The sequence below is a fragment of the Nocardioides sp. SLBN-35 genome (assembly GCF_006715725.1).
GTDB lineage: Bacteria > Actinomycetota > Actinomycetes > Propionibacteriales > Nocardioidaceae > Nocardioides.
Genome location: NZ_VFNU01000001.1, coordinates 4,782,988 through 4,840,658 on the forward strand (window position 1 = coordinate 4,782,988; position 57,671 = coordinate 4,840,658).

General features: G+C 71.9%; 48 protein-coding genes (2 of these 48 only partly in view). 16 read left to right on the forward strand and 32 right to left on the reverse strand.

The features are described from left to right. From FBY23_RS23065 to FBY23_RS23080, 4 genes are all read right to left on the reverse strand, one after another. On the reverse strand, window positions 1–570 hold the 5' portion of the coding sequence (locus FBY23_RS23065; protein ID WP_141800273.1) for an IclR family transcriptional regulator. Its footprint begins 216 nt before the window's first position; only the first 570 of its 786 coding nucleotides appear in the window; its start codon is at window positions 568–570; the stop codon falls past the left edge of the window. 94 nt (window positions 571–664) lie between these two features. After that, on the reverse strand, window positions 665–1,540 hold the full coding sequence (locus FBY23_RS23070; protein WP_141800274.1) for an ABC transporter permease: 876 nt from the start codon (window positions 1,538–1,540) through the stop codon (window positions 665–667). A 1-nt stretch (window position 1,541) separates the two neighbouring features. After that, entirely contained in the window at window positions 1,542–2,462 is a 921-nt protein-coding gene (locus FBY23_RS23075; protein WP_141800275.1) for an ABC transporter permease, read from the reverse strand. A 27-nt stretch (window positions 2,463–2,489) separates the two neighbouring features. Next, entirely contained in the window at window positions 2,490–3,299 is an 810-nt protein-coding gene (locus tag FBY23_RS23080; protein WP_160158342.1) for an enoyl-CoA hydratase/isomerase family protein, read from the reverse strand. 267 nt (window positions 3,300–3,566) lie between these two features. On the opposite strand from FBY23_RS23080, the gene FBY23_RS23085 reads away from it, so the two are divergent. The 3 genes from FBY23_RS23085 to FBY23_RS23095 are packed head-to-tail and all read left to right on the forward strand — an operon-like array spanning window position 3,567 to window position 6,899. Further along, window positions 3,567–4,925, forward strand: a complete 1,359-nt coding sequence (locus tag FBY23_RS23085; protein WP_141800277.1) for a dihydroorotase family protein — start codon at window positions 3,567–3,569, stop codon at window positions 4,923–4,925. Window positions 4,926–4,984: 59 nt separating this feature from the next. Beyond that, on the forward strand, window positions 4,985–5,887 hold the full coding sequence (locus tag FBY23_RS23090) for a carbon-nitrogen hydrolase family protein (protein ID WP_141800278.1): 903 nt from the start codon (window positions 4,985–4,987) through the stop codon (window positions 5,885–5,887). Between the two features lie 7 nt (window positions 5,888–5,894). Further along, window positions 5,895–6,899: an LLM class flavin-dependent oxidoreductase gene (locus FBY23_RS23095; RefSeq protein ID WP_141800279.1), complete on the forward strand. Its 1,005-nt coding sequence runs from the start codon at window positions 5,895–5,897 to the stop codon at window positions 6,897–6,899. 64 nt (window positions 6,900–6,963) lie between these two features. Here FBY23_RS23095 and FBY23_RS23100 read toward each other — a convergent pair whose 3' ends face one another. Beyond that, window positions 6,964–9,087 (reverse strand): acetate--CoA ligase family protein, encoded by a 2,124-nt coding sequence (locus FBY23_RS23100; RefSeq protein ID WP_141800280.1) that lies wholly within the window; start codon window positions 9,085–9,087, stop codon window positions 6,964–6,966. 114 nt (window positions 9,088–9,201) lie between these two features. Between FBY23_RS23100 and FBY23_RS23105 the strand changes: the two genes are divergently transcribed. Continuing rightward, window positions 9,202–10,236, forward strand: a complete 1,035-nt coding sequence (locus tag FBY23_RS23105; protein WP_141800281.1) for an ABC transporter ATP-binding protein — start codon at window positions 9,202–9,204, stop codon at window positions 10,234–10,236. Then, window positions 10,233–11,345, forward strand: coding sequence for an ABC transporter ATP-binding protein (locus tag FBY23_RS23110; protein WP_141800282.1), 1,113 nt, complete (start codon window positions 10,233–10,235; stop codon window positions 11,343–11,345). The genes FBY23_RS23105 and FBY23_RS23110 overlap by 4 nt, the downstream gene beginning before the upstream one ends. 75 nt (window positions 11,346–11,420) lie before the next feature. On the opposite strand, the gene FBY23_RS23115 is transcribed toward FBY23_RS23110, so the two are convergent. The 5 genes from FBY23_RS23115 to FBY23_RS23135 all read right to left on the reverse strand — a co-directional run bounded on the left by FBY23_RS23115 (window position 11,421) and on the right by FBY23_RS23135 (window position 18,768). Further along, window positions 11,421–12,263 carry a bifunctional 5,10-methylenetetrahydrofolate dehydrogenase/5,10-methenyltetrahydrofolate cyclohydrolase gene (locus tag FBY23_RS23115; protein WP_141800283.1) on the reverse strand — a complete coding sequence of 281 codons (843 nt, stop codon included), beginning with the start codon at window positions 12,261–12,263 and terminating at the stop codon, window positions 11,421–11,423. Window positions 12,264–12,288: 25 nt separating this feature from the next. Continuing rightward, complete coding sequence (locus tag FBY23_RS23120; protein WP_222117923.1) at window positions 12,289–13,764, reverse strand: NAD-dependent succinate-semialdehyde dehydrogenase; 1,476 nt, start codon at window positions 13,762–13,764, stop codon at window positions 12,289–12,291. A gap of 11 nt (window positions 13,765–13,775) precedes the next feature. Then, entirely contained in the window at window positions 13,776–14,675 is a 900-nt protein-coding gene (gene purU, locus FBY23_RS23125) for a formyltetrahydrofolate deformylase (protein ID WP_141800284.1), read from the reverse strand. Between the two features lie 5 nt (window positions 14,676–14,680). Next, entirely contained in the window at window positions 14,681–17,134 is a 2,454-nt protein-coding gene (locus tag FBY23_RS23130; RefSeq protein WP_141800285.1) for an FAD-dependent oxidoreductase, read from the reverse strand. A 95-nt stretch (window positions 17,135–17,229) separates the two neighbouring features. After that, window positions 17,230–18,768 (reverse strand): ABC transporter substrate-binding protein, encoded by a 1,539-nt coding sequence (locus FBY23_RS23135; protein ID WP_141800286.1) that lies wholly within the window; start codon window positions 18,766–18,768, stop codon window positions 17,230–17,232. 215 nt (window positions 18,769–18,983) lie between these two features. Between FBY23_RS23135 and FBY23_RS23140 the strand changes: the two genes are divergently transcribed. From FBY23_RS23140 to FBY23_RS23155, 4 genes are all read left to right on the forward strand, one after another. After that, window positions 18,984–20,186 (forward strand): pyridoxal phosphate-dependent aminotransferase, encoded by a 1,203-nt coding sequence (locus FBY23_RS23140; RefSeq protein WP_141800287.1) that lies wholly within the window; start codon window positions 18,984–18,986, stop codon window positions 20,184–20,186. Between the two features lie 89 nt (window positions 20,187–20,275). Next, entirely contained in the window at window positions 20,276–20,689 is a 414-nt protein-coding gene (locus FBY23_RS23145) for a YciI family protein (protein WP_141800288.1), read from the forward strand. After that, window positions 20,686–21,861, forward strand: coding sequence for an RNA polymerase sigma factor (locus FBY23_RS23150; RefSeq protein WP_222117924.1), 1,176 nt, complete (start codon window positions 20,686–20,688; stop codon window positions 21,859–21,861). The genes FBY23_RS23145 and FBY23_RS23150 overlap by 4 nt, the downstream gene beginning before the upstream one ends. Before the next feature lie 79 nt (window positions 21,862–21,940). Then, a complete protein-coding gene (locus tag FBY23_RS23155; RefSeq protein ID WP_141800289.1) occupies window positions 21,941–22,774 on the forward strand; it encodes a hypothetical protein in 834 nt (277 codons plus the stop codon). 39 nt (window positions 22,775–22,813) lie between these two features. Here the strand turns inward: FBY23_RS23155 and FBY23_RS23160 are convergent, their stop codons facing one another. The 3 genes from FBY23_RS23160 to mshA are packed head-to-tail and all read right to left on the reverse strand — an operon-like array spanning window position 22,814 to window position 25,409. Further along, window positions 22,814–23,656, reverse strand: coding sequence for an oxaloacetate decarboxylase (locus FBY23_RS23160; RefSeq protein WP_260806516.1), 843 nt, complete (start codon window positions 23,654–23,656; stop codon window positions 22,814–22,816). Next, window positions 23,653–24,132 carry a YbjN domain-containing protein gene (locus FBY23_RS23165; RefSeq protein ID WP_141800291.1) on the reverse strand — a complete coding sequence of 160 codons (480 nt, stop codon included), beginning with the start codon at window positions 24,130–24,132 and terminating at the stop codon, window positions 23,653–23,655. The genes FBY23_RS23160 and FBY23_RS23165 overlap by 4 nt, the downstream gene beginning before the upstream one ends. Continuing rightward, complete coding sequence (mshA, locus tag FBY23_RS23170; protein ID WP_141800292.1) at window positions 24,129–25,409, reverse strand: D-inositol-3-phosphate glycosyltransferase; 1,281 nt, start codon at window positions 25,407–25,409, stop codon at window positions 24,129–24,131. The genes FBY23_RS23165 and mshA overlap by 4 nt, the downstream gene beginning before the upstream one ends. 103 nt (window positions 25,410–25,512) lie before the next feature. Between mshA and FBY23_RS23175 the strand changes: the two genes are divergently transcribed. Further along, complete coding sequence (locus tag FBY23_RS23175; RefSeq protein WP_141800293.1) at window positions 25,513–26,262, forward strand: SDR family NAD(P)-dependent oxidoreductase; 750 nt, start codon at window positions 25,513–25,515, stop codon at window positions 26,260–26,262. On the opposite strand, the gene FBY23_RS23180 is transcribed toward FBY23_RS23175, so the two are convergent. Next, entirely contained in the window at window positions 26,249–27,352 is a 1,104-nt protein-coding gene (locus FBY23_RS23180; protein ID WP_160158343.1) for a nucleotidyltransferase family protein, read from the reverse strand. The genes FBY23_RS23175 and FBY23_RS23180 overlap by 14 nt on opposite strands. Before the next feature lie 264 nt (window positions 27,353–27,616). Here FBY23_RS23180 and FBY23_RS26770 point away from each other — a divergent pair, with 264 nt between their 5' ends. Genes FBY23_RS26770 through FBY23_RS23195 form a run of 3 tightly spaced genes read left to right on the forward strand, consistent with a single transcriptional unit; the run spans window position 27,617 to window position 29,268 of the window. Then, window positions 27,617–28,051: a lasso peptide biosynthesis B2 protein gene (locus tag FBY23_RS26770; RefSeq protein WP_260806600.1), complete on the forward strand. Its 435-nt coding sequence runs from the start codon at window positions 27,617–27,619 to the stop codon at window positions 28,049–28,051. Between the two features lie 10 nt (window positions 28,052–28,061). Then, on the forward strand, window positions 28,062–29,024 hold the full coding sequence (locus FBY23_RS23190) for a hypothetical protein (protein ID WP_141800296.1): 963 nt from the start codon (window positions 28,062–28,064) through the stop codon (window positions 29,022–29,024). Next, the gene (locus FBY23_RS23195; RefSeq protein WP_160158345.1) at window positions 29,017–29,268 is read left to right on the forward strand and encodes a PqqD family protein; all 252 of its coding nucleotides are present in this window, start codon (window positions 29,017–29,019) and stop codon (window positions 29,266–29,268) included. The genes FBY23_RS23190 and FBY23_RS23195 overlap by 8 nt, the downstream gene beginning before the upstream one ends. A gap of 45 nt (window positions 29,269–29,313) precedes the next feature. Here the strand turns inward: FBY23_RS23195 and FBY23_RS23200 are convergent, their stop codons facing one another. Next, the gene (locus FBY23_RS23200) at window positions 29,314–30,003 is read right to left on the reverse strand and encodes an aspartate/glutamate racemase family protein (protein ID WP_141800298.1); all 690 of its coding nucleotides are present in this window, start codon (window positions 30,001–30,003) and stop codon (window positions 29,314–29,316) included. Window positions 30,004–30,069: 66 nt separating this feature from the next. Here FBY23_RS23200 and typA point away from each other — a divergent pair, with 66 nt between their 5' ends. Next, the gene (gene typA / locus FBY23_RS23205; protein WP_141800299.1) at window positions 30,070–31,974 is read left to right on the forward strand and encodes a translational GTPase TypA; all 1,905 of its coding nucleotides are present in this window, start codon (window positions 30,070–30,072) and stop codon (window positions 31,972–31,974) included. A 162-nt stretch (window positions 31,975–32,136) separates the two neighbouring features. On the opposite strand, the gene FBY23_RS23210 is transcribed toward typA, so the two are convergent. The 4 genes from FBY23_RS23210 to FBY23_RS23225 are packed head-to-tail and all read right to left on the reverse strand — an operon-like array spanning window position 32,137 to window position 36,311. Next, the gene (locus FBY23_RS23210) at window positions 32,137–33,354 is read right to left on the reverse strand and encodes an acetyl-CoA C-acetyltransferase (protein ID WP_141800300.1); all 1,218 of its coding nucleotides are present in this window, start codon (window positions 33,352–33,354) and stop codon (window positions 32,137–32,139) included. A 14-nt stretch (window positions 33,355–33,368) separates the two neighbouring features. Further along, complete coding sequence (locus FBY23_RS23215; protein ID WP_141800301.1) at window positions 33,369–34,124, reverse strand: SDR family oxidoreductase; 756 nt, start codon at window positions 34,122–34,124, stop codon at window positions 33,369–33,371. A gap of 56 nt (window positions 34,125–34,180) precedes the next feature. Next, entirely contained in the window at window positions 34,181–35,668 is a 1,488-nt protein-coding gene (locus FBY23_RS23220; protein WP_141800302.1) for a DUF6297 family protein, read from the reverse strand. A 7-nt stretch (window positions 35,669–35,675) separates the two neighbouring features. Beyond that, window positions 35,676–36,311: an ABC transporter ATP-binding protein gene (locus FBY23_RS23225; RefSeq protein ID WP_141800303.1), complete on the reverse strand. Its 636-nt coding sequence runs from the start codon at window positions 36,309–36,311 to the stop codon at window positions 35,676–35,678. 249 nt (window positions 36,312–36,560) lie between these two features. Here FBY23_RS23225 and FBY23_RS23230 point away from each other — a divergent pair, with 249 nt between their 5' ends. Then, window positions 36,561–38,165: an ABC-F family ATP-binding cassette domain-containing protein gene (locus tag FBY23_RS23230; protein WP_141800304.1), complete on the forward strand. Its 1,605-nt coding sequence runs from the start codon at window positions 36,561–36,563 to the stop codon at window positions 38,163–38,165. Window positions 38,166–38,222: 57 nt separating this feature from the next. On the opposite strand, the gene FBY23_RS23235 is transcribed toward FBY23_RS23230, so the two are convergent. Together FBY23_RS23235 and FBY23_RS23240 are read right to left on the reverse strand one after the other, a co-directional pair. Continuing rightward, on the reverse strand, window positions 38,223–39,626 hold the full coding sequence (locus tag FBY23_RS23235) for a phosphatidylserine/phosphatidylglycerophosphate/cardiolipin synthase family protein (protein WP_141800305.1): 1,404 nt from the start codon (window positions 39,624–39,626) through the stop codon (window positions 38,223–38,225). Window positions 39,627–39,668: 42 nt separating this feature from the next. Next, on the reverse strand, window positions 39,669–40,928 hold the full coding sequence (locus tag FBY23_RS23240) for an MFS transporter (RefSeq protein WP_222117925.1): 1,260 nt from the start codon (window positions 40,926–40,928) through the stop codon (window positions 39,669–39,671). A gap of 57 nt (window positions 40,929–40,985) precedes the next feature. Between FBY23_RS23240 and FBY23_RS23245 the strand changes: the two genes are divergently transcribed. Next, entirely contained in the window at window positions 40,986–41,888 is a 903-nt protein-coding gene (locus tag FBY23_RS23245; protein ID WP_222117926.1) for a LysR family transcriptional regulator, read from the forward strand. A 15-nt stretch (window positions 41,889–41,903) separates the two neighbouring features. On the opposite strand, the gene FBY23_RS23250 is transcribed toward FBY23_RS23245, so the two are convergent. The 11 genes from FBY23_RS23250 to rhaI all read right to left on the reverse strand — a co-directional run. Beyond that, the gene (locus FBY23_RS23250; protein ID WP_141800306.1) at window positions 41,904–42,959 is read right to left on the reverse strand and encodes an NAD(P)-dependent alcohol dehydrogenase; all 1,056 of its coding nucleotides are present in this window, start codon (window positions 42,957–42,959) and stop codon (window positions 41,904–41,906) included. Window positions 42,960–42,972: 13 nt separating this feature from the next. Beyond that, on the reverse strand, window positions 42,973–43,428 hold the full coding sequence (locus FBY23_RS23255) for a MerR family transcriptional regulator (RefSeq protein WP_141800307.1): 456 nt from the start codon (window positions 43,426–43,428) through the stop codon (window positions 42,973–42,975). 65 nt (window positions 43,429–43,493) lie between these two features. Continuing rightward, window positions 43,494–44,492, reverse strand: coding sequence for a type I glyceraldehyde-3-phosphate dehydrogenase (gene gap / locus FBY23_RS23260; RefSeq protein ID WP_141800308.1), 999 nt, complete (start codon window positions 44,490–44,492; stop codon window positions 43,494–43,496). Continuing rightward, complete coding sequence (locus FBY23_RS23265) at window positions 44,489–45,118, reverse strand: LUD domain-containing protein (protein WP_141800309.1); 630 nt, start codon at window positions 45,116–45,118, stop codon at window positions 44,489–44,491. Before FBY23_RS23265 ends, gap begins: the two co-directional genes overlap by 4 nt. Then, the gene (locus FBY23_RS23270) at window positions 45,115–46,587 is read right to left on the reverse strand and encodes a lactate utilization protein B (RefSeq protein WP_141800310.1); all 1,473 of its coding nucleotides are present in this window, start codon (window positions 46,585–46,587) and stop codon (window positions 45,115–45,117) included. The genes FBY23_RS23265 and FBY23_RS23270 overlap by 4 nt, the downstream gene beginning before the upstream one ends. Further along, complete coding sequence (locus FBY23_RS23275) at window positions 46,584–47,324, reverse strand: (Fe-S)-binding protein (protein WP_141800311.1); 741 nt, start codon at window positions 47,322–47,324, stop codon at window positions 46,584–46,586. Before FBY23_RS23275 ends, FBY23_RS23270 begins: the two co-directional genes overlap by 4 nt. A 111-nt stretch (window positions 47,325–47,435) precedes the next feature. After that, window positions 47,436–53,186: a family 78 glycoside hydrolase catalytic domain gene (locus FBY23_RS23280; protein WP_141800312.1), complete on the reverse strand. Its 5,751-nt coding sequence runs from the start codon at window positions 53,184–53,186 to the stop codon at window positions 47,436–47,438. Window positions 53,187–53,299: 113 nt separating this feature from the next. Continuing rightward, window positions 53,300–53,521, reverse strand: coding sequence for a LuxR C-terminal-related transcriptional regulator (locus FBY23_RS23285; protein ID WP_141800313.1), 222 nt, complete (start codon window positions 53,519–53,521; stop codon window positions 53,300–53,302). Window positions 53,522–53,531: 10 nt separating this feature from the next. Next, entirely contained in the window at window positions 53,532–55,031 is a 1,500-nt protein-coding gene (locus FBY23_RS23290) for a rhamnulokinase family protein (protein WP_260806517.1), read from the reverse strand. 8 nt (window positions 55,032–55,039) lie between these two features. Continuing rightward, window positions 55,040–57,073 (reverse strand): bifunctional aldolase/short-chain dehydrogenase, encoded by a 2,034-nt coding sequence (locus FBY23_RS23295; RefSeq protein ID WP_141800314.1) that lies wholly within the window; start codon window positions 57,071–57,073, stop codon window positions 55,040–55,042. A 61-nt stretch (window positions 57,074–57,134) separates the two neighbouring features. Then, window positions 57,135–57,671 carry the end of an L-rhamnose isomerase gene (rhaI, locus tag FBY23_RS23300; protein WP_141800315.1) on the reverse strand. It continues 642 nt past the right edge of the window, so the window shows 537 of its 1,179 coding nt (coding positions 643–1,179); the start codon falls outside the window, past its right edge — the gene reads right to left on this strand; its stop codon occupies window positions 57,135–57,137.

Consider the following 57,671-nt stretch of genomic DNA (forward strand, 5'->3'; position numbering starts at 1 on the left):
ATGCGCGTAGCCGCGCTCCCGGATCGCCTGGAGCATGGCCACGAACGCGTCGGCGCCGCCGAGAGACGCCGGACCGTGGCGGTCGATGTCCTCGACGTACTCGTCGAGCTTGGCCTTGTCGAGCATGGCCAGCAGGACCTTGCCGGTCGACGTCGACCAGACCGGCTGGGTCCGCGGCACCGGCTTCATGGTCTGCCCGATCAGCCGCGGACCGGCGACCTGGGCCACGACCATGACGTTCGGCGGGTGCAGCACGTCGAAGCCGCAGGTCTCCTGAGTGTCGGCCGCGAGGTCCGCCAGCACCTGGCGCATGTGGCGGTAGCCACCGTTGCTGTCGAGGAATCCTCCGACGATCGAGAGCAGGCCGAGAGACACCTTGTAGCGGCGCGTGTCGGGGTCGAGGGTCAGCCAGCTCTCCCTCTCGAGGACGCTGAGCACGCGGTAGCAGGTCGCCTTCGGGATGCCCGACTCCCGCGCGATCTCGCTGAGCCCGACGCCGTTCGGGTGAGCGGCGACGGCCCGCAGGACCCAGATCGTGCGGCGCACGAGTCCCGATTCGTTGGCTGCCATGAGGTCCCTCCATGGTGATGTCGGCCGAACACTAGCGCAGGTGAGCCAACGTGCCGCCCGATCGGCAGCTTCGAACAGCACGTCGTCATCGGCATCACCGCAGGGTCGGATCGAAGGTGTCGCGCAGGCCGTCGCCGACCAGGTTGAGGCTCAGCACGGTGATCAGGATCGCGACACCGGGGAACACGCTGATGTGCGGCGCGGAGGCGACGTACTGCCGTCCACTGGCCAGCATCGCGCCCCATTCCGGGCTCGGCGGCTGCGCGCCCAGGCCCAGGAAGCTGAGCGAGGAGATGCCCACGATCGCCAGCGCCAGGCCCACGGTGGTGATCACGATGATCGGCGCGTTGATGTTGGGCAGCACATGTCGCCACGCGATCCATGGCCCGCGTACGCCGGAGGCATGGGCGGCCTCGATGTACTCCTTGCTCATCACCTCGAGGGTCGCGCCGCGCACCACCCTGGCGTACTGCGGGATGTAGGTGATCCCGATCGCGATGGCGGCGTTGCGCAGGCTGGGGCCGGCGACGGCGACCACCAGGATCGCGAGGAGGAAGTAGGGGAAGGACAGCACCAGGTCCATCGTCCGCATCAGCAGGCTGTCGGCGACCCCGCCGCGATAGCCGGCAAGCACGCCGATCAGGGTGCCGACGACGCCGCTCAGCGCGACCGAGCCGACCGCGGCGAGCAGCGTCGAGCGGGCGCCGATCATGATCCGGCTCAGGATGTCGCGCCCGAACTCGTCGCGGCCCAGCCAGGCGTCGCTGCTCGGCCCGGCCCGGCGCAGGTCGAGGTGCTGGGTGGCCGGGTCGTGCGGGGCGATCCAGGGGGCGAGCACCGCGGCGAGCACCAGCAGGCCCAGGACCAGCAGGCCCACGACCGCGGCGCGGTTGCGCGCGAAGGTGTGCCAGGTCTCGGACCAGCGCGTCGGTTCCGCCGTCGGCACGCTGACGTTCGTTGCCTGCGTCATCTCACAGTCCCCTCTGCCTCGGGTCGACCCACTTGTAGAGCACGTCGACAGCCAGGTTGAGCAACACGAACACGACGGTGCCCAACAGCACCGCGCCGCGGACGATCGGGTAGTCGCGGCCCTCGATCGCGGTGACCATCAGCCGGCCCATGCCCGGGATGCCGAAGATCGTCTCGGTGAGCACCGCTCCGCCGATCAGGGCTCCGAACTGGAGGCCGATGACAGTCAGCACCGGCCCCAGCGCGTTCTTCAGCGCGTACTTCAGCACGACGGTGCGCTCGGGCATCCCCGCAGCCCGGGCGGTGCGGACGTAGTCGCTGCCCAGCACCTCCAGCATGCTGGAGCGGGTCAGCCGGGTGATCACCGCCAGCGGGTAGGTGCTCAGCGCCAGGGCCGGCAGCACCAGGTGGCCGTAGGTGCCCCAGCCGAAGGCGGGGAAGATCGAGACCTTCACCGAGAACGCGATGATGAGCAGGATCGCGAGCCAGAACACCGGCATCGAGACCAGCGCGAGGACGCCGACGCGGACCACGTTGTCGATCCACGAGTACTGCTTGACCGCGGTCAGGATGCCGACGCCGACGCCGACCGTCACGGCGAGCAGCATCGCGGTGAGCGCGAGCGTCGCGCTGACAGAGGCGGTGCGGCCGAGCTCGGAGGCGACGTCCCGGCCGCTGCGGTAGGACTCGCCGAGGTCGCCGCCCAGTGCGTCGCCCACGAACGACAGGTACTGGACGACGATCGAGCGGTCCAGCCCCAGCTCGTGGTTGAGCCGCGCGACCTCGTCGGGCGTCGCGTTCTGTCCGAGCAGCAGGGTCGTGGGGTCGCCCGGCGCCAGCGAGAGGGCGACGAACACGACGAACGCGATGACGAGCAGCAGCGGCACGAGCTGCGCGACGCGCTTGCAGATGTAGAGAGCCATGGCTCCTCCTGTCCGGGACTCGGTCGATCAGCTCGTCTGGTACGGCGTGTCGCGGGCCGCGAGGAAGGCCCGGAAGCCGTCCTTGGCCCGGATCTCCCGCAGCCGGTCTCGCTCGGGCAGCCCGGTCGAGTCGAGCACGAGGGTGTCGGCGAAGCGGTGCCCCATCTGCAGGCCCTTGAAGCCCTGGGTGTCGAGCATCATCCGCACCGACCGCTTGACCGACTGCAGGGTCAGCAGCGGCGCGTTCGCGATCCGGTGCGCCAGGGCCAGCGCCTCGCGGTCGACCGCGTCGTCGGCGACCACGCGGTTGACCAGGCCCAGGCGGTAGGCCTCATCCGCGTCCACGGAGTCACCGGTGAGGTACATGTGGTTCATCAGCTTGAAGTGCGTGAGCCACGGCAGGAGCAGCAGCGGCGACAGCGTGCCGTGCCGGATCTCCGGCTCGCCGAAGGAGGCCGAGCGGCCGCAGATGGTCAGGTCGCCGATCAGCGCGAGATTGCAGCCCGCGGCCAGCGCGACGCCCTTGACGGCCGTGATCAGCGGCTTGTCGAGGTACCACAGCCGCTCGATCATGCGCGCGTTGCGCTGAGCGATCGCGTCGACCTCCATCGTGGAGGTCGGCGCCGGGTCGTTGACCAGGTCGACGCCCGAGGAGAAGGCACGTTCGCCATCGGCGGCGAGGACGACGACCTTGACCGCCGGGTCCGACTCGACGTCCTCGATGGCGCGGTTGAGCTCGATGACCGTCTGCCGACGCAACGCGTTCAATGCGGACGGACGTGCCAGAGTGATCACCGCGACCTGGTCGTCACGCTCCACCCGGATGTCCTCGAACACTGGCTCCACCGTTCCGCTCTGGTTCGATCATCGAACCGTCGATTCGTTTTGGCTCAATGAACGCCACCGCGGACTCCGCTGTCAAGGGTTTGGGCGGACCGAGAAGCCTCTTCGCGCTCCCCGGGCGGGATTCCGGCCATGCCGACCTCGACGGATCGCCCTGAACTCATTGACACACCCCTGGCCTATTGGTTCACTGACTGACACTAGTAGTTCAGTCAGTGAACCGATACCTGGGCTCTCGGCCGGGGAGGAAGGGCGCAGCGCATGGAGTTCGACATCGCCATCACGGGAGCCGAGCTGGTCGACCCGCAGTGGGGTCAGCGAAAGGCTACGCTCGCCATCCGCGACGGGCGGATCGCGGGGTGGATCGATCCGGCGGTCCCCGTCGAGGCCCGCGAGGTGATCGACGCGAGCGGGCAGGTCGTCCTCCCCGGCGTGATCGACCCGCACACCCACTTCGGTTACGCGCAGTCCTTCCAGGCCGACGTCGCGAGCGAGACCCGCTCCGCCGCGCTCGGCGGGGTGACCTCGATCCTGTCCTTCTACCGGCAGTACCAGGGTCTGGCCCCCGCGCCGTACGACGAGCTGCCCGAGCTCGCGGCGGCGATCGACCAGTCGGCGCACGTCGACGTGGGCCTCCACTTCGGCATGCTGGCCGAGACCCAGGTCGACGAGATCGAGAAGTACGCCGGCCAGGGCGTCACGTCCCACAAGTTCTACATGGCCTACCGCGGCCCCGACGGCGCGACGGTCGGCATGGTCAACGAGTGCGACGACGGCCTTCTCCTCGAGGGCCTGGCGAAGGTCGCCGCCATCGACGGCGTCGCCTGCATCCACGCGGAGAACACCGACATCGTCAACCGGTCGATGCGCCAGGTCCGGGAGGCGGGCGAGCAGGGTCTGCGCGCCTGGTCGAACGCCCGACCCGCCTTCGCCGAGGCCGAGAACATCCGCCGGGTCGCCTTCCTCGCCGACCACGTGGACGCGACGATCTACCTGGTCCACATCGGCTCGCGCGAGTCCCTCGACGCCGCCCGGTACGTGCGCGACAGCGGCAGCCGGGCATGGGTGGAGACCTGCCCCCACTACCTGACGCACACCTACGACAGCCCGGTCGGCTCGCTCGCGAAGATCAACCCGCCGGTGCGCAGCTCCGACGACGTCGAGGCCCTGTGGCAGGGCCTCATCGACGGCTCGGTCGACACCGTCGGCACCGACCACTGCGCCGTACCGCGGGAGAAGAAGGAGGCCGACATCTGGTCAGCAGCCGCCGGCTTCCCGGGCATGGCGACCACCCTCCCGGTCCTGCTCTCCGAGGGCTACCACCGCCGTGGCATGACCTTGCAGCGGGTCGCCCAGGTCCTGTCGGGCAACGCCGCGTCGATCTTCGGCATGGCGCAGAAGGGCACGCTGCGCCCCGGCGCCGACGCGGACGTGGTGATCTGCGACCTCGGCCTGGAGCGCACCGTCCGCCACGAGCAGCTGGGCAGCCTGTGCGACTACAGCATCCTCGACGGCCGGAGCCTGCGCGGCTGGCCGGTCCGCACGCTGGTCCGCGGCGTCACCGTCGCCCTCGACGGCAAGGTCGTCGGCGAGCCGACCGGCGCGTTCATCCATCGCTGATCCGCTTCCCGCGGACGGCGCCCCACCCTGATGAGGAAGAAGAAGAGGTAGTCCCACCAATGAAGGCAAAGGTACTGCTGATCCAGAACGGACCGGCGACCACGGACCCCCAGAAGAACGTCGACGACAACCTGGCCCTGGTGGCCGAGGCCACCAAGGACTTCAAGCCCGACTTCGTCCTGTTCAGCGAGCTCTCGAGCACCCAGTACTTCTGCGGCTACAACACCCCCGAGCACTTCCAGCTCGCCGAGCCCATCGACGGTCCGTCGGTCCGCCGCCACCAGGAGCTCGCCAAGGAGCTCGGGGCCTACGTCATCTTCCCGTTCTACGAGAAGGGTGAGGTCAAGGGCGAGTTCTACAACAGTGCGGCCGTCATCGACCGCGAGGGCAATCTGATTCCCGGCGACCTGCCCGACGGGCGCCAGGTGCGGGTCTACCGCAAGAACCACATCCCCGACCAGTGGTCCTACTCCCCCGGCCTCAACGAGCGGTACTACTTCAAGGAGGGCCCGGGCCTGGCGACCTTCAAGACGGAGTACGGCAAGATCTCGATCCTCATCTGCTACGAGCGCTCCTTCCCGGAGGCGTGGCGGGTCCTGGCCCTGCAGGGTTCGAAGATCATGTTCGTGCCGGTCGCCGCCTGGGGTCCGAACCGGGCCGACTCCTGGGGCGGAGAGCTGCGCACCGCCGCCATCCAGAACGGCCTGTTCGTGGTCGCCTCCAACAAGGGCGGACTCGAGGAGACCGAGGGGCCGCGTCACATGTTCGGCGCCAGCCGGATCTTCTCGCCGATGGGCGAGGAGCTGGCCGCCGGCCCGTCCGGAGAGGGTCCGTTCGTGCTCACGGCCGAGCTCGACCTGGACCAGGTCGACCAGCATGGCGTGCGGTACACCTTCTTCCGCGACCGCCGTCCCGAGCTCTACGGCACGCTGAGTGACGACGTCGCTCGCGGCGTCCTCTGAGGCCGCGATGGACGTCGGAGTCTTCCTCGGGTCCCAGTACGCGGCCAACGAGGACATCGCGGCGGCGGTCACCGGCCTGATCGAGCAGACCCGGCTGATCCGCGACACCGGGTACGACGCGATCTGGCTGGGGCAGCACTTCCTGAGCCACCCGGAGCAGTACCTGCAGACGACCCCGCTGCTTGCCCGGCTGGCCGCGGAGGCCGGCGAGATGAACGTCGGCACGAACCTGCTGCTGCTGCCGATGCTCAACCCGGTCGACGTGGCCGAGCAGTACGCGACCATGGACGTCATCACCGGCGGCCGGCTGATCCTCGGCGTGGGCCTGGGCTATCGCGCCGAGGAGTTCGCCGCGATGCAGCTGGACAAGAAGGACCGCGTGGGCCGGTTGGTCGAGGGGGTCGAGATCCTCAAGCGACTCTGGACCGAGGACCACGTCTCCTTCCAGGGCAGGCACTTCACCCTCGACGACGTCAGCATCGCGCCCAAGCCGCTGCAGAACCGGCCGCAGATCTGGTTCGGCGCGACGGCGGACAAGGCGATCGAGCGGGCCGCCACCCATGCGGACGCATGGATCGCCACGTCGATGACCGAGTGGGACGAGATGAAGCGTCAGGTCGACCTCTACCACGGGGCCCGCGCGCAGGCCGGCCTGCCGCGGGAGGTGCGCTTCGCCAAGTGCGTCGAGCTCTACGTCGGCGACGACAAGGAGAGCGCGCTGCGCGAGGCCGAGCCGTTCATCGGCGCCAAGTACAGGGCGTACTACTCGTGGGGCATGGGCGACAACGTCCCCGGCGAGAGCGGCGCCAACATCAGCGACTTCGCCGAGCTGACCAAGAACCGGTTCATCGTCGGCGGTCCGGAGGACGTCATCGAGGACTGCCTCCACCACCGCGACGTGCTCGGGGTGACCGACCTGATCGTCCGGCTGAACTTCCCGGGCATGCCCAAGGAGCTGGTCCACCGCAACATCGAGCGGTTCGCCACCGAGGTGATCCCCCACATCCGCTGACCTCCCAGCAGCGGCCGGCGCCGCGGCACCGCACCCCCGGGTACGGCGCCGCGCCGCCCGTGGTTCAGGCGCTGGTGGCGTCGCCCTCGCGGATCAGCAGGCAGTCGACGGCGAGCACGCCGCGCTCGCCCACCAGCAGCGGGTTCATCTCGGCGGCGGCGAGGTCGGGCAGCGCCGCAGCCAGCCGGGAGAAGCGCAGCGCGGCGTCCACCAACGCCGCCCGGTCCAGCGCCGGTCCGCCCCGGTACCCGGCCAGCAGGAGTCCGAGGGCCGAGCCGTCGATCAGCTCCTCGACCTCCGCGGCGCTCACCGGGACCGGTCGCGAGCCGACCGGACCGAGCAGCTCGGCGAGCACGCCGCCCGGCGCGATCGACAGGCAGCGGCCGACCTGCGGATCGGCGGTGACGCCCACCAGGCATTCGAGGCGTTCGCCGTCGGCCATCGCCTGGACCAGGATGCCGTCGATGCGGGCGTCCGGCTCGGCGCGCGCCACGGCCGCCAGCAGCGCCGCCGCCTCGGCCTCGGCGCACACGGGGTCGACCCGCAGCCGCACGCCACCCACCTCGGTCTTGTGCGCGATGTCGGGCGACTCGATCTTGAGCACGACCGGGCCACCGAGCTCGTGCGCCGCGGCGGCGGCCGCGGCGGGCGTGGCGACCAGCCGGTACGGCGCCACCGGGATGCCCGCGTCCTCGAGCGCGGCGAGCGCGTCGGCGCCCGCCGCCACCGACGTCGGCGCCGGCCAGTCCCGGGCAGGCACGGGCTGCTCGGACGGACGGCCGGCCCGAGCCGGCCAGGTGAGCCACGAGCGCAGCGCCGACAGTGCCGGCCGGATCCCGAGCAACACCGGTACGCTGGCCGCGCGGGTCGCCTCGGCGATGCCCGGGTCCAGGGCGCCGCCGGTCATCGCGACCAGCACGACCGGCTTGGTCGACGAACGCGCGGCCTCGGCGAGGAGCCGCGCCTGGCCGCGGTAGAAGTCCTCCTGGCCAGGACCGGCCAGACCCACGTTCATGGCGAAGACGACCACGCCGACGGCCGGGTCGTGGGCGGCGGCGCGCAGCGCGCCGGCCAGGATCGACGGATCCTCGGCGGCGGCGCCGGTCACGTCGAGCGGGTTGTTGACCGCGGCGAAGTCGGGCAGGCCGGCACCCAGTGTCCGGCTCGTCTCCGGAGCGAACCCGGGGAGCGCGACGCCGACCTGGTCCGCCATGTCGGCGGTGAGCCCGCAGGCGCCGCCGGAGATGGACAGGGCGGCCACCCCCGGGGCGCTCGGGCCGGGGCGCCCGGCCAGCGCGGAGAAGAGCAGCAGAGTCTCGCGGAGCTCGTCGAGGTCGTCGACCCGAGTGGCGCCGGCCGAGGCCAGGAGCCCGTCGAGGGCGGCGGCCGCACCGGCAATCGCGCCGGTGTGCGCCAGGGCGGCGCGCCGGCCGGTCTCGGACCGGCCCGCGGCCAGGACCACGACCGCCTTGCCGCGTTCCCGGGCCCGCCGGCAGGCGGCGGCGAACCGGTCGGCGTCGCGCAGGCCCTCGACGAACACTCCGATCACCTCGGTGACCTCGTCCTCGGCGTACCAGGCGACGTAGTCGCTGACCGTCGCCGAGAGCTCGTTCCCGGTCGTCACCATGGCCGACAGCCTCAGTCCGCGGCCGATCGCAGAGTCGGTGACGGCATGGGTCAGGGCACCGGACTGCATGACGAGGGCGACATTGCCGGGCTCGAGCGGGTCGATGATCCGGCCTGAGTAGGCCGCGACTGCGCCGGCGACGTCGAGCACGCCGTAGCAGTTGGGACCGCACAGGACCAGGTCGTGCTTCGCGACCAGCTCGGCCAGTGCCGCACCGCGCTCCCGGCCGTGCTCGCCCTCGCCGAACCCACTGCCGATGACCAGGACGCCGCGGATCCCGCGTTCCGCAGCCTCGCGGACCACGTCGACGGCCCGGTCGGCGGCCACCGCCACGACGACCAGGTCGATCCCGTCGGGCAGCTCGCGCACGGAGGGCACGGCCGGCCGGCCGAGCACCTCGGAGTACCCGGGGTTCACGACGACCACCGGGCCGGCGTACCCGAAGCGCGCCAGGTTCTCCAGGACCCGGCTGCCGCGGTTGCCCCGCGGCGAGGCACCGACGACGGCGATCCCGCGGGGTGCGACCAGGGACCGGACGTTGCGGAAGGGCGTGAGGGCCATCGATCTCCGATCTTTTCCGGGCCTACGCTTGTGGGGCTCCGGAACTACGGTTATGTTGATCCAACGGTTTGCCTAGTGAACCACATCGTGATCTGATCCGGCCAGGGAGAGACCATGCCCGTCCACGTCGAGACATCCGGGGTCGTCCTCGAGCTGCGCAACCTCCGCAGTCGGATCGAGACCCAGCGCGGGCCGGTCTTCCCGGTCAACGACGTCAGCCTCGAGTGCCACCGCGGCCGGACCCTCGCCGTCGTCGGCGAGTCCGGCTCGGGCAAGTCGATGACCTTCCTCTCGGCACTCGGCCTGCTGCCGGCCGGCGGAGCCGTCGAGTCCGGCGAGATCGTCTTCGAGGGCCGCATCCTCGACACCTCCACCGTCGCCGAGCAGCGCCGGCTGCGCGGGAAGTCGGTCGGCATGATCTTCCAGGACGCCCTCGCCGGCCTGAACCCCGCCTTCACCATCGGGCAGCAGATCGGCGACGTGATCCGCTACCACGACAAGGTCTCGCGCAGGGTCGCCCGCGCCCAGGCGATCGAGACCCTCGGCCTGGTCGGCATCCCGGAGCCCGCGCAACGTGTCGACTACTACCCCCACCAGCTCTCCGGCGGCATGCGCCAGCGCGTGATGATCGCGATGGGCATCGCGCTGCGCCCGCAGGTCCTGGTCGCCGACGAGCCCACCACCGCCCTCGACGTCACGGTCCAGGCCCAGATCATGGAGCTGCTGGACCGCCTGCGCACCGAGCTCGGCATGTCGCTGGTCATCATCACCCACGACCTCGGCGTCGTCGCCCGGTACGCCGAGGAGGTCGCGGTCATGTACAGCGGCCGGGTGGTCGAGCGCGGCACCGTCGAGCAGATCCTGCAGTCCTCGCTCCACCCCTACACCCGGGCACTGCGCGACTCGACCCCGCGCCCCGACGCCGACGACGCCGGCCTGCGCGCGATCCCCGGCCAGCCGCCGAGCATCCGCAGCCTGCCGGACGGCTGCAGCTTCCATCCCCGCTGCTCCGTGGCCCGCGACCGCGCCGTGTGCTTCCAGGAGGTGCCGGCGCTGCGCCGGCTGGCTCCGGACGGCCAGCTCACCGCCTGTCATCATGCCGAGGAGCTGCTGCCCGCGCCCGTCGTACGTGAGGGGGTGGGCGCATGACCGCCCTCGACCCGCAGATCCAGGACCTGCCCTTCGTCGCCGGCGAGGACGCCGTCCTCCACGTCGAGCACCTCACCAAGCGGTTCGGCCGCACCAGCCGCTGGAGCCGGTCGGGCCGCACCGTGACGGCCGTCGACGACGTGTCCTTCGACCTGCGCCGCGGCGAGACGCTCGGCCTCGTCGGCGAGTCCGGCTGCGGCAAGACCACGCTGAGCCGCATGCTGCTGCGGCTGATCGAGCCCACCTCCGGCAGCGTCGTCGTCGACGGCCAGGAGGTCACCGGCCTCGGCGGCGCGGACCTGCGCCGGTTCCGGCAGCGGGCCCAGGTGGTCTTCCAGGACCCCTATGCCTCCCTCGACCCGCGGCAGCGGATCGCGGCCACCATCGCCGAGCCGCTCGCGTCGTCGTCCAAGACCCGGGCGGAGAAGCAGGAGATCGTCACCGGGCTGATGGAGCGGATGGGCCTGCTGCCCGGGCACGCCCACCAGTTCCCCCACCAGTTCTCCGGCGGCCAACGCCAGCGCATCGGCATCGCCCGGGCCCTCTCGGTCACCCCCCAGCTGCTCATCCTCGACGAGCCGGTCTCTGCCCTCGACGTCTCCATCCAGGCCCAGGTGCTCAGCCTGCTGCAGGATCTGCGGACCGAGTTCGACCTCAGCTACATCCTGATCTCCCACGACCTCTCCGTCGTACGGCACGTCAGCGACCGGGTGATGGTGATGTACCTCGGACGCCTCGTCGAGGTCGCCGACAAGCGCGACCTGTTCACCGCGCCCCGGCACCCCTACACCGTGTCCCTCCTCTCCGCCGCCCCCGTGCCCGACCCAGCGGTCGAACGCACCCGCGAGCGCATCGTCCTGCGCGGCGACCCCCCGAACCCCGCCAACCCACCCTCCGGCTGCGCCTTCCACCGCCGCTGCTTCCACGCCACCGCGATCGCGTCGGGGATGCCCGACGGCGAGGTCACCCAGCTCGACGACGGCAGCCGGGTGCCCACGGCGTGCGTCAGCACGGTGCCGCTGCTCGCGCCGCAGGGGTCCGGGCACTGGTCGGCCTGCCACTTCCCGGTCACCGACGCGGCGGCCGCTGGGGTCACCAGCGCCTTGTGAGTCGGAGCGGTCGGGTGCGGTCGGCACCAACGACCGAGCCGCCGCCGGTCCGCGGCTCCCCACCGAGCCGCCGGCTCAGCCGTGTCGCCGCTCCGCACCGTCCATCGTCTGGGCCAGCAGCGTCGCGATCGTCATCGGCCCGACGCCACCGGGGACGGGGGTGATCCACGACGCCCGGCTCGCGGCGGCGGCGTACTCGACGTCGCCGACATTGCCCGGGTTGTAGCCGGCGTCGACGACCACGGCGCCGAGCTTGATCCACTCCCCGCGCACCAGCTCCGGCCGGCCCACCGCGGCGACCACGAGGTCGGCCTCGGCGACCCGGTCGGCGAGGTCGAGGGTGCGGGAGTGGCAGAAGGTGACGGTCGCGTCGCGCTCCAGCAGCAGCATCCCGACCGGCTTGCCCAGGATCCGGCTGCGCCCGACCACGACGGCATGGCGCCCCGCGAGGGGCAGCTCGTAGGCGTCGAGGAGCCGGATGATGCCGCCCGGTGTGCAGGAGGCGAACCCGGGCTCACTGAACGACATGGCGGCGAAGCTGGCGAGGGTCACCCCGTCGACGTCCTTGGCGGCGCCGATCGCCTCGAAGGCGGCGTGCTCGTCGACGCCGTCGGGGACGGGATGCTGGAGCAGGATGCCGTCGATGGCGGGATCAGCGGCCAGTGCGGCGATCCGCTCGACCAGCTCCTCGGACGTCGTCCCCTCGCCGAGCTCGACCCGGACCGACTCCAGGCCGGCCTGGCGACAGCGGTTCTGCTTCATCCGGACGTAGGTGTGCGACGCCGGGTCGTCGCCGACGAGCACCGTGGCGAGCGTCGGGGCGCGACCGATCCGCGCGGCGAAGCGTGCGGCCCGCTCCGCGACGTCGGCGAGCAGCTGGGCGGCGACGGCCTGGCCGTCGAGGATCCGGGCAACCATGAGGGGGTCCTTCGAGTCGGCGAGGTCAGGCGGTGAAGGGGTCGGCGATGCCGACGTAGCGCACGTCGAGGTACTCGTGGATGCCCTCGGCGCCGCCCTCCCGTCCCAGGCCCGACTGCTTGATGCCGCCGAAGGGCGCGGCGGCGTTGGAGATGACACCCAGGTTGATGCCGAGCATCCCGGAGTCCACGGTCTCGGCGAGGCGGAGCTGCCGCGCGCCGTCGCGGGTGAACGCGTACGCGGCCAGGCCGTACTCGGTCGCGTTGGCGAGCGCGACCCCCTCGGCCTCGTCGGCGAAGGTCACGATCGGAGCCACCGGCCCGAAGATCTCCTCGGTGAGGACCCGCGCCCCCGCGGGTACGTCGACCAGCACCGTCGGCGGGTAGAAGTGCCCGGCGCCGTCCTCCGGCGCGCCGCCGGTGAGCACCCGCGCGCCGCGCTCGACGGCGTCGTCGACCAGCTGCTGGACCTTCGCGCGGCTGGGCCCGTCGATCAGGGGGCCGATCTCGACGCCGCTCTCGGTGCCGCGGCCGGTGCGCAACGCGGCCATCCGCCGGGCCAACCGGTCGGCGAACTCCTCGGCCACCGAGCGCTGCACCAGCAGCCGGTTCGCGGCTGTGCAGGCCTGGCCCATGTTGCGCAGCTTCGCGGCGAGCGCGCCCTCGACCGCGACGTCGAGGTCGGCGTCCTCGAACACCAGCAGCGGCGCGTTGCCGCCCAGCTCCATCGACGTCCGCAGCACCTGGTCCGCGGCGTCGCGCAGCAGCCGGCGCCCGACCTCGGTCGAGCCGGTGAAGGAGAGCTTGCGCAGCCGGGGATCGGCCACCAGCGGGGCGACGACGCTGCTCGCGCGGCTGGTCGGTACGACGTTGAGCACGCCCGCAGGCAGCCCACACTCCTCGAGCAGCTGGGCGAAGAACAGCGTGGACAGCGGCGTGAGAGCCGGCGGCTTGATGACCATGGTGCAGCCGGCGGCGATCGCCGGGGCCACCTTGCGGGTGACCATGGCCAGCGGGAAGTTCCACGGGGTGACGAACAGGCACGGCCCGACCGGCCGATGGTGCACCAGCAAGCGGCTGCGGCCGTCGGGCGCCGGCACGTAGCGGCCGTCGATCCGCACCGCCTCCTCGGAGAACCAGCGCAGGAACTCGGCCGCGTAGCGGACCTCCCCCAGCGCCTCTGCGAGCGGCTTGCCCATCTCCAGGGTCATCAGCAGCGCGAAGTCGTCGGCACGCTCCATGGTCCGCTGGTAGGCGAGCCGGAGCAGCTCACCGCGCTCGCGCGGCGGCGTCCGGCCCCAGTCGCGCTGCGCGCGGTGGGCGGCGTCCAGCGCCGCCGTGCCGTCCTCGGCGGTGGCGTCCGCGACCTGGGCCAGGACCCGCTCGGTGGCCGGGTCCTCGACCGCGAAGGTCGCGCCGGAGCCGGCCCCGCGCCACTCCCCCGCGACGAGAAGATCGGTCCGGACGGTGGCGAGCAGCTGGCGCTCGCGGTCGGTGCTCACGTGGTTCCCTCTCAGCGGAAGACGATGGTCCGGTGACCGTTGAGCAGGACCCGGTGCTGCACATGCCACAGGACCGCCCGGGCCAGGGTGTGCGCCTCGGTGTCCCGGCCCAGTGCGACCAGGTCCTGGACCGAGGCCTGGTGGTCGACCCGCGCCACGTTCTGCTCGATGATCGGGCCCTCGTCGAGGTCGGAGGTGACGTAGTGGGCGGTCGCGCCGACGAGCTTCACGCCGCGCTCGTGCGCCTGGCGGTACGGGTTGGCGCCCTTGAAGCTCGGCAGGAACGAGTGGTGGATGTTGATCGCCCGGCCGTCGAGCTCCTTGCACAGCTCGGTCGACAGGATCTGCATGTAGCGCGCGAGCACCACCAGGTCGATGTCGTGGCGGTCGACGAGGTCGAGCAGTGCCGCCTCGGCCTCGGGCTTGGTCTCGCGGGTCACCGGGACGTGGACGAACTCGATGCCGTACCAGGCGGCGATCGGCGCGAGGTCGGGATGGTTGGACACGATCACCGGGATCTCGATCGGGAGCAGCCCGCTGGACCAGCGGTAGAGCAGGTCCTGCAGGCAGTGGTCGAACTTCGAGACCATGATCAGCACCCGCATCGGCCGGCTGAGCTCGGCTAGGCGGTAGTCCATGGCGAACTCCGCGGCGATGTCGGCGAATGCGTCGTCCAGGTCGGCCAGGGCCGGCGTCCCCTCGGAGGTGCGCATCTGCACCCGCATGAAGAACTGGCCCGAGCCGGTGTCGCCGAACTGGTTGCTCTCCACGATGTCGCAGCCGTGGCGGTAGAAGAAGTCGACCACCGCGCGCACGATGCCGGGACGGTCGACGCAGGACAGGGACACCACGATCTCGTCGGAGACCGGCGCCACGGCGCGCTGGGGCGCGGTCAGGTTGCTCTCGCTCATCGACCTCAGCCCTTCAAGCGCGAGCCGGTCGGGTCGAACGGGGCCTTGAGGCCCACCTCGGCGTCGAAGACGACGCCCGCGGCCTCCACCTGGTAGCGACCGGAGCGGACGTAGGCGGCGTCGGCGACCTCGACCTCCGGCTCGACGTACGCCATCGCGGCGAACCGGCCCAGGACGGCGCTGTACGCCGCCGAGGTGACGAACCCGCGCGGCTCACCGTCGCGCAGCAGCAGCTCGCCACCCCACAGCACCGCCTCCGGCGCGTCGACGGTGAGCGACACCAGACGGCTGCGCGGTCCGGCCTGCTTGGCCTTCTCGACGGCCTCGCGGCCGCGGAAGTCGATTCCTCCGGCCAGCTTGCAGGTGAAGGTCATGCCGGCCTCGACCGGTGTGCGGTCGGGGGTGAGCTCGCGTCCCCACGCCCGGTAGCCCTTCTCGATCCGCATGGCGTCGACGGCGTAGTGGCCCACCGCGGTCAGGCCGAGGTCGGCGCCGGCGTCGACCAGCCGCTCGTACGCCGTGACGGCGTACTCGGTGGGGATGTACAGCTCCCAGCCGAGGTCGCCGACGTAGGAGACCCGGGTGGCCCGCACCGGCACCGGGCCGATGTCGATGCGCTGGCTGGTGTAGAACGGGAAGGCCTCGTTGCCGAGTTCGCTTCGGGTCAGCCGCGAGAGCAGTGTCCGCGAGCGCGGCCCCATGATGCCCAGCACCGCGTACGACGAGGTCACGTCGACGATCTCGGTGCGCGAGCCCTCGGGCACGTGCCGGTTCAGGTAGTGCTCGTCGCGGGCGGCCTGCGCGGAGCCGGTCACCAGGAGGTACTCGTCCGGCGCGGTCCGGGTCACCGTCACGTCGGACTCGTAGCCGCCCCGGTCGTTGAGGATGCCGGTGTAGACCGTCGTGCCGGGGGCCACGGCCAGGTCGTTGGCGCAGATGTACTGCAGGGCGTCCTCGGCACCGGGACCGCGCACCAGGAACTTGGCGAACGCCGTCTGGTCGAGGAGTGCCACTCCGTCGCGGGTGGCGCGGTGCTCGGCGTCCACCTGAGGTCGCCAGTTCTGGTGGCCGAAGGAGTACTCCGTGACCCGGGGTGTGCCCTCGGGCGCGAACCAGTTGGGACGCTCCCAGCCGTTGCGGCTGCCCATCACCGCGCCCTGCTCCTCGAGCAGGTGATGGATCGGCGAGCGCCGCAGCGGGCGGCCGGACTCGGGCTCGCGGTTCGGCCACGGGACGGCGTAGTGCAGGCCGAGGGTCTCCTTGGTCCGCTCGCGCAGCCAGGACTCGTTGCTGTTGAAGGGCGCGAACCGCCGGATGTCGACCGGCCACAGGTCGCGCTCCGGCTCGCCGGCGACGATCCACTCCGCCATCGCCATGCCGGCGCCGCCGGCGGAGGCGATGCCGGTGGAGTTGAAGCCGGCCAACACGTACATGTTGGGGACCTCGAGCGACTCCCCCATGATGAAGTTGTTGTCGGGGGTGAAGCTCTCGGGGCCGTTGTAGAACTTCTTGACCCCGACCCGCTCCAGGGCCGGGACCCGGGTGATGGCGTTCTCCATCAGGATCTCGAACTGGTCCCAGTCCTCGTCGAGCAGCTGGAACACGAAGGGGTCGGGGATCTCATGCGGGCCCACCCACGGCTTGGCGTCGGGCTCGAAGCCGCCCATCACCAGGCCGCCGACCTCCTCCTTGAAGTAGATGAAGCCGTCCTGGTCCCGCATCACGGGCAGGTCCCGGTGCACGCCCTCGATCGGGTCGGTGACGATGTAGAAGTGCTCCACGGAGTGCAGCGGCACCCGGACGCCGGCCATCGCGCCGACCTGCGCGGCCCACTGGCCCGCGCAGTTGACCACCGTCTCGCACTCGATCGGTCCCCGCTGGGTGTGCACCGTGGTGATCCGCCCGTCGCGCAGGTCCATGCCGACGACCTGGGTCTCCTCGCACACGACGGCGCCGCGGCTGCGGGCGCCCCGCGCCAACGCCTGGGTGAGGTCGGTCGGGTTCGCTTTCCCGTCGCCCGGCAGCCACACGGCGCCGACCAGGTCGTCGGTGCGCATCAGCGGCCATTTCGCGCCGGCCTCCTCCGGCGTCAGCCGGTGCGCCTCGACACCGAACGCCCGGGCCGTGGCCTGGGTCCGGAGCAGCGACGTCATCCGCTCCTCGGTCCGGGCCACCGACAGGCTGCCACAGCGCTTCCACCCGGTCCCGAGCCCGGTCTCCTCCTCGAGGGACGCGTAGAGCTGCGTCGAGTACTGGATCAGCTTCGTCATCGCGTCGGTCGGGCGGAGCTGGCCCACCAGGCCGGCGGCATGCCAGGTCGTCCCTCCCGACAGCTTTCCCTGCTCAAGCACCACCACGTCGGTGACGCCGAGCTTGGTCAGGTGGTAGGCGACGCTCGTACCGATGATGCCGCCGCCGATGATCACGACCTGTGCTCGGGACGGCTGGGGGGAGACCATGCGCTTCTCTTTCTCGTGCGCTCGCGGGAGTGGGCGATGAGGTGGGTGGAGGGGCGGAGGTGGGGTGCCGGGCGGGAGTCCGGCACCCCACCCGCTCAGTCGACCGTCGTCTTGCTGAGGTCGATGAGCTCGGAGGTGGTCGTGTGGAAGTCCTCGACCCCCGTGCGAGCGGCGAAGGAGTTGACCATGTGGTAGATCGGGATCACCACGGCGTCGTCCTCGACCAGCTGGCGCTGGACGTCCTGCATCACCTGGTTGCGCTCGTCGCTGCCGACCTCAAGGGTCGCGAGCGAGTCGATCTCCTGGTCGACCGCCGGGTCCTTGAACTGCGACATGTTGTTGACGGCATCGCTGCGGAAGACCCGGACCAGCATGTCTCCCGGGTCACCGGAGCTCATCCCCCAGCCGAGGTAGTACATCTCGGTCTTGTGGTCGAGGAGCGACTGGTACCAGGTGCCGGGCTCCTGGACGTCGAGCTTGAGCTCGATGCCTACCTCGGCCAGCTGCTGCTGGACGACCTCGCCGATCTCCTTGTCCTTGAGGTAGCGCGCCGAGGGCATCGTCAAGGTGAGCTTCGGGTTCGGCTCCCCCGCCTCGGCCAGCAGACGCTTGGCCTCCTCCGGGTCGTAGTCGAGCTTGATCGGCGGGTCGTTCTCCAGGAACTCGGGCGAGACCAGGCCGGCGTCGGCCGCGTTGCCGACACCCTCGAGGACGTCGTCGACGATCGCCTTGCGATCGATGGCGTGCGCGACGGCCTTTCGGATGAGCGGGTTGGGGACCGTCTGCAGGTTGAAGCCGAGGAAGATGGGGCGGGCCTTCGGCTCGGTGATGGCGTAGAAGTCGTCGCCGAGGTCCTTGAGCTGGTCCGGCGGCGGGTTCTCGATCACGTCGATGTCGCCGGCCTGCAGGGCGCTGAAGCGGGTGCTGGCCTCGGGGATCGGGACGAACTCGACCTTGTCCACCTTGGGCTTGGTGCCCCAGTAGTCGGGGTTCACCTTGAAGGACATCTTGGTGTCAGGCACCCAGTCGACGAAGGTGAAGGGGCCGGTGCCGACCGGCTCCTTGGCCAGCTGCTTCTCGTCCTTCTCCGCCAGCGCCTTGGGACTGATGATGGCCGACACCAGTACGGTCAGGTTGTTGAGGATGCTGGAGAACGGCTTGGTGAGCACGATCCGCGCCGTCATCGGGTCGGGGGTCTGCACCTCCTTGATGACGCCGAGGAAGCCCTTGCCCTGGGACTGGGTCGCGGCCCGCTCGAGGCTCTGCTTCACCGCCGCGCTGTCGAAGTCGGTCCCGTCGTGGAACTTCACGCCCTCACGCAGGGTGAAGTCCCACTCCGTCGGGGAGGCCTGCTCCCAAGACGTCGCCAGGCCTGGCTCGAAGCCACCGCTGTTGGTCAGCTTCACCAGGGTCTCGTAGACGAGGTTGTCCCGGGTGAAGTCGCCCGCGAGGACGAAGTTCGGCGGATCGAGACTCTGCGCGTCCGATGCCATGCCGATCCGGAGGACCTGGTTCTCATCGCCGTCCGAGTCGCTGCTCCCGGAGAGCCCGCCACAGGCACTGATCACCAGTGCGCCGACGCACAGGCCGACGAGCACCGCGCTGCGCCGGAGTGCGTGCGAAAATCGCGCCATCGCCTCACCTTTCAAGTCGCCCAGGCAACCACGCCCGATTGCGGCCGCTGGTTCATTAGATAAACCGTTGATCCGAAATAGTGATCTTGCCCACCGTCCGTGTCAATAGGTGTCGTCGGATTACCCGCCTCGCCCGCATACGGCTAGGTCGAGCCGCGCGTGGCGAATATGAACCGCCGGTTCATTTTTCGCCGAGCACCCCCTAGGCTGCCGCCATGAGCCTGGAGCGCCCCCGGATCTCCGCCCGCGTCCGCGCCATCGCGGAGTCCGCCACCCTCAAGGTCGACGCCCGGGCCAAGGCCCTGCGCGCCGAGGGCCGACCGGTCATCGGCTTCGGCGCCGGCGAGCCCGACTTCCCGACGCCCGCCCCGATCGTCGAGGCCGCCGAGGCCGCCTGCCGGGACCCGCGCTTCCACCGCTACACGCCCGCGAGCGGCCTCCCCGAGCTCAAGGACGCGATCGTGCGCAAGACGCTGCGCGACTCGGCGTACGAGATCGAGGCGAGCCAGGTCCTGGTCACCAACGGCGGCAAGCACGCCGTGTACGGCGCCTTCGCCACGCTGCTCGACCCGGGCGACGAGGTACTGCTGCCGACGCCCTACTGGACGACCTACCCCGAGGCCATCCGGCTCGCCGGCGGCGTCCCGGTGGAGGTGTTCGCCGACGAGACCCAGGACTTCAAGGTCACCGTCGAGCAGCTGGAGCGCGCTCGGACCGAGCGCACCAAGGCGCTGCTGCTCACCTCACCGTCCAATCCGACGGGAGCGGTCTTCACCGTCGAGGAGGTCACCGCGATCGGCGCCTGGGCCGTCGAGCACGGCCTGTGGGTGGTGACCGACGAGATCTACGAGCACCTCGTGTACGACGACCTGCCCACCGCCTCCCTGCCCGCCGTGTGTCCCCAGCTGCGCGAGCGCTGCATCGTGGTCAACGGCGTCGCGAAGACCTACGCGATGACCGGCTGGCGGGTCGGCTGGATCGTCGGCCCCCGCGACATCGTGGCCGCGGCGGCCAACCTCCAGTCCCACGCGACCTCCAACGTCGCCAACGTCAGCCAGGTCGCGGCCGCGGCGGCGCTCGACGGCGGTCTGGAGGCCGTCGAGGAGATGAAGGCCGCCTTCGCGCGCCGTCGCCGCGCCATCGTCGACCTCCTCAACGAGGTGCCCGGCATCGTGTGCGCCGAGCCGCAGGGCGCGTTCTACGCCTTCCCGTCGGTCAAGGGCCTGCTCGGCCGCACCCACGGCGGGGTGGAGATCGCGACCTCCTCCGATCTCGCCTCCTACATCCTCGATCACGCCGACGTCGCCGTCGTCCCCGGCGAGGCCTTCGGGGCGCCCGGCTACCTTCGGCTCTCCTACGCGCTCGGCGACGACGCGCTCCACGAGGGGATCACCCGGATCCAGAAGCTCTTCGGATAGATCTCCCCGGCCGATGTCGAGAAGGCGTCGGCGGCTCCGTCCCAGGGGTGAAGGCGGCAGGATGGCCGTCTCGGACCTGAGGAGAAATCATGGCGAAGTACCTCCTGCTCAAGCACTACCGCAGCAGCCACGCGATCGCGAAGGACGAGCTGGTCCCGATGGACCAGTGGACGCCCGAGGAGGTGAGCGCGCACATCGCGTTCATGCGGCAGGTCGCCGACGAGCTCAGCGAGCGCGGCGAGTTCGTGGACGGTCAGGCGCTCTCCCCGGAGGGCACGTTCGTCCGGTACGACGGCGAAGGCCGCCCGCCGGTCACCGACGGCCCGTTCGCGGAGACCAAGGACCTGATCGCCGGCTGGATGATCATCGACGTCGACAGCCAGGAGCGCGCCTACGAGGCGGCCGCCCGGCTGTCCTCGGCGCCCGGCGCCGGCGGACAGCCGATCCACGAGTGGATCGAGGTCCGCCCGTTCCTGGGCGAGCCGCCGGTCGTCACGGAATGACCGACCAGCCGGGCCTCCCGGGGCTGGGCGAGCTGCTGCGCGACCTCACGCCGCAGGTGCTCGGCATCCTCGTCCGCCGCGGATCCGACTTCGCGGCGGCCGAGGACGCCGTCCAGGAGGCGATGGTCGAGGCGCTGCGGCACTGGCCGCCCGACCAGCCCGACGCGTGGCCCGACAACCCGCGGGCCTGGCTGGTGAAGGTCGCCGGGCGCAAGCTGGTCGACGCCCAGCGCTCGTCGTACGCCCGCGAGCGACGCGAGCTCCGGGTGCACCTCGAGCCCGGGCCGGGCCCCTCCGAGCAGGCCGACGACACCCTGCTCCTGCTCAGCCGCTGCTGCCATCCGGCGCTCTCCCCGGCGTCGGCGATCGCGCTGACCCTGCGCGCGGTCGGCGGCCTGACGACGGCCCAGATCGCGCAGGCGTTCCTGGTGCCGGAGACGACGATGGCGCAGCGGATCAGTCGCGCCAAGCGCACGGTCAGCGGCGAGCGGTTCGACCGGCCCGGGGAGGTCGGCGCGGTGTTGCGGGTGCTCTACCTGATCTTCAACGAGGGGTTCACCGGCACCGTCGACCTCGCCGAGGAGGCGATCCGGCTGACCCGGCAGCTCGCGGGCGCGACCGACGATCCCGAGGTCGACGGCCTGCTCGCGCTGATGCTGCTGCACCACGCGCGGCGCCGGGCCCGTCGTACCGCATCGGGGACGGTGGTGCCCCTCGCCGAGCAGGACCGGTCGCTGTGGGACACCTCGATGATCGCCGAGGGTGTCGAGGTGCTGCAGGCCGCGCTGTCCCGCGACGCAATCGGCGAGTACCAGGCCCAGGCAGCGATCGCCGCGCTCCACGACGACGCCGCGACGGCCGGGGAGACCGACTGGCCCCAGGTCCTCGAGTGGTACGACGAGCTGCTGCGCCTGGCCCCGAGCCCGGTCGTCGCGCTCAACCGGGCCGTCGCGGTCGGCGAGGTCGACGGGCCGCTCGCCGGCCTGAGGCAGGTCGAGGGGCTGCCCGCCGACCTGCCGCGACGTGACGCCGTCGCCGCGTGGCTGCACGAGCGCGCCGGCGACCGCGACGAGGCCGCCCGGCTGTACCGACTGGCGGCGGAGCGGGCGACCAACGTCGCCGAGCGCGACCACCTCACGCGGCAGGCGAGCCGGCTGCACGCCGGCAGGTAGCCGGAAACCCGACGTATCAGGAGCAGGGGCCCGCGGGTCCGAGGGAGGTCAGCACCACCCCCTCGGAAAGGTTCCAGCCATGCGCCGACTCGCGCTGATGACCGCAGGCGTCATCTCTCTCGGAGGCCTCGCCGGCCTCGCCACCGCACATCCTGCTCAGGCGGCCGTCCGCACCGTCACCCACCCGGCACCGGTCGTCGTACCCGACGCCAGCATCACCACGGCCACGCTCGACGTCACCAACCTGCCGGGCGTCATCACCGACGTCGACGTCACGCTCAACAACGTGGTCCACACCTGGCCCCGCGACCTCGACATCTACCTCCAGGCACCGGGATCCTCCCGAGTCGTGCGCCTGATGTCCGATGCGTGCGGCACCAGCGCCACTCCCCTCGCCGGCGCCTTCCTCACGATCGACGACGACGCGGGCACCACGATGCCGACCAACGCGGCATGCCCGACGGGCACGTACAAGCCGAGCGAGTACGAGCCTGCGAACGACACCCTGCCGGCGGGGACGACGTTCGCGGACCGCCTGTCGGTCTTCGACGGCGGCAACGCGAACGGCACCTGGACCCTCTACGCCGCCGACGACCTGGGCGTGTACACCGGGCAGCTGACCGGCGGGTTCAGCCTGACGATCGCCACCGACGACGCGCCCGGCGAGACGACCATCACCAGCAAGCCGAAGAAGGTCACCAAGAAGCGCTCCGCGACGATCGGGTTCACGGCGAACAAGCCGAACGTCACCTTCGAGTGCAAGGTGGACAAGAAGGCCTGGAAGGCGTGTGCCTCACCGCTCACGGTGAACAGGCTCAAGCCCGGCAAGCACAAGGTCCGGGTCCGCTCGGTCGGCGACAACGGTCAGGTCGAGTCCACGCCCGCCGTGGCGAAGTGGCGGGTCCGCCGCTGAGCCGCGGCACACCGGGAGACCGGGGACACCGGAGGCGGATCAGCTCGGCTGGTCCGCCTCCGGCCCCGTGCCGGGCCGGTCCGCGAACAGGGCGTTGAGGTCGGCGCCCGGGACCGCGCGGTCGAAGCCGTCGAACCGGCCCTGCGCCAGACGCGTCGCCGCGGCCTCGAAGCCGCCCCAGGCGGCCCGGGCGAGCGCACCGCCGACGCTGATCCGGCGTACGCCGAGCGCCGCGAGGCCGGCGAGCGTCACCTCGCTCTGGGCGCCGACGAGGACGTTGACCGGCTTCGGCGCGACCGCCTCGACGATCGCCCGGATCGCGTCCGGGTCGCCGATGCCCGGGGCGTAGAGACAGTCGGCGCCGGCCGCGGCGAAGGCGCGCAGCCGGGTCAGGATGTCGGCGAGGTCGGGGCTGGCGTTGAAGAAGCCGTCGGCCCGCCCGACCAGGACCACGTCGTGGCCGCTGGCGTCGATCGCCTCCCGGGCGGCGCTGAGCCGCTCCACCGCGACGTCGAGGTCGAGGGTGACCCCGTCGCTCGCGTCCTCGATCGACAGCCCGGCCACGCCCGTCTCCACCGCGAGGGCCACGCTCTCGGCGACCCGGTCGGCGCTGTCGCCGTACCCGTCCTCGAAGTCGGCGTTCACCGGCAGGCCGGTGGCGGCGACGATGTCGGCGAGGTGGTCGAGCACCTCGTCGCGGGTTGCCGAGCCGTCGGGACGACCTCGGCTCCAGGCGGCGCCCGAGCTCGTCGTGGCCAGTGCGGCGAAGCCGAGGTGCTCGAGGTAGCGGGCCGAGCCGCGGTCCCAGGGGTTGGGTAGCACGAAGCAGCCGGCCTCGTGGAGCGCCCGGAAGGCAGTACGGCGCTCCGCGATGCTCGTCACTGCTCGAGCCACCCGCGGAACGCCTCCAGGTTGGCGGTCGACTCGCCGCGCTCGATCCGCCAGGCCCACTCCTTGCGGATGGACGACTCGAAGCCGAGCTCGAGGATGGTGTTGAACGCCTCGTCGGCGTAGGTCAGCACCGAGCCGAGCAGCCGGTCGAGGTCGTCGGTCGTGACCGAGGACAGCGGCAGGCGGGCGTCGAGGTAGATGTCGCCGTGGTGGTCGATGCCGAACGCGACGGCGTACATCTTCATGTTGCGCTCGAGCAGCCAGCGGTAGACGCGCTCGAACTGCTCGTCGGGGCGGCGGCACACGAAGGCGTGGATGCCGAGCGAGTGGGGGCCGAGGTCGAGCCGGACGGGTGTCTGCAGCTTCCTCTCACCGGGGAGCGAGAAGCTGAACGTGCCGTCCTCGGTCTCCTCGAACCCGATCTCGTTGTCCTCGAGCCAGGTGCGTACGACGTCAACGGGACTCATCCGACGCGGGCCTCCTGCCGCAGGAGCGCGTGGGCGCGCTCGTAGACCTCCACCGTATGAGTGGCGGTCGCCTCCCACGAGAACTGCCGGGCCTGCTCGAGCGCGCCGCCGGCCAGGCGGTCGCGGTACGCCGGGTCGGCGACCACGCGCTCCAGCGCGAGGGCCCAGTCGTGGGGCTCGTGGGTGTCGACGAGCAGTCCGCTGCGGCCGTCGCGTACGACGGTGGTCAGCCCGCCGACGGCGGCGGCGACGACCGGTGCGCCGCAGGCCTGCGCCTCGGCGGCGACCAGGCCGAAGGACTCGTTGTAGGACGGGACGGCGACGAGCGTGGAGGCGGCGTACCAACCGGCGAGCTCGTGCTGCGGCACCGGCGGCACGAACCGGACGACGTCGTCGATGCGCAGCTCGGCAGCCAGGTTGGCCAGGGCCGTCGGGCGCTCGAGCCCGCTGCCGGACGGGCCGCCGACGACGGGCACGACCAGGCGGGAGCGCAGGTCGGGGCGTCGGAGGAGCAGCTCGGCGACCGCGCGGAGCAGCACGTCGGGGGCCTTGAGCGGCTGGATCCGGCCGGCGAAGAGCAGGACCAGCGCGTCGTCGGCGAGCTGGCGCTCGCGACGGGCGCGGGCCTGCTCGGCGGGGGTGCGGGCCCGGAACACGTCGGTGTCGACGCCGGGGTGGACGACCTCGACCCGGCCCGGGTCGGCGTCGTACAGGTTGATCAGCTGCTTGGCCTCGAGGTCGGTGTTGGCGATGAGCACGTCGGCGGCCTCGACGACCTGCTCCTCGCCGATCACGCGGGCCTGCGGCTCGGGGGTGTCGCCGACGGCCAGCGCCTCGTTCTTGACCTTGGCCATGGTGTGCATGGAGTGGACCAGCGGGACGCCCCACCGGTCGCGGGCCAGCGCGCCGACCTGGCCGGAGAGCCAGTAGTGGGAGTGGACGACGTCGAAGTGGCCGGCCGGGTGGGCGGCCTCGGCACGCAGCACCTCGCGGGCGAACACGCACAGCTGGCCGGGCAGCTGGTCCTTGGTGAGCCCCTCGAACGGGCCGGCGTGCACGTTGTGCACGGTCACGCCGTCGCCGACGGGGACGACGGGGTCGAGCCGGGAGCTGGTGGCCCGGGTGAAGATGTCGACCGCGGTGCCCTGCTCGGCGAGGCGCCGGGCGAGCTCGACGACGTAGACGTTCATGCCGCCCGCGTCGCCCGTGCCCGGCTGGTCGAGCGGGGAGGTGTGCAGGCTGATCATCGCGACCCGGCCGATCGCCGACTCCCCCATCGCGCCTCCTCGTGCTCGTCCCGCTGCTCGGTCGACCTGTTCCAGGTCAATCGGTCAACCCTGCCAGTGTGCCCGGCATTCCCGATCCACGAAGATGGGGTCCATGACCTCCCGCCTCGCCGTCGTCACCGGCGCGTCCAGCGGCATCGGCGCCGCGACCGCCCGCCACCTCGCCCGCGAGGGCTTCGAGGTCGTCTGCGCGGCCCGCCGGGCCGACCGGATCGAGGCGCTGGCCGCCGAGATCGGCGGCCGGGCCGTGGTCTGCGACGTGACCTCCCCGGAGTCGGTGGCCGGGCTGGCCGCAGCGGTCGGCCCACGGCTCGACGTACTGGTCAACAACGCCGGTGGCGCGTTCGGACTCGCGCCCGTGGCTGAGGCGGAGGCCGACGAGTGGCGCCGGATGTACGACGTCAACGTGCTCGGCCTGATGCAGGTGACCAAGGCGCTGCTGCCGGCGCTGGTGGCCAGCGGCGCGGGCGTGATCGTCAACGTGGGCTCGACCGCGGGCCGGATCGCCTACGAGGGCGGGGCCGGCTACACCGCTGCCAAGCACGGCACCAAGGTCGTCACCGAGACGCTGCGCCTCGAGCTGTTCGACCAGCCGGTCCGGGTCTGCGAGGTGGCGCCGGGGCTGGTCCGCACGGACGAGTTCGCGCTCACCCGGTTCGGCGGCGACCAGGCCCGCGCCGACGCGGTCTACGCCGGTGTCGCGGAGCCGCTGGTGGCCGACGACGTGGCGGACGCGATCACCTGGGTCGCCACCCGGCCCGCACACGTCAACATCGACGAACTGGTCATCAAGCCACGCGCCCAGGCCGCGGCCCACAAGGTGCACCGGGTCAGCGGCGACTGACCAGCCTCCGGGTGCGCAGCGCCACCGCGCGCGGCACCCCGCCCCACGCGGTGGCGGAGCGGATGGGCAGGGCTGCGTGCGGGGGCAGCACGAGGGTGATCGCGAGCTGCTGGACGTCGCGCGGTCGTCGTACCGAGGCCATGCCGTTGCGCACCTCGCGCGCGGCGTGGGCCCCGCCGAAGATCGCGACCGGCTGCTCGTGGTGGGCGCGGGCCCGGGCCAGCGCGGCGTCGGGGATCCGGTCCAGCGCGGCCCGTACGCCGGCCGGCACGGTGGCGGGCAGGCCGACCGTCGCGCGGGCCGCGGCCAGCGACGTGAGCGCCGGGACGGGCAGGTCCTGCGCGAAGACCGCCGGGTCGCGGGCCAGCCGCCGCAGGTCGACCAGGGTGCGGAGCCAGATCCAGCCCTCGCGGTGCCCGGCGAGGTGCCGGAACGCGTCGGCGGGCGCCAGGGTCGGCACCTCGGTCCCGCCGACCTCGACCGTCGTCCGGCGGGCGAGCAGGTCGTCGGTCTCCGGCTGGGCGCCGGGCATGGCGTCGAGGCGCCAGTGCAGGTCGACGTCGGCGCCCGCGCCGAGGTAGGTCAGCGTGTGGCCCCAGCGCTGCACGTGCCGCCAGGCCCACATCCCGGGCTCGATCCGGCCTCGCTCGTGCAGCGCCCAGCCGGAGGCGGTCAGCAGTCGGTGGGCGTCGGCGGCCGCCTCCGGCCGCACCAGCAGGTCGACGTCGCCCGCACCCCGGGCGTCGGGGCGCCCGGTCGTCAGCACGGACAGCGGGATGCCCTTGAACACCAGCGCGTCGATGCCGGCCTCGTCGAGGAGCCGCCAGGCGCGGACGGTCTCGAAGGTGTGCACCAGGTGGCGCTGGCGCGAGCCCGCGACCATCGCGTCGAGGACGCGGAGCACCTCGGCCGGCAGGCCGAGCTCGCCGGCGCGCGATGACAGCAGCTCGGGAACGCGGTGCCGTCGTACCGTCTCGAGGAGGTCGCGCAGCGGCACCTCGCCGAGCGGGACTGGCCGCACCGGGCGGCCTTCCTCCGCATCGAGCGCACTGCTCGCCATTCGGCAGAGCAGGTCGAGAGCGGTGTTCACGCCGTGAGCGTGGCACGCGCTCCGCGGCGGCGTCGGGGGAACGGTGCGGCCGGGAAGGTTAAAAAACGGAGGAACCGCCCACGTGGGCGTGTCCTGCGGGAGCACAGTTGCGTTGCACCGCTGACGGAGCACTCCCTCCCTCCGTCCTGCACCCCGAGGAGCTCACATGAAGCTGGCCTACGTTGCACCCGTCCTGGAGACCCTGAGCGTCACGGCGACCCAGGGCATCGACATCGACATCGACATCACCCTCGGGCTCGGCAGCTGACCTCTCCGAAGTTCGCTGCTGCCACGGCGGTCGCGTGGTGCCTGCTCGGCGCCACCCGGCTGCTGACGGTCGTCCTGCCGTTCGGTGCGGTACGTCGCCTGCTCGGCGAGCCCGCCGCACCGGGCGCAGCAGGGCCCCCGGCGCCTCCGGAAGCGTCGGCGCGAGACCTCGCGCGCGCCCGGGCGGTCGGGCGGGCGGTCCGGTACGCCGCCACGCGGACGCCCTGGACCTCCGACTGCTACCCGCAGGCCCTGACCGCGCGCATCCTGCTGCGCGGCGCACGGGTGCCGCACACCGTCGTCTTCGGACTGCTGCGCGGGGACGCCGGTGAGCTCCTCGCACACGCCTGGGTCACCGTCGGGACGGTCACCGTCACCGGCGGCTCGGTGCGCGAGTGGACCCCGGTCGGCAGCTTCGGCTGGCACCCCTGAGGCCTCGACCATGTACGCCGGCTACGGACTCCTCATCGACAGCGACCTCCCGCTGCCCGACCTCGCGCGCGAGCCCGCCCTTTCCGCGTCCTCGCCCGATGTCGTCGTACGGCTGGGACCGGTCGCACCTCCCTCGGCCGGCGCCGTCCTGCTGCCTCGCGGGCTGTGGGTCGACGGCGGGCGGATCGGGATGGACGTACCCGAGGTCGGGCGCTACGCCTGCTCCGACGGCGCCCTGATCACCGTCGAGGCCGCTCCGGGCGCGTCCGAGGACGCGCTGCGGCTGTTCCTGCTCGGCTCGGCCCTTGGCTGCCTGCTCACGCAGCGCGGCCTGCTCGTCCTGCACGGCAACGCCTTCGTCGTCGACGGCGGCTGCGCGGTGGTCCTCGGTCACTCCGGCGCCGGCAAGTCCACGCTCGCCGCCGAGATGCACCGTCGCGGACACCTGGTCCTCAGCGACGACGTCGTGCCCGTCGACGCCGCGGGCCGCGCGATCCCGGGCTGGCCGCGGATCAAGCTCTGGCAGGACGCCCTGGACCGGCTCGGCCTGCCGGCCACCGGCCTGGACCGGGTCGACGACCGGTTCCAGAAGTTCCACGTGCCGCTGGACCGCGCCGGGTCCCTGACGCCGGTGCCCATCCGGTGGATCTACGTCCTCGACCGGCACGACGGCCCGCTGCGCGTCGTACCCGTGACGGGGGCGGCGGCCTTCGCCGGACTGCACGAGCACAGCTACCGCAACGAGGTCCTCGTCGGCGAGCTGCGTCGTACCCACCTCGCGCGCAGCGCCGACCTGGTTCGCACCACCCGCCTCGCGCGGGTCGACCGGCCCCGCGGCATCGACTCGGTCGTCGACTCCGCCGACGCGATCCTCACCGACATCCACTCCACCACCCCCCAGGCGCCCTCGGGTCGGCGCGCGATCCGAGAGGAGCACCATGCGACGAGACCGACCCGAACGATGGGTGCGTGATCCCGCCCTCCACGCCGTGGAGATGGGCGAGGAGTTCGTGATGATGGGCGTCGACCAGGGCGAGTACTACGCGGTCAAGGGCGTCGCGGCCAGCCTGTGGCGCCACCTGGCCGAGCCGCGCGGGCTCGGTGAGCTGTGCGCGCTGGTCGCGGCGGAGTACGACGTCACCGCCGAGCTGTGCCACGACGACGTCGTGGCGTTCCTCGAGCAGCTGCGCAGCAAGCGGATGGTGCGCGCGGCGTAGCCGGGGGGCTCACTCTGGCCCCGCCGGTCACGCCGGTCACGCCGGTCAGGCGAGCGCGCGGTCCAGCGCGGCCGTGACGTGCAGCGTGGTGCAGGGGAACACGGGGATCTCGGAGTCCGCCTGGCGGATGAGCAGCTCGAGCTCGGAGCAGCCGAGGATCACGCCGCCGGCGCCGGCGTCCCAGGCCTCGCTGATCATGCCGACGACGGCGCGGCGGGAGTCGTCGACGACCTTCCCGTGCACCAGCTCGTCGTAGATGATGCGGTTCAGCTCGTCGTGGTGCCCCTCGTCCGGGACGATCACCGACAGGCCGTGCCGGGCGATCCGGTCGGTGAAGAAGGTGCGCGACATCGCGAACTTGGTGCCGAGGAGGGCGACGCTCTGGACGCCCTCGGCCTTGCAGGCCTCGGCGACGACGTCGCCGAGGTGCAGCAGCGGGATCGAGACGGCGTCCTGGACCTGCTCGGCGACCCGGTGGAACGTGGTGGTGCACAGCATCAGGAAGTCGGCGCCGGCGCGCTCGACCGACTCCGCGGCGGCGCGCAGGATGGCCGCGACGCCGTCCCAGTCCTCGGCCTCCTGGAGCCGGGTGACCTCGGCGAAGTCGACGGAGGCCATCACGCTCTGCGCAGAGTGGAAGCCGCCGAGACGCTCCTCGACACCGCGGTTCAGCGCCTCGTAGTACGCCGCACTGCTCTCCCAGGACATGCCGCCGACGAGGCCGATGGTCTGCATGGGCCGAGTCTAGGGTGCGGCCGACGATGCGAGGAGGAAGGTCCGACGCAAGTAGGCTGAACCCTCGTGTCCCAGACTCGTCGTACCGATCTCCGCAACGTCGCCATCGTCGCCCACGTCGACCACGGCAAGACGACCCTCGTCGACGCGATGCTGCACCAGGCCGGTGCCTTCAGCGCGCACCAGGCCGAGGGCGTCGCCGAGCGCGTGATGGACTCCGGTGACCTCGAGCGCGAGAAGGGCATCACCATCCTCGCGAAGAACACCGCGGTCCACTACCGCGGCCCCTCCGCGCAGGAGATGGCCGACGGCGACATGGTCATCAACATCATCGACACCCCCGGCCACGCCGACTTCGGCGGCGAGGTCGAGCGCGGCCTGTCGATGGTCGACGGCATCGTGCTGCTGGTCGACGCGTCCGAGGGCCCGCTGCCCCAGACCCGCTTCGTGCTGCGCAAGGCGCTCAACGCCGACATGCCGGTGATCCTCGTGGTCAACAAGACCGACCGCGGCGACGCCCGGATCGACGAGGTCGTCGACGAGACCTACGAGCTGTTCATGGACCTGCTCGACGACTCGCACTCGCAGGACGCGCTCGACTTCCCGGTCGTCTACGCCTCGGGCAAGGCCGGCATCGCCTCGCTCACCAAGCCCGAGAACGGCACCCTGCCCGAGGGCAGCGACCTCGAGCCGCTCTTCCGGACCATCCTGGAGACCATCCCTGCGCCGGAGTACGACGACGAGGCGCCCCTGCAGGCCCACGTCACCAACCTCGACGCCTCCCCCTTCCTGGGTCGCCTCGCGCTGCTGCGCATCAAGCAGGGCAACCTGAGGAAGGGCCAGAACGTCGCGTGGATCAACCGCGACGGCGTGACCAAGAACGTCAAGATCACCGAGCTCCTCATCACCGAGGGCCTCGAGCGCAAGCCCGGCGAGTCGGCCGGTCCCGGTGACATCGTCGCCGTCGCCGGCATCCCGGAGATCACCATCGGCGAGACCCTCGCCGACCCGGAGAACCCGATCGCGCTGCCGCTCATCCACGTCGACGAGCCGGCCATCTCGATGACCATCGGCACCAACACCTCGCCGTTGGTGGGCAAGGGCGGCAAGGGCCACAAGGTCACCGCCCGCCTGGTCAAGGACCGCCTCGACTCCGAGCTGATCGGCAACGTCTCGCTCCGCGTGCTGCCCACCGAGCGTCCCGACGCGTGGGAGGTCCAGGGCCGCGGCGAGCTGGCGCTGGCGATCCTGGTCGAGCAGATGCGCCGCGAGGGCTACGAGCTGACCGTCGGCAAGCCGCAGGTCGTCGTACGCGAGGTCGACGGCAAGACGCACGAGCCCTTCGAGCGGCTCACCATCGACGCGCCGGAGGAGTTCCTCGGCACCATCACCGAGCTCCTTGCCAACCGCAAGGGCCGGATGGAGGGCATGACCAACCACGGCACCGGCTGGGTGCGGATGGAGTTCATCGTCCCCGCCCGTGGCCTGATCGGCTTCCGCACCGACTTCCTCACCGAGACCCGCGGCACCGGCATCGCGCACTCGATCTCCGAGGGCTACTTCCCGTGGGCCGGCGAGATCCGCAGCCGCCAGTCGGGCTCGCTCGTCGCCGACCGCTCGGGCGCGGCGACGGCGTACGCCATGACCTCGCTGCAGGAGCGCGGCGTGCTCTTCGTCGAGCCGTCGACCGAGGTCTACGAGGGCATGATCGTCGGCGAGAACTCCCGCGCCGACGACATGGACGTCAACATCACCAAGGAGAAGCAGCAGACCAACATCCGGTCCGCCACCTCCGACAACTTCGAGAAGCTCATCCCGCCGAAGAAGCTCTCCCTCGAGCAGTGCCTGGAGTTCTGCCGCGAGGACGAGTGCGTGGAGATCACCCCCGAGACCGTGCGCATCCGCAAGGTCAACCTCGACGCCAACGAGCGTGCCAAGGCCGCCAGCCGCGCCAAGAAGGCCAACAAGTAGCGGGTACGCCGCCGCGAACGTGACAGACCCCGCCTCGGGTTTCCCGGGGCGGGGTCTGGCGTTTTCGGGGCCCCAAACCGTTCGATCGAACGGTTTGGGGGACTTGTGGCCCGCAAACTCCCCCGAACCGTTCGATCGAACGGTTTGGGGGCCAGCGGCGGATCAGCTGAGGCGCTCGAGCACCATCGCCATGCCCTGGCCGCCGGCGGCGCACATGGTCTCGAGACCGAACTGCGCGTCGCGCTCCTGCAGGCCGTGGATCAGTGTGGTGGCCATCCGGGCGCCGGTGGAGCCGAACGGGTGGCCGAGCGCGATCGCGCCGCCGTTGACGTTGACGCGGTCGAGGTCGAGGCCGAGCTGGTCGATGCAGGGCAGCACCTGGGCGGCGAAGGCCTCGTTCATCTCGACGAGGTCGATGTCGCCGACGGAAAGGCCGGCGCGGGCGATCGCCTGGCGGCTGGCCTCGACCGGGCCCAGGCCCATGATCTCGGGGCTCAGCGCGGAGACGCCGGTGGACACGACGCGGGCCAGCGGCGTGATGCCGAGCTCGGCGGCGCGGGTGTCGCTCATGACGACCAGCGCGGCGGCGCCGTCGTTGAGCGGGCAGCAGTTGGCGGCGGTGACGGTGCCCTCGGGGTGGAAGACCGGCGCCATCGAGGCGACCTTCTCGAGGGTGACGCCGGCGCGCGGGCCGTCGTCGGTGTCGACGACGGTGCCGTCGGCGAGGGTGACCGGCGTGATGTCGGTCTTCCAGAACCCGCGCTGGGCGGCGGCCTCGGCGAGGTTCTGGCTGCGCACGGCGTACTCGTCCTGCGCCTCGCGCGAGACGTTGCAGTAGCGGGCGACGTTCTCGGCGGTCTCTCCCATCGCGAGGTAGACGTCCGGGAGCTCGCCGAGCGAGCGCGGGTCGACCCACGGCTCGCGGGCCAGCGCCTTGGCGGCGGCGCGCTCGGCGGCGTCGGCGTACAGCGGGTTGCGGGTGTCCGGCATCCCGTCGGCCTTGCCGTACTGGAACCGGGAGACGGTCTCGACGCCGGCAGCGACGAAGACGTCGCCCTCTCCGGCCCGGATGGCGTGCAGCGCCATCCGGGTGGCCTGCAGCGACGACGCGCAGTAGCGGTGCACGGTGGTGCCGGGGACGCCGTCGAGGCCCAGGCGCATCGCGACCATGCGGCCGATGTTGTAGCCCTGCTCGCCGGCGGGCTGCGCGCAGCCCATCATCAGGTCCTCGACGAGGGTGCGGTCCAGCTCGGGTACGGCGGACAGCGCCGCGTCGACCATCTGGGCGGCGAGGTCGTCGGGCCGCATCTCGCGCAGCGAGCCCTTGTAGGCACGGCCGATCGGCGAACGGGCGGCGGAGACGATGACGGCTTCGGGCACGGAGAGCTCCTGACTCAGGCGTTGGGGGTGTGCTGGAGGAAGGCGGGCCACTCGCCGCCACCGTCGACGTTGAGGACGGCTCCGGTGATGTGGGTGGCCAGCGGCGAGGACAGGAACACGCAGGCCTGCCCGACCTCGAGCGGCGTGGCGAAGACGCCCCGCGGGATGGTGGCGGCGACCGCGGCGAACTGCTCCGCGTCGCCGTAGTGGTCGACCGAGCCGGGCGTCTCGACCAGCCCGCAGCTCACCGCGTTCACGCGGACCTCGGGCGCCCACTCGACGCCGAGGCTGGTGGTGAGGCTCTCGAGGGCGGCCTTCGCGGCGCCGTAGACGGCGGTGCCGGGGCTGGCGCGGCGCGCGGAGATCGAGGTGATGTTGACCATCGACCCGCCGGTCTCCTTCAGGTGCGGGCGCACGGCGAGGCCGACGTAGACCGCGGACATGAAGTTGAGGTCGTTGATCTTGGCGTGGAAGCGCGGCGAGCCCGCGTCGAACTGCGCGAAGGGCGACCCCCCGGCGTTGTTGACCGCGACGTCGATGCGGCCGCGGCGGCGTACGAGGTCGGCGACCCACGCCTCGACCTGGTCGGCCTCGCGCACGTCCACGGGCGAGAAGTGCACGCCGTCGCGAAGGGAGTCCGGCGTGCTCCGCCCGCAGATCTCCACCGCCGCACCGGCCTCGAGGAAGGCCTGCACGATGCCGTCGCCCACGCCCTTGCCCCCGCCGGTCACGAGGACCACCTGGCCGGTCATGTCGATGCTGTACGCCACGGAATCCCTTTCGTCGTCCTCCGACGGAGGATCATAAGGGATGAACCAAGCAAGTGCTAGGTTGACCGCCTGCTGCACAGATAGCCGATGACGCCGACCGACACCGCGAGCGACACCACGGCGCCGCCAGAGGTCGGGCTCAGCAGCATCGGCAGGGCCGTCAGCACCGCGATGTCGACGCCGCGAAGCACACTGCCGTAGAGGTTCGTGGGCACTCCCCCCGCGGGCGTCGAGACCAGCGGGCGGCCGTAGTCCGGCGGCCGGCCCGTCACCCAGCGCACGCCGGCCGCGAGGCCGCCGACGCCCGACGCGGCGCCGAGCAGGGCGAGGTCGGCGGCCGGCGCGATGATCGTGCGGTGCAGCGCAGGCACACTGAGCAGTCCGTGCACGACCAGCAGCGTCCCCGGTACGACGACCGCCGCCGCCCGGGTCGCCCCCAGCCCCGCCGGGAACATCCGGGCCATGCCCGAGGACCGGGTCAGCACCCGCAGTGCGACCAGGAACGGCACGACGAGGACGAAGCAGACGACCACCTCGACGAGCACCACCACGACCCGGCCGCCGACCGCGGCGACGGCGTACGGCACGACGAGCGAGCCGGCCAGCAGCACGAGCCGGCCCGGCTGGCGGCGGAGCCGGATCACGTCGCGCCAGGCGAGGGCGGCGAGACCGGACGGACCACCGCGCCGCGGACGGACGGACCCGCGCCGGCTGCTGGCGTGGGCGACCAGCACGTCGAACATGAGGGCCAGGTCGAGTGTCGCCAGCGCGCCACCGAGCCCCGGCACGAGGGCGCCGCCCGGGGCGACGTCGCGGCGGCGCAGGCGGGCCGCGAGCACGCCGGCGCGGACCAGGACCGTGGCCACACCCGCACCGAGCAGGCCGAGCACGCCCATCGACGCCACCCGAACGAACGGACCAGTCGTGACCTCGGGAGCCCTCGACACCGCGATCGCACCGAGACCGGCACCCACTGCCAGCAGGCTGACCGGGCCGAGCAGCCGGGCCGGGTGGCTCCCCCGAGCAGACGCTTGGGCCTGCACCAGCGCCCCGACGCCGTACGACGACAGCCCGGCCGCGCCCGCCGTGAACAGGGCCAACGTCCCGACGCCGTAGCCGGCCAGGACGGCGGCGCCCGCGGCGACAGGGGCGACGAGGGCCGCGGCCAGCAGCGTCGTACCCCTGGCGCGGCCGCGGAGCAGCTCGCCGCGGTCGACCGGGCTCGGCAGCAGCCACGCGGCCACGCCCGGGCTGACCGCGACCGGGCCGACCATCCGGGCCAGCGACCAGAGCACCGCCAGCAGGGTGCCGACCACCAGCCACGGCAGCAGCGACCGGGCCGCGGCGCAGTCGGAGGCCACGCACGCCCGGTCGCCGACGTCGGAGAGGTTCACCAGGACGCTGACCAGCATCGAGCCGAGCATCAGCACCGCGAAGACGCCGATGTACAGGTCCTGCAGCGCCTCGCCCAGGGACAGGGTGCGGCGGCTGCGGCGCCAGAACCGGATGTCGGCCCGGAGCTCGCCCGCCTCGGTGGCCCTCACGAGGCGCTCACGAGTGTCGCGCCAGGCTGACCACGTCGTCGGCGATCGCGTCCACGAGCGCCGGGGCGTGGCTGGCCAGCACGATCGCCAGCCCCGCGACCTTCTCGGCGAGCAGGCGCTCGGCCAGCCAGGCCAGGCCGTCCTGGTCGAGACGCTGCTCGGGCTCGTCGAGGACGAGCAGCCGCCTCGGCCGGACGAACGCGCTGGCCAGCGCGAGCCGGCGACGTTGGCCCGAGGAGAGTGAGGTCGGCAGCTGCCCGGACTGCGCGGTCAGGCCGACCTCGTCGAGCACGTCGTCGACCACGGCGTCGGCGTCCGGGGTGCGATGGGCGCGCGCGAAGAGGTCGAGGTGCTCGACGACGGTGAGGTCCGGGAAGAAGTCGAGGTCGTCCATGACGACGGCCATCGCCGCCCGGATCGTCGGGGAGCGCTCGTCGAGCGGCTCCCCCAGCACCTCGACCGTCCCGGCGTCCGGCTGGTCGGCGCCGGTGATGCAGCGCAGGGCGGTCGACTTGCCGGCGCCGTTGGGGCCGACGAGCACCGCGGCCGAGCCGGTCCGCACCTCGAGGTCGAGGTCCGCGAGGACCCGGTGCTCACCGAACGAACGCGCGAGCCCGCGCACCGACAGCACTGCTTCGCTCACCCCGTCAGGATGTCAGGCCGGGCGTGACGCACCGCTAGCCTGGTGCCGTGCTGATCGAGGTCGACAGACGCTAGCCGCCCGGACCGGGCGGCGGATCCGTGGCCGGCGCCCACCTTCGCGGGCGCTGTCGCTGCCTGCCCGCACACCGGTCCGGACCCGACGTCACCCTCATCCGGGCCCGACGACGCCGCACCGCCGCCGCGCGCGAGCGGCCGCTCCGTCGTCCGCCCCTCACGAACGGACCCAGTCATGTCCCCTGTCATCACCCTGCGCGACGTCACCTTCGAGTGGCCGGACGGGACGGTCGCGCTCTCCCACCTCGACGGCTCCCTGAACGCCGGACGTGTCGGCCTGGTGGGCCGCAACGGCGCCGGGAAGTCGACCCTGCTGCGCCTGGTCGCCGGCCTCCTGCGGCCCACGTCCGGCCAGATCATCACCACCGGCGACGTCGGCTACCTGCCCCAGACCCTCACCCTCCATTCCGAGACGACGATCGCCGACCTCCTCGGCATCCGCGATGTCGTCGACGCGATCGACGCGATCGAGCGGGGTGACGTCGACCAGCGGCACTTCGAGGCGATCGGCGACGACTGGGACATCGAGTCCCGCGCCGCCGAGCTCCTGGACCAGATCGGCTTCGGCGTCGGTGACCTCGGGCGACGGGTCGCCGAGCTGTCCGGCGGCGAGGCGATGCTCATCGCGATCACCGGCATGCGGGTGAGGCGTACGCCGATCACCCTGCTCGACGAGCCGACGAACAACCTCGACCGCCCGACCCGCGCGCGGTTGGCGGAGTTCGTCGACCAGTGGCCCGGCACGCTCGTGATCGTCAGCCACGATCTCGACCTGCTCGAGCACGTCGACCACACGGCGGAGCTGCGTGGCAGCGAGCTGTCCACCTTCGGCGGTCCCTACAGCTCCTGGCGCGCTCACGTCGACCAGGAGCAGGCGGCCGCGCAGCAGGCGGCCCGTTCCGCGCAGCAGGCGCTGAAGGTCGAGCGCAGGCAGCGTGCCGAGGCGGAGACCAAGCTGGCACGCCGCGAACGCACGGCCCGGAAGACGCAGAAGGACGGCGGCATCCCGCGGATCCTGGCCGGCAACCGGGCCAGCAAGGCCCAGAACGCCGCCGGCTCCCTGCGCTCGACCCTCGACGACAAGGTGCTCGCCGCCCAGGCCGCCGTCGACTCCGCCGATGCCCGGGTCCGCCGGGAGGAGCACATCAGCCTGGCCCTGCCCGACCCGGCCGTCCCGCGCAGCCGGCGCCTGCTCGAGCTGAGCCAGGACGGCCGCACCATCGTGGCCCAAGGACCGGAGCGGATCGCGCTCGTCGGCCCGAACGGGGCCGGCAAGTCGACCCTGCTCGAGCACCTCGTCCACGGTCGACCGCCCGGGCCGGGGGCGCCGGCCGGCCGGATCCTGACCGACCGGTTCGGCTTCCTGCCTCAACGCCTCGACGGGCTCGACGAGAGCGCGGACGCGGTGGCGAACGTACGACGGGTCGCTCCGGGAGCACCGGACGCCGCCATCCGCAACCAGCTCGGACGGATGCTCCTGCGCGGCTCGAGCGTCGACCGTCCGGTCGCCTCGCTGTCCGGCGGCGAGAGGTTCCGCGTCTCCCTGGCGACCCTGCTGCTCGCCGAGCCACCCGCCGAGCTGCTGATCCTCGACGAGCCGACGAACAACCTCGACGTGGCCAGCGTGGACCAGCTGACCGAGGCGCTCTCCGGCTACCGCGGCGCGCTGCTGGTCGTGAGCCACGACCACCGGTTCCTGCGCAGCCTCGGGCTCGACCTGGTCCTGGTGCTCGATGCGGCCGGCCGGCTCTCCCAGCAGGCGTCGCTCGACGACCGGTGACGCCATGCCCCGCGCACCGATGGGTGCGCGGGGCATTCACGGGCTCAGCCTCGAGGCTCAGTCGAGCTCGGCCTCGAGCTCGTGGAACGGGTAGTCCTTCGGGCCGAGGTAGCCCTGGTCGACGTAGCTGTCGGGCCGCGGGTCCGGGTCGGGATCGGCGGAGTTCACGTAGTTGCTGAGCTTGCGCGGCGCCTCGCGGTAGATGAGGTCCACGTGATCGACGTACTTCTGCGTCATCGCCGCGTCGCCGCGGATGATGATGTTCTCCTCGTCGGAGTGCCAGCCGAGCTGGGTCCAGTTCTCGCTGCTGGAGAGCACGACGTTGCCGTCCGGTCGCCCGTCGACGTTGCCCTGCACGGCCAGGCCCTTCATGTGGACGTAGCGGTCCTTGAACTTGTTGGCCGTCAGACCGGTGATGTAGACCATCTGCTTGGCCCGCATGCCCTTGAGGATCCCGCGGATGTGGCGCTGCATCATCATGAAGACGATCTCGACGTCGCAGCCGGCACGATCGAGCTCACGGGCCTTCCGCGCGATCCGGGCGCCGCGCGCCTCGCCCCACACGGCGTTGGCGATGCGCACCTTGGTGCGTCCGCTCGCGGTGTTGGTCGCGCCGGCGCACTGCACCTTGTTGAGCACGCTCAGGGCCGGGTCGATCTCGCGCTTGTGGGGCGCGAACATGGTCGTGACGTTGCCGGTCGTGAACCGCATCGCCGGGAAGTTCCGGTCCTGGGTGGCCTGGTCCCACATCTGCATCCAGCCGTCGTAGAGCGCCTGGTTCTCGGTGACGGTGGTCCAGTCGTTGAACTGCTGGACGGCGGCCGCGCCGGTGAAGTTGCCGGATCCCTGCATGACGATCCAGTTCGTCGCCCCCGAGCGGTTGACCAGCATCAGCTTGGAGTGCATCGAACCCCGCTTGCCGCGGCAGGTCTGCTTGCAGGTGCGGATCCAGCTGCGCAGCTCGGGCGGCCGGTCCTTGTTGCCGCGTGCGAAGGCCCGCAGCATCATCGGGTACGACCGAGCGAGGTTGCCGCCCTGCGAGCGGGCGAGGCCGCGCGACATGATGATCTGGACCGAGACGCCGCGCTCGTGAGCGGCGATGAACTTGTGCGCGAGGTACGGCGAGTCGAAGTTCCAGGTGATCACCCGGACCTGGCCACCGGCCGGCACGTTCTTGAGCGTCTTGACGATCTTGCGGTGGATCTTGCCGCGCTGCCCGTTGCGGAACGGGTGGTTGAAGGTGATGCCGGGCTTCACGACGTACGCCGGGTTCGGCTCGTTCCTCGCCACCGGAGCCTCGAGCGGGGACGCCGCCGGGGCCGCGAGCGGCGCCGCCGCGGCCGGGGTGAGACTGCCGTGACCGGCGACCAGCACCGTCAGCGTCAGCAGCAGGGCGAGGGCCGCTGCCAGCCGCGTCCGCGTCCTACGGCCAGCGGCCGCGATCCCCCACGCAGTCCCCACGATCTCGCATCCCCCTCCATCGACGCAGCTGTCGCAGGGACACTACCCAAGGGCAGGGAGCGGTGAACCCGGAAGTACCGGGATCCGTCGCAACCGGGCGGTCGCCACGCCCGCGCAGGCGAGCAGGGCGAGGGCGAGGAGCCCCACACCACCCCAGCCGTACGCCGACCACGCCGTCCCGCCCAAGCTGCCGAAGACCGACGAGCCGACGTAGTAGGCGCACAGGTAGAAGGCGGCCGCCTGGCTCGCGCTCGCCCCCGCCAGGTGGGCCCGGACGGCCACCCAGCCGCTGGCGAGGCCGTGCATCACGAAGAAGCCGGCGGTCAGGCAGGCGAGGCCGAGCACGATCGCGCCCAGCGACGGGAGCAGGGTGAGCAGGACGCCGAGGACGGCCAGCGCACACCCCGACGGCAGCACCGCGCGGCGCCCGAGGCGATCGGCCAGGGCGCCGGAGACCATCGAGCTGACCGTGCCGAGCGGGTAGACCAGGTAGAGGAGGCTGATCGCGCCCAGGCTGAGGTGGAAGGGCGCGGTGGTCAGCCGGAACCCGAGGGCGTTGAAGACCGCGACCAGCGTGCCGACCGCGCAGGCACCGAGCAGGTAGAGACTGCGCAGCGCCGGGTCGCGGAGCGCCACCCGGGCCATCGACCGGAGCTGGGCGCCCCCGCGCGGGCGTGGGGTGAAGTTGCGGGACGCCGGGAGCGCGACGGTGACCGCGACGGCGCAGCCGAGGGCGAAGACGGCGGCGCTCGCCATCGCCCACCGCCAGCCGGCGAGGTCGGCCACCGGCGCGGTCAGCAGGCGGCCGGCCATGCCGCCGAGCGCCGTACCGCCGATGTAGAGGCCGGTCGCCCTGGCCAGGGCGCTGGCGTGCAGCTCCTCGCGCAGGTACGCCGTCGCCACCGCGGGCAGGCCCGCGAGGACCACGCCCTCGAGCAGCCGCAGGCCCAGGAACGCCTGCCAGGACGGGGCGAACGGCGTCAGGCAGGCCACGAGCGTCGCTGCCCAGGTCGAGCCGACGATCAACGGCGTGCGTCCCACGACCTCGGACGCCGGGCCGGCGACGAGCAGCCCGAGCGCGAGACCGGCGGTGGTCAGCGACATGCTCAACGTCGCCTGGGTCGGGCTGACGTGGAAGGTCGTGTGCAGCTCGGGCAGCAGTGCCTGGGTCGCGTAGAGGAGGACGAAGGTCGCCATGCCCGCGGCGAACATCGCCGCCATGATCCGCCGGTATCCCGCACTGCCGGGGGCATGTCCCCCGGTCGCGACGTGGGACTGGTCGATGGTCGCGTTCCTGCTCACCGGATCAGGGTGCGCCGCGAGCTCGCATACGTCCAATGTCTTTGATCGTCATTCTGCATGCGTCACACGTATGATCGCTGGGTGCTGGTGCGCGACCTCGAGTGGATCGTGGCGCTGGCCGACAACGAGCACGTCACCGACACCGCGGCCGTGCTCGGCGTCAGCCAGCCGACGCTGTCCCGCGCGCTGGCCCGGGTCGAGGACGAGCTCGGCGTCCGCCTCTTCGAGCGCGTGCCCCACGGCCTGGTCACCTCCCCCGACGGCGAGCTGGTGGTGGCCACGGCACGGGAGATGCTGGGTCGCTACCAGCAGCTGCGCCACGAGCTCGGCACCCGGCACGACCCGGAGCGCGGCATCGTCCGGCTCGCCTTCCTCGACTCGATCGCGACCTCGCTCGTCCCGCGGATCCTGCGCGGCTTCCACGAGCAGGCGCCGCTGGTCCGGGTCGAGCTGACCCAGGAGCCGGGACACGACATGATGCGCGACCTGGCGACGGGCGCGGCCGAGCTCGCGATCATGTCCGCCCGGCCGCCCGGCGACTTCGCCTGGGTGCCCCTCCAGGAGGAGCGCCTGGTCGTCGCCGTCGGCCCCACGCACCGGCTTCGGGACCGCAAGCTGGTCGACCTGGCCGAGCTCGCCGACGACGACCTCGTGACCACACCACCCGGTTTCGGCCACAGCTCCCTCGTGGAGGGCCTGCTCGCCGACGCGGGCGTGGCTCCCCCGGTCTCGTTCGAGAGCGCCGACCTCGCCACCATCGAGGGCCTGGTGGCCGCCGGCCTGGGCGTCGCGATCGTCCCGGAGAACATGGCCGGCGTGTCCGGGACGACGGGCCTGCGGATCCGCAACCCCCGGGCCCGCCGGACGATCGGCCTCACCTGGCGGACCGATCGCCCCCTGGCGCCCGTCGCGACGCGGTTGCGCGACCACGTGGTCGAGCACGCGCCGTACGGGCGCTAGTGGTCCGCCGCACAGCTAGGCGATGGTGGCGGCGTCGATCACGAAGCGGTAGCGGACGTCGGAGGCGAGCACCCGCTCGTACGCCTCGTTGACGGTGTCCGCCGCGATCACCTCGATCTCGGAGCCGATGCCGTGCTCGGCGCAGAAGTCGAGCATCTCCTGCGTCTCCGCGATGCCGCCGATCATCGACCCGGCGAGCGAGTGCCGGCCGTAGATGAGCGACATCGGCGAGACGCTGAACGGCCGCGGCGGCGCGCCGACGTTGACGATGGCGCCGTCGACGGCGAGCAGGCGGAGGTAGGAGTTCATGTCGAGGCTGACGCTCACCGTGTTGACGATGAGGTCGAACTCGCCGGCGAGCGCCTCGAAGGTCGTCGGGTCGGATGTCGCGTAGTAGTGGTCGGCACCGAGTCGCTCGGCGTCCTCCTGCTTCTTCAGCGACTGCGACAGCACGGTCACCTCGGCGCCCATCGCGTGCGCGATCTTGACCGCCATGTGGCCCAGCCCGCCGAGGCCGAGGACCGCGACCTTCCTGCCCGGGCCGGCGCCCCAGCGCTTGAGCGGCGAGTACGTCGTGATGCCGGCGCACAGCAGCGGCGCGGCCGCAGCCGGGTCGAGGCCCTCGGGCACCGACAGCACGAAGTTCGCGTCCACCACGACGTGCGTGGAGTAGCCACCCTGCGTGGTGGAGCCGTCGCGGTCCGTGGCGGCGTACGTGCCGACGCTGCCGTTGGTGCAGAACTGCTCCTCGCCGCGCAGGCAGTTGACGCACTCGCGGCACGCGTTGACCAGGCAGCCGACGCCGACCCGGTCGCCGACCCGGTGGCGCGTCACGCCGGAGCCGACCTCGGCGACCACGCCGACGATCTCGTGCCCGGGCACCACCGGGAACGGCTGCGGACCCCAGTCCCCACGCACGGTGTGGATGTCGGAGTGGCAGATGCCGGCGTACTCGATCGCGATGAGGACGTCGTTCGCGCCGACCTCGCGGCGCTCGATGGTGGTCGGCTCGAGCGGCGCCTTGCTGCTCGGCGCGGCCCAGGCGGCGACGTGGTTGCGGTCGTAGGTCATGGTCATCTCCTCGTCAGGGGTTCTTCTTGAGTGAGTCGGCGAGGGCGAGGGCGTCCTCGGACAGGGCCCGCGCCCGGTCCTGGTCGCCGTCGGCCACGGCCTGCCAGTAGTCGATCTTGAGCTGCACGTAGCGACGTCGTACGGCGAGCTGCTCGGCCTCCACCGCCAGCCGGTCCCGCTGGGCCGCGAGCAGCTCGATCTGCTGGTCGGCCGCCGCCGCTCCCTTGGCCCCGTTCTCGACGTACTGGCGCATGTCGCTGATCGACAGGCCCGTCGCGTTGAGGCACGCCACCCAGGTCAGCACGTCGAGGTCGCCCTCCGTGTAGACCCGGTGCCCGCTGCTCGCCGAGCGGCCCACGGGTGCGACCACCCCGACCGACTCGTAGTAGCGCAGAGTGCTCGCCGGGAGCCCGGTCAGTGCGGCTGCTTCCTTGATGGAGAAGGTCCGGCCGGCCGTTCGTGAGCTCACTTCGACGAGGCTAGGAACTTCGAGTACTTGAAGTCAAAGCATCTTGCTCGCAGGCCCAGGCGCCTCTAGCGTCCGGCGCCGACGTGGACGACGAGGTCGGCCAGCCGGTTGGAGTAGCCCCACTCGTTGTCGTACCAGCCCGCGACCTTGACCTGGTTGCCGATCACCTTCGTCAACGGCGCGTCGAAGATGCACGAGGCCGGGTTGGTCACGATGTCAGAAGACACGATCGGGTCGGTCGAGTAGACCAGGTAACGGCCGTCGGCAGCCGCCTTCACGATCGCGTTGACCTCCTCCACACTCGTCTCCCGCGACGCCTCGAACGACAGGTCGGTCAACGAGCCCGTCGGGGTCGGGACCCGCAGCGCGTAGCCGTCGAGACGACTCTTGAGCTCGGGCAGCACCAACCCGATCGCCTTCGCCGCACCCGTCGAGGTCGGGATGATGTTCAACGCCGCCGCCCGGGCCCGGCGCAGGTCCTTGTGGATGTTGTCCTGCAGGTTCTGGTCCGCGGTGTAGGCGTGCACCGTGGTCATCAGACCCTTCACGATGCCCAGGCCGTCGTTGAGCGCCTTGGCCATCGGACCCAGGCAGTTCGTCGTGCACGAGGCGTTCGAGATCACCGTGTGCACGGCCGGGTCGTAGGCCTCGTGGTTGACGCCCATCACGATCGTCACGTCCTCGTTCGAGGCCGGCGCCGAGATGATCACCTTCCTCGCTCCCCCGCCGTCGACGTGCGCCCGCGCCTTGGTCGCGTCGGTGAAGAACCCGGTCGACTCGACCACGACGTCGACCCCCAGCTCGCCCCACCGCAGCGCGGCCGGGTCCCGCTCGGCCGAGACCTTGATCTCCGCATCGCCCACCACGATCACGCCGTCACCGGCATGCACGTCGGCATCCAGCGGTCCCAGGATCGAGTCGTACTTCAGCAGGTGGGCCAGGGTCGCGGTGTCCGTCAGGTCGTTGACACCGACGATCTCGATGTCCGCACCACCCGCGCGCACCGCGCGCAAGAAGTTGCGGCCGATCCGACCGAAGCCGTTGACGCCTACACGAACAGTCACGGTGCGGTTGTCCTCTCGTCGACGATGATCACGTGCAGGTGGCGCGGCCCGTGGACGCCTTCGACCCGGTCGAGCTCGATGTCGGAGGTGGCGCTGGGGCCGCTGATCCAGGTCTGCGGGCGCTGCGGGTCGAGCAGCCCGAAGGCGTCGGGTACGTCGGGGACCACCTGGCCGGCGTACACGACGCAGACGTGGCGGTCCGGGACCAGGGTGATCGCCCGGCGCCCCTGGTCGGCCTCGTGGTCGAGCACGATCGTCCCCGTCTCAGCGATGCCCACCCGGCAGCACGTGACGACGGCTTCCATCGCGTCCAGATCGGTCGCGGTGAGGCCGGCGTCCGCGACCGGGGAGGGGACCCCGGCCAGGACATCGTCCGGCAGGCCGGGCGGTACGACGACCCGCGCGCCGGCGGGGAGCGCGGCCGCCACCGCGACGGAGACCGCGTCCGACGAGCAGCGGACCACGGTCGCGCGGTAGTCGGCCACACGTTCCGCGAAGTGGGCGACCAGGCCGATCGCGGCCGGCGGCACGGCGCCGGGCGGCGCGACGACCGGCTCGGTCGTCCCCTCGACGTCGTGCAGCGCCGCCCTGACGCGGCCGAGGATCTCGTCGCGCGCACTGGTCATGGGCGCTCCCCTCCGTCGGTGCGCTGCCACCACTCACGGAAGGACTCCGTCGGTGGCGCGGGCAGGTCGCGGGCGTCGGTCCAGGCCGAGCCGGGACCGGGAAGGCGACCGAGCGACGTACGGCCGCGACGACGCAGGATCCGTCCCGCGACGGAGGAGAGTCGCTCGACGCGGTCGAGCCGGGAGGCGTCGCCGAACGCCCACGCGGCACCGCGGAAGGCCACCGCCTCGGGCTTGGGGATCCGGTCCTCGCGGTGTCCGTCGACGACCTGCGAGCGCAGGTGGACCAGCACCTCGGGGATGTCGATGCGGACCGGGCAGGCCTCGAAGCAGGCGCCGCACAGCGAGGAGGCGTAGGGCAGCGAGTCGGTCTGCGGGTCGCCGGTACCGCGCAGCAGGGGGTTCAGGATCGCGCCGATCGGACCGGGGTAGACCGAGCCGTAGGCGTGGCCACCGGTGCGCTCGTAGACCGGGCAGACGTTGAGGCAGGCCGAGCACCGGATGCAGCGCAGCGCCTGGCGGCCGGTCTCGTCGGCGAGGGCCCGGGTGCGTCCGTTGTCGAGGAGCACGACGTGCACCTCCTGGGGGCCGTCGCCGGGTGTGATGCCGGTCCAGGTCGAGGTGTAGGGGTTCATCCGCTCGCCGGTCGAGGAGCGCGGCAGCAGCCGGAGCAGCGGGTCGAGCTCGGCCCAGGTCGGGACGACCTTCTCGATGCCGACGATGCTGACCAGCACCTCGGGCAGGGTCAGGCACATCCGGCCGTTGCCCTCGGACTCGACGACGACCAGGGTGCCGGTGTCGGCCACGGCGAAGTTCGCGCCGGAGACGGCCATCCGGGCGCGCAGGAACTTCTCGCGCAGGTGCTCGCGGGCGGCGCCGGCCAGCACCGCCGGCTCGTCGGTGAGGTCGTCGGGAGCGGGCCGGCCGACCTCGCCCATCCGGCGGCGGAAGATCTCGCGGATCTCGGCCCGGTTGCGGTGGATGGCGGGCACCAGGATGTGACTGGGCAGGTCGCCCCCCAGCTGGACGATGAGCTCGGCGAGGTCGGTCTCCCAGGCCGCGATGCCCGAGTCTTCGAGCGCCTCGTTGAGCGCGATCTCCTGGGTGACCATCGACTTGACCTTCACGACCTCGTCGACGGCGTGCGCACGGGCGATGTCGACGACGATCCGGTTGGCCTCCTCGGCGTCGCGCGCCCAGTGCACGACGGCGCCGCGTGCGGTCAGCGACGCCTCGAGCTGCACGAGGTGGGTGTCGAGCGAGCGCAGCGCGCGCTCCTTGACGGCCGCGCCGGCCAGGCGCAGCTCCTCCCAGTTGTCGACCTCGCCGACCACCGCGGCCCGCTTGCCGCGGATCACACCGGTGGCGTGGGCCAGGTTGTGGCGCAGCTGGGTGTCGGCGAGGGCGGTCCGGGCTGCCGTGGGGAAGGCCGGCATGCCGACGAAGGTTCCGGTCGTCGGGCCCGTCATGCCGGCTGCTCCTCGGTCGAGGCGAGGACCTCCGCGAGGTGCATCACCCGGACGCCCGACCGCCCCCGGTTCAGCACTCCCCCGATGTGCATCAGGCACGAGTTGTCACCGGCGACGAGGACCTCGGCGCCGGTCTCGCGCACGTGCCGCGCCTTGTCGGAGCCCATCGCCACCGAGGTGTCGGAGTTCTTCAGCGCGAAGGTGCCGCCGAAGCCGCAGCACTCCTCCGCCTTCGGCAGGTCCACGAGTCGCAGTCCGCGGACCTTCTCCAGCAACCGGCGTGGCCGGTCGCCGACTCCGAGCATCCGCAGCGAGTGGCAGGTCGGGTGGTAGGTCACCGAGTGCGGGAAGTACGCCCCGACGTCCGTCACCCCGAGCACGTCGACGAGGAACTCACTCAGCTCGTGGGTCCTCGGCGAGGTCTGCGCGACCGCGGCCGCCAGGCCGGTATCTCCGGAGCGCGCCGCCACGAGCTGGTGCTGGTGCCGCGCGGAGCCGGCGCACGAGCCGGACGGCGTGACGACGGCGTCGTACCCCTCGAAGGCCCGGACGAAGGACCGCACCGCGGGCACCGCCTCGTCGAGGTAGCCGGTGTTGACCATCGGCTGCCCGCAGCAGGTCTGCGCCTGGGGGAAGTCGACATCGACGCCGAGCCGGCGGAGCAGCCGGACGACGGCCTGGCCGGTCCCGGGGAACATGGCGTCGTTGACGCAGGTGACCATCAACGCGACCCGCATGGCCCCACTCTCCCACTCCTGGCTCTTGAAACGATTCATACCGTACCGCCGGAACGGCCCAACCGCGAGTCACGCGGTTGGGCCACTCCGGGCCTCACTCCCGCCGGGAGGTCAGCGGCGCTTGACCTTCGCGGTCTTGGCGCTGGTCACCGTCGCGGTCTGGTGACCTGGCAGGGACACGACGACGCGCAGACTGATCCGCTTGCCGGTGAGCTTCGCGCCCAACCGGAGCGAGCGGGCCGTCGCGCCCTTGATCGCCTTCTTGCCCGCGAACCACTGGTAGCCCACCGTGGCGCCGGCCGGCACCGCCAGGCTCCCCGTCAGCCGCTTGCCGACCCGGGCCTTGCCGGAGACCACCAGGACCCCGAGAGCCAGGTCGGCCGCAGTGACCGGACCGACGGCGGCGGAGTCGGCGACCCCGCTCCCACCGGCCTTGCTGGCCGTGACCCGCACCGCGAGCCGGGCGCCCAGGTCCGCCACCCCGACGGCATACGTCGAGCCGGTCGCGCCCGGGATCGGCTGCCCGTCCCGCAGCCACTGGCGGGCGAGGTCCAGCCCCTTGGTGTTCCACGAGCCGTCGGTCGCGGTCAGCGTCGCGCCGTACTGCGCGACACCCGTCACCTGAGGCGCCACGACCGCGGCGATCCGGTCGACGTCGGCGAGCGTCACCGTGGTCCGGTGCACCGCCTCGGTGTTGCCGGCGAGGTCGGTCGACGTGTACTCGACCACGTGGTCGCCGTACCCCTCGACCAGGACCGGGCTGTCGTCGGCGCGCTGCCATGCTCCCCCGTCGATCCGGTAGCGAGTGGTGGCCACGCCGCTCAGCGCGTCCTCCGCGGCGAGCGCGAGCCGGGCCCGGTCGGACCCGTCCACGCCGCTGCCCCGCTCCATCGTCAGGACGGTGGCGGGCGGCGTCAGGTCGATGCCGACCTTCAACTCGCCGACCGGCGACCGGTTGCCCGCAGCGTCGGTGGCGCGGTAGGAGACGGTGTGCTCGCCCTCCTCGGCGATCCCGACCGCTCCGGCATAGGCCTGCCAGCCCGCGTCCTGGCCGACCTCGACGGCCGGCACGGGGTCGCGACCGTCGGCGGCCGCCACCTCGACGGTGACCGGGGAGGCGTACCAGCCGCCCGTTCCCGGCACGCCGGTGGCGACCGTGGCCGCGACGTCCGGCACCCGGGTGTCGTCGCCCAGCGGCAGCACCCACATGTCGGCGATCGACGGGTCGAAGTAGCCCGACGCGTCGAGCGGGTACTCGTACTTGATCCGCGCCGTCCCGTCGGCGGGCAGCACCGCCGGGTCGTCGACGAGAAGGTCGTAGACCTTGATCCCCAGACCGCTCTCCGTGCGCGGCACCAGCTGGGTCCTCACCAGCGTCCCGTCGACGTACACGTTGTACTTCTTGGTCCGTGCGCCGTCGTACGTCTCGATGTTGCGGATGAGGAACGGCTCCCCGGCGGGGACGTCGACCTCCACGGAGTACCAGGAGCCGGGGTACGACGAGTGCGCATAGCGTCGCGTGTAGCCGGCCTCGCTGTTGGTGCCGCTGTTCGGGGCGGCCTGCAGCGCGTGCTCGGTCTCCGAGGCCGCGTTGCCGAAGTCGACGTGGTCGACGGCCTGTGCGGTGGGCGGGTGCGGCAGGTCGACGGTCACGCTCGTCGCCTCGGACACCGTCGTCCGGCCGGCCTGCCGGACATCGACCGTGAGGTCGACCTTCCCGCCGACCAGGTCGAGCGGCACCGTCACCGGCACCTTCGCGGTGGCCGTCTCCCCGGCCGGGACCAGGGTCTCGGCGGAGGGCACCGACCGCCAGCCGGCGGCCAGGCCGCGCACCGCGGCGGAGACCCGGGTGTCGCGGTCGCCGGCGTTGTGCACCGGCACGTCCAGAACGAGCCGCTCGACCGGGTCCTCGCCGGCCGGCTCCACCGTGATGTCGCCGATGCCGAGACCGGAGTCCACGCGGACCCAGTCCGCAGTGGCGTCGCCGACCGTGTAGTCGTGGCCGTCCAGGGTGAAGGAGACCTCCACCGTGGCGTCATGGCCTCCGGCCGCCGCGTTCGCGGGCACGCGCACGGTCACCGGGAGCTCGGCGCTCGCGCCGGGTGCCAGGTCGGCCGGCGCGATGCTCGCGGGCGCCCAGCCGTCGACCTCGACGGTCGCGGTCAGGTCGGAGACCGGGGCGTCACCGTCGTTGACGACGACGACGGAGCCCGACACCTCGCTCCCCGCGGCCACCGGGGCGTCGACCGGCGGAAGGCTCACGGCCAGGCCGTGGGCGGACATCACCACCCGGGCCAGCGCCTGCTCGACGGCGGCGAGACGGCGGTCGACGTCTCCGCGGACGGGTCCGTCCACGTCGCTCAGCCCGAGCCAGGTGCGCAGGCCACGGATCGTGTCCAGCGCGCCCACCAGGTGCTCGGCGACGGCGTCGCCCTCGGCGGTGCGGGCCGCGAGCACGGCGTCCCGGGCCTCGTCGAGACCGTCGGTCAGGTGCGTCCCGTCGCCGTCGGCCAGGTCGCCGGCAGACACCGTGTCGCCGACGTGCTCGCGGGCCGCCTCGATCAGGTCGAGGATCGCCCCGAGGGGCGCGTCGGCCGCGGTCACGGTGAAGTCGTAGCTGCCCGACCCGACGGTCACGACGACCTCGCCGTCGGCACTGGTGACGTCCTGCACCCCGGCCACGTCGGGGAGGAGGTCGCCACCCTCGGTGACGGCCCAGGTGTTGGCCGCTGGCAGCACGACCTCGGCCGTTGTGTTGACAGGTACGTCGACCGCCAGGGTGAGGTCCTCACCCTGTCGCTTCCAGTCGGTCGCGATGGTGCCGTAGACGGAGTCGTACTCACCCCGGGCATCGCTCAGCGCGCCGTCCACCGCCGGGGCCACCCGGAACCTGCGATAGCCCGGCTCGAGCGGGCTGATCCCGCCGATGTTCTGGTACATCCAGTCGCCGACCGCGCCGTAGGCGTAGTGGTTGAAGGAGTTCATGCCGACGTCGCCGAACGAGCCGTCCGGGTTGATGGAGTTCCACCGCTCCCACATGGTCGTGGCGCCCATCGCGACCTCGTAGCCCCACGAGGGATAGTCCTCGTGCAGGAGCAGCTCGTAGGCGAGGTCGTCGCGGTCGATCGAGGTCAGCGCGGGGAGCAGCCACGGCGTCCCGAGGAAGCCGGTGGTCAGATGGTTGTCGCTCGCGGCGAGCTTGGCCACGAACTTCGCGGCCACCGCGTCCCGCAGCTCGTCGGGCACCAGGTCCATGCCCAGCGCCATCGCGTAGCCGGTCTGGCTGTTGCCCGTGACGGTGCCGTCGGCCGCGACGAACTCCGCGCCGAACGCGGCCCGGACGTCGGCCGAGAGCTGGGCGAACCGCGCGGCGTCGGCGCCCTCGCCGATGGCCGCGGCCATCTCCGCGAGCATCCGCGCGTCCTCGGCGTAGTAGGCCGTGCCGAGCACGCCCACCGGGGTCGGGTCGTCGAGGTTGAGCCAGTCGTTCCAGTTGCCGCGCGCGGTGTCGATCAGGTCGGCGCCCGCCCCGGCCTCGACCAGGTCGAGGTACTTGGTCATCAGCGCGTAGCTCTGGCGCACGATCGCGGTGTCGCCCTGCGCCTTGAAGACGGCGTACGGCACGGTGATGCCGGCGTCGGACCAGCCGAGTCCCGTGCCGAGGTCGATGCCCGGCGGCACCGGGGCGATGCCGGGCAGGTTGCCGTCGTCGTACGCCGCGTCGCTCAGGTCGGTCATCCACTTGGACAGGAACGCCCGGGTGTCGCGCAGGTAGCTCGCCGTCGGCGCGAAGACGTTGATGTCACCGGTCCAGCCGAGCCGCTCGTCGCGAGCCGGGGTGTCGGTCGGGATCGAGACGAAGTTGCCGCGCTGGCCCCACGAGATGTTGCTGAGGAGCTGGTTGAGCATCGGGCTGGACGTCTCGAGGTCTCCGGTGGCCGGCAGGTCGGACCCCCAGACGACGCCGGTGACGTCGCTCGCGGCGGGCGGCGTGCCCGCGCCGGTGATCTCGACATAGCGGAAGCCGTGCTGGGTCAGAGCCGGCTCGTAGGTGACGGTGCCCCCGGCACCGAACGTGTAGTGGTCGGTCACCTTCGCGGCGCGCAGGTTGGCGGTGTAGAGCGTGCCGTCGGGGTTGAGCATCTCGCCGTAGCGGACCTTGACGGTGGACCCGGGCTGGCCGGTCAGCACCATCCGGGCCACGCCGACCATGTTCTGGCCGAGGTCGTAGACGAAGGTGCCCGGCGTCGGCTCGGTGCGCTCGACGACGTCGAGCTCCTGGGTCGTGCGGACGGGCTCGTCGGGCTGGGGTACGACGAGCTCCGTCGCGGACTCGCGGGCCACGGCGGGCGTCCAACCGCTGTCGTCGTAGCCGGGCTGGTCCCAGCCGGGCTGGGCCAGGCGGGCGTCGAAGGTCTCGCCGTCGATGTTGTCCGCGGCGAGGTACGGGCCGGGGTGGGTGGTCCAGTCGTCTCCCGAATCGACCCACTGGCTGGTGCCGTCGGTGTAGTCGATGCGGAGCCGGGCGAGCAGCGAGAGCCGGTTGCCGTAGACGCCGGGGCCCCACATCCCGACCTTGCCGCCCCACCAGCCGTTGCCCATGGTCGCGCCCAGCCCGTTGTCGCCCTCGCGGACCTGGTCGGTGACGTCGTAGGTCTGGTGCTGGAAGCGGGTGTTGTAGTCGGTCCACCCTGGAGCCAGGTGCTGGTCGCCGACCGGCTCGCCGTTGAGCGTCAGCTCGTAGATGCCGCGCGCGGTGGCGTAGATCCGGGCGCGCTCCACGGTCTTGCCGCTCTCGGTCGCGAAGTCGGTGCGCAGCAGCGGCAGGTTGTCGTCGGGCGAGTGCCAGAGGAACTCCTGGTTGCCCTTGACCTCCAGGCCGTCGCTCACCAGGGTGCCGCCGTTGAACGGGTTGCCGTCGGTGAAGTCGGTGTCGAGCAGCACGGCGCCGTTCTCGGCCTGCACGTGCACGGCGTGGACGGTGAACGCCTCGGTTCCCTCGGTCGCGACCGAGGTCCGGAAGCCGACGAAGCCCTGGGCGAAGTTCGTCCGGGTGCGGGAGTCGATCTGCTCGCCGTCGATCGAGGTGGTGATCGTGTCGCCGTCGACGGTCACGCTCATCCGGTGCTCGCCGGTGCGCAGCTCGTCGGCGGTGATGATCGAGCTGATGTCGACGTCGCCGAGCGAGGCGTAGCTGCCGTTGATCTTGGTGTGCGGCCGGAACAGGGCCTGGTTGCCCACGGCCTTGACCTGCCACATGTAGCCGTTGTTGGTGTTCGCGCTGCGGATCATCGCGGCGAAGACCAGGTTGTCGAGGGTGAAGTCGAAGTCGGCCGTGTAGTCGGTCCACTTGGCGGCCTCGACGTCGGCGGGCGCGCCGACCCACTCGGCGTCGCCCCAGTCGCCGGCGTCCAGCAGGCCGGTCTCGAACCAGGTCGGGTCACTCCACGCGCCGGCCCGGTCCGCGCCGTCCCACACCCGCACCCGCCAGCTGTAGCGGGTCTGCGAGGCGAGCGCCGGGCCGCCGTACGCGATGTCGAGCTGGTCGTCGGAGTCGACCTTGCCGGAGGACCAGACCGTCGCTCCCCCGTCGGCGAGCGAGACCTCGAGCTCGTAGGCGCTCTGGACCGCGCCGCGGGCCGCGGAGGTGGAGCGCCAGCCGAACACCACGTCGTCGGCGCCGATGCCCAGGGGCTTGGTGCGCCCGTTGGCCTGCAGGCCGGTGACGGTGAGGCCGTCGCCGGAGGCGGCCGGTGCTGCCACGGCGGGCGCGGTCCAGGCGAAGGGTCCCCCCGTCAGCATGCCGAGGGTGAGAGTGGCTGCCGCGACCGTCGAGGTCAGGAGCCGGCGGCGTTGGGTCATGGGGGGTCCTCCTGGTTGAAACGTTGCAATCCGCAACCTAGGAGGGATGTGACCGTCGCCACAAGGTGCCTGTCCTGATCCGGACGGACCGATTCCGACCTTGCCGGGGGCGTTCAGATCAGGCCGAGCCGCACCGCCAGCACGACTGCCTCGATCGACGAGTCGACGCCGAGGTCGTCCGCGATCGTCCGGATCCGCCGGCGCACGGTCCGGTCGGACATGCCCATCCTGCGGCCGATGGCGTCGCTGGTCTGCCCGCGGGCGAGCAGGCTCAGGATCTCGAGGTCGAGGCGCGTGGGCGCCCACTCCTCGTCCGCGCAGACTGCCCGCCGCACCGCGACCACATCACCCGACTCGGCGCTCGGCCGCCGCCCAGTCGAGTCCGGTGCGGGGCTCGAACCGCCGCACGTCGTACGAGCGCCGGACGAGGTCGCGCATCGCCGGCAGGTCCGGCAGGTCGGCGCCGAGCGCCCGGCCCTGGACCAGGACGTTGCCGAGCGCTGCCGCCTCCACCGGTCCGGCCAGGACCGGCAGGCCGCACGCGTCGGCGGTGAGCTGGCACAGCACCTCGTTCTGGGACCCGCCACCCACCACGTGGACGACCTCGGGCGAGGTGCCCGCGATGGCTGCGGCCGCGCGAACGTGGCGCCGGTAGGCGACGGCGAGGCTGTCGACGATGGTGCGGGTGATGGCGACCGGCGAGTGCGGGACGACCTCGCCGGCCTCTGCGGCCAGCGCGGCGATCCGCTCGGGCATCGGGTCGGCGGCGGTGCTCGGGAACAGCAGCCGCGGGTCGTTGATGTCGACGACCGTGCGCAACGGCTCGAACTCCGCGGCGGCCGCGATCAGCGAGCGCAGGTCGACGTCGTGGTAGCGCCGCTCGGACCAGGAGCGCAGCGACTCCGAGAGGACCCACAGGCCCATCACGTTCTTGAGGAGGCGGATGGTCCCGTCGACGCCGACCTCGTTGGTGAAGTCGGCTCGGCGTGCCTCGTCGGTCAGCACCGGACGGTCGAGCTCGAGGCCGACGAGCGACCAGGTGCCCGAGGAGATGTAGGCGAAGTCCTTCACCTGGGCGGGAACGCCCACCACGGCGGATGCGGTGTCGTGCGATCCGACGGCGACCACGGGCACGTCGGGGGCGACTCCCAGCTCGGCGGCGACGTCGGGCAGCAGCGGCCCCAGCAGGGAGCCCGGGTCGCGCAGGGGCGGGAGGATGCCCCACGGCAGCCCGAGCTCCCGGCACAGGTCGACCGCCCAGGTTCCCGAGCGGACGTCGTACAGCTGCGTGGTCGAGGCGTTGGTGCGCTCCGCGCCGAGCGCGCCGGTCAGCCAGTACCCGAGCAGGTCGGGCAGCAGCAGCACGGTCTCGGCCGACTCGAGCGCGGCGGTGCCGCGGGCGGCGACGAGCTGGTAGAGCGTGTTGAACGGGAGCTGCTGGATGCCGGTGATGCCGTAGAGCGTCGAGGCACCGACCTCCGCGACGACCTTGTCGGCGATCCCGTCGACGCGGGCGTCACGGTGGCTGAAGACCTGGCCGAGCAGCTGGCCGTCGCGGTCGAGCAGGCCGTGGTCGATCGCCCAAGAGTCGATGCCGATGCCGTGCAACGGTCCGGTCCGGGCCACCTCGCCGATGCCCTTGAGCACCTCGCGGTGGATGCCGAGGACGTCCCAGAACAGCGAGCCGCGCACCCGCACCGCTGCGTTGGGGAAGCGATGCATCTCGTTGATCTCGACGCGGTCGCCACTGATCCGGCCGGACATCACCCGGCCGGACGTCGCGCCGAGGTCGACTGCGGCGACCCGGACCGATTTCGAGGCTCGCTGCGCTCGCACCTCAGTCACCGAGTCCTTCAACGAAGGAACGCTGCGGCCACCCCGGCATCGACCGGGATGTGCAGGCCGGTGGTGTGGGACAGCTCGTCGGTGCAGAGCACGAAGACGGCGTTGGCGATGTTCTCCGGCAGTACCTCGCGCTTGAGGATGGTGCGCTGGGCGTAGAACTTGCCCAGGTCCTTCTCCTCGACGCCGTAGACCGCGGCCCGGTTGGCGCCCCAGCCGCTGGCGAAGATGCCGGAGCCCTGGACGACTCCGTCGGGGTTCACGCCGTTGACCTTGATGCCGTGCTCACCCAGCTCGGCGGCCAGCAGCCGGACCTGGTGGGCCTGGTCGGCCTTCGCGGCGCCGTACGCGACGTTGTTGGGGCCGGCGAAGATCGAGTTCTTGCTGGAGATGTAGACGACGTCGCCGCCCATCTGCTGCTCGATCATCACCTTCGCGGTCGCCTTGGCGACGAGGAACGAGCCCTTGGCCATCACGTCGTGCTGGAGGTCCCAGTCCTTCTCGGTGGTCTCGAGCAGCGAGCGGGAGAGGGACAGGCCGGCGTTGTTGACGACCAGGTCGACCCCGCCGAAGGCCAGCACGGCCGCGTCGACGGCGGCCCGCACGGCGGCCTCGCTGCTCACGTCCACCTGGACGCCGACGGCGACGTCGGGTCCGCCCAGCTCGGCGGCGGTCTCCTGCGCCTTCTCGAGGCTGAGGTCGGCGATCACCACACAGGCGCCCTCGGCGGCGAGCTTGGCCGCAGTCGCCTTGCCGATCCCGGAGGCGGAGCCGGTGACGAGCGCGACCCGGGTGGCGAGCGGCTTGGGCTTCGGCATCCGCTGGAGCTTGGCCTCCTCGAGCGCCCAGTACTCGATGCGGAACTTCTCCGCCTCGTCGATCGGGGCGTACGTCGACAGGCCCTCGGCGCCGCGCATCACGTTGATCGCGTTGACGTAGAACTCCCCCGCCACGCGGGCGGTCTGCTTGTCCTTGCCGAAGCTGAACATGCCCACTCCGGGGACCAGCACGATCAGCGGGTCCTTGCCGCGGATGGCCGGCGAGTCGGCGACGGCGTTGCGGTCGTAGTAGCCCTGGTAGTCCTCGCGGTAGGCCGCGGCGAGCTCGTGCAGCCGAGCGATGCTGTCCTCGACCGACGCGGTCGGGGGCAGGTCGAGCACCAGCGGCTTGACCTTGGTGCGCAGGAAGTGGTCGGGGCACGAGGTGCCGAGGGCGGCCAGGCGCGGGTGCTCGGCGGCCGCCAGGAAGTCGAGGACCACGTCGGCGTCGGTGAAGTGGCCGACCATCGGGCGGTCCGCGCTGGCGATGCCGCGGATCGTCGGTGCCAGGGCGGCGGCCCGGGCCCGGCGCTCGGCGTCGGGCAGGGCGGCGTAGCCGTCGAGGGCAGGGCCGAACGGCTCGGCCTTCGAGTGCTCGGCGATGTAGGCAGCCGCGGTGTCGATGATCCACAGCGAGTTGGTCTCGGCCTCCTCGCTGGTGTCGCCCCACGCGGTGATGCCGTGGCCGCCGAGGATGCAGCCGACCGCCTGCGGGTTCTTCTCCTTGATCTCGGCGATGTCGAGGCCGAGCTGGAAGCCGGGACGGCGCCACGGGACCCAGACGACCCGGTCGCCGAAGATCGTGGTGGTCAGGTCCGGGCCGTCGGCGGCGGTCGCGATCGCGATACCGGAGTCGGGGTGCAGGTGGTCGACGTGCGCGGCGTCGACCAGGCCGTGCATGGCGGTGTCGATCGACGGCGCGGCGCCGCCCTTGCCGTGCAGGCAGTAGTCGAACGCGGCGACCATCTCGTCCTCGCGCTCGATGCCCGGATAGACGTCGACCAGGCTGCGCATCCGGTCCAGGCGGAGCACGGCCAGACCCGTCTCCTTGAGGGTGCCGAGGTCGCCGCCGGATCCCTTGACCCAGAGCAGCTCCACGGGTTCACCGGTGACCGGGTCGGTCTCGGTGCCCTTGGCCGAGGTGTTGCCACCCGCGTAGTTGGTGTTCTTGGGGTCGGCGCCGAGGCGGTTGGAGCGCGCGATCAACGCGGCTGCTGCGGGGTTCATTCCTTGTCCTTTGACTCGGTGGTTGAGGTGCGAGGAGCGCTAGCGACGAGCCTCGAAACCCTCAGTTCCACGAAAGCTGGGTGCCGCCGACGCGGGCGGCCTCGATCTCGGCCTGGTAGCCGGACTCGGCGTACGCGCGCATCGGGTCGGCCGGCAGGCCGCGCTCCTCGCGCCACGCGGCCAGGTCGGCGCGGACGTCGGTGTAGAAGGCGTCCATCAGCACGCCGTTGGCGCCGAGCACGTCGCCGGCCGACTGCGCGGCGTCGAGCGCGGCCCGGTCGACGAGCAGCGCGCGGGCGGTCATCTCCTGCACGTTGAGCACCGAGCGGATCTGGCCGGGGATCTTGTCCTCGACGTTGTGGCACTGGTCGAGCATGAACGCCACGTCGCTGCGCCCGTCGGGGTTGGCCGGGCCGTAGCCGCCGCCGCGGATCACCTCGAAGATGATCCGGAACAGCTGGAACGGGTCGGCCGCTCCGACGATCAGGTCGTCGTCGGCGTAGAAGCGCGAGTTGAAGTCGAAGGAGCCCAGCTTCCCGAGACGCAGCAGCTGCATCACGATGAACTCGATGTTGGTGCCCGGCGCGTGGTGGCCGGT

Coding starts and splice junctions, on each gene's coding strand:
- FBY23_RS23070 (WP_141800274.1), bottom strand. CDS start 1,540: ATGACGCAGGCAACGAACGTCAGCGTGCCGACGGCGGAACCGACGCGC.
- FBY23_RS23075 (WP_141800275.1), bottom strand. CDS start 2,462: ATGGCTCTCTACATCTGCAAGCGCGTCGCGCAGCTCGTGCCGCTGCTG.
- FBY23_RS23085 (WP_141800277.1), top strand. CDS start 3,567: ATGGAGTTCGACATCGCCATCACGGGAGCCGAGCTGGTCGACCCGCAG.
- FBY23_RS23090 (WP_141800278.1), top strand. CDS start 4,985: ATGAAGGCAAAGGTACTGCTGATCCAGAACGGACCGGCGACCACGGAC.
- FBY23_RS23095 (WP_141800279.1), top strand. CDS start 5,895: ATGGACGTCGGAGTCTTCCTCGGGTCCCAGTACGCGGCCAACGAGGAC.
- FBY23_RS23100 (WP_141800280.1), bottom strand. CDS start 9,087: ATGGCCCTCACGCCCTTCCGCAACGTCCGGTCCCTGGTCGCACCCCGC.
- FBY23_RS23105 (WP_141800281.1), top strand. CDS start 9,202: ATGCCCGTCCACGTCGAGACATCCGGGGTCGTCCTCGAGCTGCGCAAC.
- FBY23_RS23110 (WP_141800282.1), top strand. CDS start 10,233: ATGACCGCCCTCGACCCGCAGATCCAGGACCTGCCCTTCGTCGCCGGC.
- FBY23_RS23115 (WP_141800283.1), bottom strand. CDS start 12,263: ATGGTTGCCCGGATCCTCGACGGCCAGGCCGTCGCCGCCCAGCTGCTC.
- purU (WP_141800284.1), bottom strand. CDS start 14,675: ATGAGCGAGAGCAACCTGACCGCGCCCCAGCGCGCCGTGGCGCCGGTC.
- FBY23_RS23130 (WP_141800285.1), bottom strand. CDS start 17,134: ATGGTCTCCCCCCAGCCGTCCCGAGCACAGGTCGTGATCATCGGCGGC.
- FBY23_RS23135 (WP_141800286.1), bottom strand. CDS start 18,768: ATGGCGCGATTTTCGCACGCACTCCGGCGCAGCGCGGTGCTCGTCGGC.
- FBY23_RS23140 (WP_141800287.1), top strand. CDS start 18,984: ATGAGCCTGGAGCGCCCCCGGATCTCCGCCCGCGTCCGCGCCATCGCG.
- FBY23_RS23145 (WP_141800288.1), top strand. CDS start 20,276: ATGGCGAAGTACCTCCTGCTCAAGCACTACCGCAGCAGCCACGCGATC.
- FBY23_RS23150 (WP_222117924.1), top strand. CDS start 20,686: ATGACCGACCAGCCGGGCCTCCCGGGGCTGGGCGAGCTGCTGCGCGAC.
- FBY23_RS23155 (WP_141800289.1), top strand. CDS start 21,941: ATGCGCCGACTCGCGCTGATGACCGCAGGCGTCATCTCTCTCGGAGGC.
- FBY23_RS23165 (WP_141800291.1), bottom strand. CDS start 24,132: ATGAGTCCCGTTGACGTCGTACGCACCTGGCTCGAGGACAACGAGATC.
- mshA (WP_141800292.1), bottom strand. CDS start 25,409: ATGGGGGAGTCGGCGATCGGCCGGGTCGCGATGATCAGCCTGCACACC.
- FBY23_RS23175 (WP_141800293.1), top strand. CDS start 25,513: ATGACCTCCCGCCTCGCCGTCGTCACCGGCGCGTCCAGCGGCATCGGC.
- FBY23_RS23190 (WP_141800296.1), top strand. CDS start 28,062: ATGTACGCCGGCTACGGACTCCTCATCGACAGCGACCTCCCGCTGCCC.
- FBY23_RS23200 (WP_141800298.1), bottom strand. CDS start 30,003: ATGCAGACCATCGGCCTCGTCGGCGGCATGTCCTGGGAGAGCAGTGCG.
- FBY23_RS23230 (WP_141800304.1), top strand. CDS start 36,561: ATGTCCCCTGTCATCACCCTGCGCGACGTCACCTTCGAGTGGCCGGAC.
- FBY23_RS23245 (WP_222117926.1), top strand. CDS start 40,986: ATGCGTCACACGTATGATCGCTGGGTGCTGGTGCGCGACCTCGAGTGG.
- FBY23_RS23250 (WP_141800306.1), bottom strand. CDS start 42,959: ATGACCTACGACCGCAACCACGTCGCCGCCTGGGCCGCGCCGAGCAGC.
- FBY23_RS23265 (WP_141800309.1), bottom strand. CDS start 45,118: ATGACCAGTGCGCGCGACGAGATCCTCGGCCGCGTCAGGGCGGCGCTG.
- FBY23_RS23270 (WP_141800310.1), bottom strand. CDS start 46,587: ATGACGGGCCCGACGACCGGAACCTTCGTCGGCATGCCGGCCTTCCCC.
- FBY23_RS23275 (WP_141800311.1), bottom strand. CDS start 47,324: ATGCGGGTCGCGTTGATGGTCACCTGCGTCAACGACGCCATGTTCCCC.
- FBY23_RS23280 (WP_141800312.1), bottom strand. CDS start 53,186: ATGACCCAACGCCGCCGGCTCCTGACCTCGACGGTCGCGGCAGCCACT.
- FBY23_RS23295 (WP_141800314.1), bottom strand. CDS start 57,073: ATGAACCCCGCAGCAGCCGCGTTGATCGCGCGCTCCAACCGCCTCGGC.